Source organism: Dyadobacter sp. HNCC25DJ183 (genome assembly GCF_056895175.1).
In genome coordinates this window covers 519042-576712 of sequence record NZ_JBXHAP010000004.1, presented here as the reverse complement: position 1 = coordinate 576712, position 57671 = coordinate 519042, and the positions used below count along the sequence as shown (strand labels likewise).

At 45.6% G+C, this 57671-nt stretch carries 56 protein-coding genes and 3 tRNA genes (2 of these 59 cut by a window edge); 27 read left to right on the top strand and 32 right to left on the bottom strand.

The features are described from left to right. Positions 1-179, bottom strand: the start of a protein-coding gene (locus AC1XTG_RS12895) for a Nif3-like dinuclear metal center hexameric protein (RefSeq protein ID WP_056281652.1). The gene continues 922 nt to the left of window position 1, outside the view; 179 of the gene's 1101 nt are visible here — the first part of the coding sequence; its start codon is at positions 177-179; its stop codon lies beyond the left edge, outside the window. A gap of 287 nt (positions 180-466) precedes the next feature. On the opposite strand from AC1XTG_RS12895, the gene AC1XTG_RS12890 reads away from it, so the two are divergent. Together AC1XTG_RS12890 and AC1XTG_RS12885 are read left to right on the top strand one after the other, a co-directional pair. Further along, a tRNA-Asp gene (locus AC1XTG_RS12890) sits at positions 467-543 on the top strand. 178 nt (positions 544-721) lie between these two features. Beyond that, positions 722-795 (top strand) — tRNA-Asp (locus AC1XTG_RS12885). Positions 796-894: 99 nt separating this feature from the next. On the opposite strand, the gene AC1XTG_RS12880 is transcribed toward AC1XTG_RS12885, so the two are convergent. Both AC1XTG_RS12880 and AC1XTG_RS12875 read right to left on the bottom strand, forming a co-directional pair. Next, positions 895-2478 carry a RagB/SusD family nutrient uptake outer membrane protein gene (locus AC1XTG_RS12880; protein ID WP_056281655.1) on the bottom strand — a complete coding sequence of 528 codons (1584 nt, stop codon included), beginning with the start codon at positions 2476-2478 and terminating at the stop codon, positions 895-897. A gap of 12 nt (positions 2479-2490) precedes the next feature. Next, positions 2491-5466 carry a SusC/RagA family TonB-linked outer membrane protein gene (locus tag AC1XTG_RS12875; protein ID WP_484842261.1) on the bottom strand — a complete coding sequence of 992 codons (2976 nt, stop codon included), beginning with the start codon at positions 5464-5466 and terminating at the stop codon, positions 2491-2493. A 929-nt stretch (positions 5467-6395) separates the two neighbouring features. On the opposite strand from AC1XTG_RS12875, the gene AC1XTG_RS12870 reads away from it, so the two are divergent. The 7 genes from AC1XTG_RS12870 to AC1XTG_RS12840 all read left to right on the top strand — a co-directional run bounded on the left by AC1XTG_RS12870 (position 6396) and on the right by AC1XTG_RS12840 (position 10251). Then, positions 6396-6866 (top strand): Lrp/AsnC ligand binding domain-containing protein, encoded by a 471-nt coding sequence (locus AC1XTG_RS12870; RefSeq protein WP_056281660.1) that lies wholly within the window; start codon positions 6396-6398, stop codon positions 6864-6866. 96 nt (positions 6867-6962) lie between these two features. After that, positions 6963-7316: a PadR family transcriptional regulator gene (locus tag AC1XTG_RS12865; protein ID WP_031525481.1), complete on the top strand. Its 354-nt coding sequence runs from the start codon at positions 6963-6965 to the stop codon at positions 7314-7316. Between the two features lie 37 nt (positions 7317-7353). Further along, the gene (locus tag AC1XTG_RS12860) at positions 7354-8376 is read left to right on the top strand and encodes an energy transducer TonB (protein ID WP_056281663.1); all 1023 of its coding nucleotides are present in this window, start codon (positions 7354-7356) and stop codon (positions 8374-8376) included. Positions 8377-8471: 95 nt separating this feature from the next. After that, positions 8472-8996 (top strand): 3'-5' exonuclease, encoded by a 525-nt coding sequence (locus AC1XTG_RS12855; RefSeq protein ID WP_056281666.1) that lies wholly within the window; start codon positions 8472-8474, stop codon positions 8994-8996. Between the two features lie 76 nt (positions 8997-9072). Beyond that, the gene (locus AC1XTG_RS12850; protein ID WP_200942722.1) at positions 9073-9249 is read left to right on the top strand and encodes a hypothetical protein; all 177 of its coding nucleotides are present in this window, start codon (positions 9073-9075) and stop codon (positions 9247-9249) included. A 108-nt stretch (positions 9250-9357) separates the two neighbouring features. Continuing rightward, positions 9358-9431 (top strand) — tRNA-Ala (locus AC1XTG_RS12845). A gap of 487 nt (positions 9432-9918) precedes the next feature. Then, positions 9919-10251, top strand: a complete 333-nt coding sequence (locus AC1XTG_RS12840) for a YegP family protein (RefSeq protein ID WP_484842260.1) — start codon at positions 9919-9921, stop codon at positions 10249-10251. A 219-nt stretch (positions 10252-10470) separates the two neighbouring features. On the opposite strand, the gene AC1XTG_RS12835 is transcribed toward AC1XTG_RS12840, so the two are convergent. The 12 genes from AC1XTG_RS12835 to AC1XTG_RS12780 form a co-directional block, all read right to left on the bottom strand. Continuing rightward, positions 10471-12756: a PAS domain-containing protein gene (locus AC1XTG_RS12835; RefSeq protein ID WP_484842259.1), complete on the bottom strand. Its 2286-nt coding sequence runs from the start codon at positions 12754-12756 to the stop codon at positions 10471-10473. A 393-nt stretch (positions 12757-13149) separates the two neighbouring features. Then, entirely contained in the window at positions 13150-13527 is a 378-nt protein-coding gene (locus AC1XTG_RS12830) for a VOC family protein (RefSeq protein ID WP_484842258.1), read from the bottom strand. A 54-nt stretch (positions 13528-13581) separates the two neighbouring features. After that, positions 13582-14490 carry an AraC family transcriptional regulator gene (locus AC1XTG_RS12825; protein ID WP_484842328.1) on the bottom strand — a complete coding sequence of 303 codons (909 nt, stop codon included), beginning with the start codon at positions 14488-14490 and terminating at the stop codon, positions 13582-13584. Positions 14491-14639: 149 nt separating this feature from the next. Beyond that, a complete protein-coding gene (locus AC1XTG_RS12820; protein ID WP_484842257.1) occupies positions 14640-14999 on the bottom strand; it encodes a response regulator in 360 nt (119 codons plus the stop codon). Then, positions 14996-15535: a hypothetical protein gene (locus AC1XTG_RS12815; protein WP_484842256.1), complete on the bottom strand. Its 540-nt coding sequence runs from the start codon at positions 15533-15535 to the stop codon at positions 14996-14998. The genes AC1XTG_RS12820 and AC1XTG_RS12815 overlap by 4 nt, the downstream gene beginning before the upstream one ends. Continuing rightward, complete coding sequence (locus tag AC1XTG_RS12810) at positions 15532-16470, bottom strand: relaxase/mobilization nuclease domain-containing protein (protein WP_484842255.1); 939 nt, start codon at positions 16468-16470, stop codon at positions 15532-15534. Before AC1XTG_RS12810 ends, AC1XTG_RS12815 begins: the two co-directional genes overlap by 4 nt. Then, positions 16460-16837, bottom strand: coding sequence for a plasmid mobilization protein (locus AC1XTG_RS12805; protein WP_484842254.1), 378 nt, complete (start codon positions 16835-16837; stop codon positions 16460-16462). The genes AC1XTG_RS12810 and AC1XTG_RS12805 overlap by 11 nt, the downstream gene beginning before the upstream one ends. Before the next feature lie 122 nt (positions 16838-16959). After that, on the bottom strand, positions 16960-17895 hold the full coding sequence (locus tag AC1XTG_RS12800) for a toprim domain-containing protein (RefSeq protein WP_484842253.1): 936 nt from the start codon (positions 17893-17895) through the stop codon (positions 16960-16962). A 218-nt stretch (positions 17896-18113) separates the two neighbouring features. After that, on the bottom strand, positions 18114-19319 hold the full coding sequence (locus AC1XTG_RS12795; RefSeq protein WP_484842252.1) for a primase-helicase family protein: 1206 nt from the start codon (positions 19317-19319) through the stop codon (positions 18114-18116). Next, complete coding sequence (locus AC1XTG_RS12790) at positions 19309-19584, bottom strand: helix-turn-helix domain-containing protein (RefSeq protein WP_484842251.1); 276 nt, start codon at positions 19582-19584, stop codon at positions 19309-19311. Before AC1XTG_RS12790 ends, AC1XTG_RS12795 begins: the two co-directional genes overlap by 11 nt. 90 nt (positions 19585-19674) lie before the next feature. Beyond that, complete coding sequence (locus AC1XTG_RS12785) at positions 19675-20742, bottom strand: hypothetical protein (RefSeq protein ID WP_484842250.1); 1068 nt, start codon at positions 20740-20742, stop codon at positions 19675-19677. Between the two features lie 4 nt (positions 20743-20746). Beyond that, complete coding sequence (locus AC1XTG_RS12780; protein WP_484842249.1) at positions 20747-21982, bottom strand: phage integrase SAM-like domain-containing protein; 1236 nt, start codon at positions 21980-21982, stop codon at positions 20747-20749. Positions 21983-22426: 444 nt separating this feature from the next. On the opposite strand from AC1XTG_RS12780, the gene AC1XTG_RS12775 reads away from it, so the two are divergent. From AC1XTG_RS12775 to AC1XTG_RS12725, 11 genes are all read left to right on the top strand, one after another. Continuing rightward, a complete protein-coding gene (locus AC1XTG_RS12775; RefSeq protein ID WP_056281669.1) occupies positions 22427-22864 on the top strand; it encodes a response regulator in 438 nt (145 codons plus the stop codon). A gap of 28 nt (positions 22865-22892) precedes the next feature. Further along, positions 22893-24593, top strand: a complete 1701-nt coding sequence (gene kaiC / locus AC1XTG_RS12770; RefSeq protein ID WP_056281671.1) for a circadian clock protein KaiC — start codon at positions 22893-22895, stop codon at positions 24591-24593. Beyond that, on the top strand, positions 24590-24907 hold the full coding sequence (gene kaiB, locus AC1XTG_RS12765; protein ID WP_056281676.1) for a circadian clock protein KaiB: 318 nt from the start codon (positions 24590-24592) through the stop codon (positions 24905-24907). Before kaiC ends, kaiB begins: the two co-directional genes overlap by 4 nt. Continuing rightward, on the top strand, positions 24904-25233 hold the full coding sequence (locus AC1XTG_RS12760) for a circadian clock KaiB family protein (protein WP_056281677.1): 330 nt from the start codon (positions 24904-24906) through the stop codon (positions 25231-25233). Before kaiB ends, AC1XTG_RS12760 begins: the two co-directional genes overlap by 4 nt. Continuing rightward, positions 25226-26518, top strand: a complete 1293-nt coding sequence (locus AC1XTG_RS12755; RefSeq protein ID WP_484842248.1) for an ATP-binding protein — start codon at positions 25226-25228, stop codon at positions 26516-26518. The genes AC1XTG_RS12760 and AC1XTG_RS12755 overlap by 8 nt, the downstream gene beginning before the upstream one ends. Before the next feature lie 53 nt (positions 26519-26571). Next, positions 26572-27576, top strand: a complete 1005-nt coding sequence (locus tag AC1XTG_RS12750) for a hypothetical protein (protein ID WP_056281685.1) — start codon at positions 26572-26574, stop codon at positions 27574-27576. Between the two features lie 215 nt (positions 27577-27791). Further along, positions 27792-29204, top strand: a complete 1413-nt coding sequence (gene gndA, locus AC1XTG_RS12745) for an NADP-dependent phosphogluconate dehydrogenase (protein WP_484842247.1) — start codon at positions 27792-27794, stop codon at positions 29202-29204. 12 nt (positions 29205-29216) lie between these two features. After that, on the top strand, positions 29217-30725 hold the full coding sequence (zwf, locus tag AC1XTG_RS12740) for a glucose-6-phosphate dehydrogenase (RefSeq protein WP_056281692.1): 1509 nt from the start codon (positions 29217-29219) through the stop codon (positions 30723-30725). 3 nt (positions 30726-30728) lie between these two features. After that, positions 30729-31451 carry a 6-phosphogluconolactonase gene (gene pgl / locus AC1XTG_RS12735; protein ID WP_056281696.1) on the top strand — a complete coding sequence of 241 codons (723 nt, stop codon included), beginning with the start codon at positions 30729-30731 and terminating at the stop codon, positions 31449-31451. Positions 31452-31610: 159 nt separating this feature from the next. Further along, positions 31611-31787, top strand: coding sequence for a hypothetical protein (locus AC1XTG_RS12730; RefSeq protein WP_200942723.1), 177 nt, complete (start codon positions 31611-31613; stop codon positions 31785-31787). A gap of 5 nt (positions 31788-31792) precedes the next feature. Beyond that, positions 31793-32626: an SPFH domain-containing protein gene (locus AC1XTG_RS12725; protein ID WP_056281698.1), complete on the top strand. Its 834-nt coding sequence runs from the start codon at positions 31793-31795 to the stop codon at positions 32624-32626. Between the two features lie 61 nt (positions 32627-32687). On the opposite strand, the gene AC1XTG_RS12720 is transcribed toward AC1XTG_RS12725, so the two are convergent. The 9 genes from AC1XTG_RS12720 to AC1XTG_RS12680 form a co-directional block, all read right to left on the bottom strand. Continuing rightward, positions 32688-33362, bottom strand: coding sequence for a GIN domain-containing protein (locus AC1XTG_RS12720; protein ID WP_484842246.1), 675 nt, complete (start codon positions 33360-33362; stop codon positions 32688-32690). Positions 33363-33373: 11 nt separating this feature from the next. After that, positions 33374-33754: a GntR family transcriptional regulator gene (locus AC1XTG_RS12715; protein ID WP_056281705.1), complete on the bottom strand. Its 381-nt coding sequence runs from the start codon at positions 33752-33754 to the stop codon at positions 33374-33376. Between the two features lie 12 nt (positions 33755-33766). Beyond that, positions 33767-34576 (bottom strand): hypothetical protein, encoded by an 810-nt coding sequence (locus AC1XTG_RS12710; protein ID WP_056281707.1) that lies wholly within the window; start codon positions 34574-34576, stop codon positions 33767-33769. A gap of 101 nt (positions 34577-34677) precedes the next feature. Beyond that, positions 34678-35511, bottom strand: coding sequence for an ABC transporter ATP-binding protein (locus tag AC1XTG_RS12705; protein ID WP_484842245.1), 834 nt, complete (start codon positions 35509-35511; stop codon positions 34678-34680). A gap of 117 nt (positions 35512-35628) precedes the next feature. After that, a complete protein-coding gene (locus tag AC1XTG_RS12700) occupies positions 35629-36231 on the bottom strand; it encodes a nucleotidyltransferase family protein (RefSeq protein WP_484842244.1) in 603 nt (200 codons plus the stop codon). Then, positions 36231-37433 carry an XdhC family protein gene (locus AC1XTG_RS12695; RefSeq protein WP_484842243.1) on the bottom strand — a complete coding sequence of 401 codons (1203 nt, stop codon included), beginning with the start codon at positions 37431-37433 and terminating at the stop codon, positions 36231-36233. Before AC1XTG_RS12695 ends, AC1XTG_RS12700 begins: the two co-directional genes overlap by 1 nt. Next, positions 37417-38577, bottom strand: a complete 1161-nt coding sequence (locus AC1XTG_RS12690) for a cysteine desulfurase family protein (RefSeq protein ID WP_484842327.1) — start codon at positions 38575-38577, stop codon at positions 37417-37419. Before AC1XTG_RS12690 ends, AC1XTG_RS12695 begins: the two co-directional genes overlap by 17 nt. Positions 38578-38715: 138 nt before the next feature. Beyond that, a complete protein-coding gene (locus AC1XTG_RS12685; RefSeq protein ID WP_484842242.1) occupies positions 38716-39114 on the bottom strand; it encodes a proton-conducting transporter transmembrane domain-containing protein in 399 nt (132 codons plus the stop codon). Between the two features lie 30 nt (positions 39115-39144). Beyond that, on the bottom strand, positions 39145-41556 hold the full coding sequence (locus AC1XTG_RS12680; RefSeq protein ID WP_484842241.1) for a putative inorganic carbon transporter subunit DabA: 2412 nt from the start codon (positions 41554-41556) through the stop codon (positions 39145-39147). Positions 41557-41810: 254 nt separating this feature from the next. On the opposite strand from AC1XTG_RS12680, the gene AC1XTG_RS12675 reads away from it, so the two are divergent. Beyond that, a complete protein-coding gene (locus tag AC1XTG_RS12675) occupies positions 41811-42446 on the top strand; it encodes a peroxiredoxin (protein ID WP_056281726.1) in 636 nt (211 codons plus the stop codon). A gap of 235 nt (positions 42447-42681) precedes the next feature. Here AC1XTG_RS12675 and AC1XTG_RS12670 read toward each other — a convergent pair whose 3' ends face one another. After that, positions 42682-43410, bottom strand: coding sequence for a DUF6962 family protein (locus tag AC1XTG_RS12670; RefSeq protein ID WP_484842240.1), 729 nt, complete (start codon positions 43408-43410; stop codon positions 42682-42684). A gap of 326 nt (positions 43411-43736) precedes the next feature. On the opposite strand from AC1XTG_RS12670, the gene AC1XTG_RS12665 reads away from it, so the two are divergent. Together AC1XTG_RS12665 and AC1XTG_RS12660 are read left to right on the top strand one after the other, a co-directional pair. Beyond that, entirely contained in the window at positions 43737-46250 is a 2514-nt protein-coding gene (locus tag AC1XTG_RS12665; protein ID WP_484842239.1) for a TonB-dependent receptor, read from the top strand. Between the two features lie 169 nt (positions 46251-46419). Continuing rightward, complete coding sequence (locus tag AC1XTG_RS12660) at positions 46420-47118, top strand: MCP four helix bundle domain-containing protein (RefSeq protein ID WP_056281733.1); 699 nt, start codon at positions 46420-46422, stop codon at positions 47116-47118. A gap of 53 nt (positions 47119-47171) precedes the next feature. Here the strand turns inward: AC1XTG_RS12660 and AC1XTG_RS12655 are convergent, their stop codons facing one another. After that, on the bottom strand, positions 47172-47723 hold the full coding sequence (locus AC1XTG_RS12655) for a hypothetical protein (RefSeq protein ID WP_056281738.1): 552 nt from the start codon (positions 47721-47723) through the stop codon (positions 47172-47174). Positions 47724-47961: 238 nt separating this feature from the next. Between AC1XTG_RS12655 and htpG the strand changes: the two genes are divergently transcribed. Then, positions 47962-49800 carry a molecular chaperone HtpG gene (gene htpG, locus AC1XTG_RS12650; RefSeq protein ID WP_484842238.1) on the top strand — a complete coding sequence of 613 codons (1839 nt, stop codon included), beginning with the start codon at positions 47962-47964 and terminating at the stop codon, positions 49798-49800. An 84-nt stretch (positions 49801-49884) separates the two neighbouring features. Here the strand turns inward: htpG and AC1XTG_RS12645 are convergent, their stop codons facing one another. Further along, positions 49885-50214 (bottom strand): hypothetical protein, encoded by a 330-nt coding sequence (locus AC1XTG_RS12645; protein WP_484842237.1) that lies wholly within the window; start codon positions 50212-50214, stop codon positions 49885-49887. A 93-nt stretch (positions 50215-50307) separates the two neighbouring features. Beyond that, complete coding sequence (gene rho / locus AC1XTG_RS12640) at positions 50308-52065, bottom strand: transcription termination factor Rho (RefSeq protein WP_056281748.1); 1758 nt, start codon at positions 52063-52065, stop codon at positions 50308-50310. 497 nt (positions 52066-52562) lie between these two features. On the opposite strand from rho, the gene AC1XTG_RS12635 reads away from it, so the two are divergent. The 3 genes from AC1XTG_RS12635 to lptC are packed head-to-tail and all read left to right on the top strand — an operon-like array spanning position 52563 to position 55147. Then, positions 52563-53285, top strand: a complete 723-nt coding sequence (locus tag AC1XTG_RS12635) for a type III pantothenate kinase (protein WP_056283403.1) — start codon at positions 52563-52565, stop codon at positions 53283-53285. Then, positions 53269-54561 carry a BamG family beta-barrel-assembly machinery protein gene (gene bamG, locus AC1XTG_RS12630; protein ID WP_229238581.1) on the top strand — a complete coding sequence of 431 codons (1293 nt, stop codon included), beginning with the start codon at positions 53269-53271 and terminating at the stop codon, positions 54559-54561. The genes AC1XTG_RS12635 and bamG overlap by 17 nt, the downstream gene beginning before the upstream one ends. A gap of 7 nt (positions 54562-54568) precedes the next feature. Continuing rightward, positions 54569-55147, top strand: a complete 579-nt coding sequence (gene lptC / locus AC1XTG_RS12625) for an LPS export ABC transporter periplasmic protein LptC (RefSeq protein ID WP_229238582.1) — start codon at positions 54569-54571, stop codon at positions 55145-55147. On the opposite strand, the gene AC1XTG_RS12620 is transcribed toward lptC, so the two are convergent. The 4 genes in view from AC1XTG_RS12620 to recN are tightly spaced (at most 36 nt apart) and all read right to left on the bottom strand, a layout consistent with a single transcriptional unit that may run on beyond the window. Next, positions 55144-55569 carry a c-type cytochrome gene (locus tag AC1XTG_RS12620; protein ID WP_484842236.1) on the bottom strand — a complete coding sequence of 142 codons (426 nt, stop codon included), beginning with the start codon at positions 55567-55569 and terminating at the stop codon, positions 55144-55146. The genes lptC and AC1XTG_RS12620 overlap by 4 nt on opposite strands. Positions 55570-55576: 7 nt before the next feature. After that, a complete protein-coding gene (locus AC1XTG_RS12615; RefSeq protein ID WP_056281755.1) occupies positions 55577-56236 on the bottom strand; it encodes an SCO family protein in 660 nt (219 codons plus the stop codon). A gap of 6 nt (positions 56237-56242) precedes the next feature. Continuing rightward, positions 56243-56677 (bottom strand): viral A-type inclusion protein, encoded by a 435-nt coding sequence (locus AC1XTG_RS12610; protein WP_484842235.1) that lies wholly within the window; start codon positions 56675-56677, stop codon positions 56243-56245. A gap of 36 nt (positions 56678-56713) precedes the next feature. Then, positions 56714-57671 carry the 3' portion of a DNA repair protein RecN gene (gene recN / locus AC1XTG_RS12605; RefSeq protein WP_484842234.1) on the bottom strand. It continues 698 nt past the right edge of the window, so 958 of the gene's 1656 nt are visible here — the last part of the coding sequence; its start codon lies off the right edge, out of view; the stop codon is at positions 56714-56716.

Here is a 57671-nt window from a genome sequence, read left to right as displayed (position 1 = left end):
TTGCATTGTTTCAGTATCGCTTCTTCAACTACTTCCTCAGTGACGTCAAGTGTAAGCATTACGCCCCGCGCAGTTACTTCCGGCGATCCTACGATCAGGCCGGCGTTATCATACCCTTCCTGGTACGAGACAGGAGCCAGGTTTTCCAGCTCCCGGATAACATCCTTTATATAGGTCATTTTAGCTCTGAATACAACTATTTCATTCTCAGAATCTTCCTTTGTTGCGGATTATTCTTTTACAAATAAAATAACTAAATTGATGTCTCAGCTATTGTAATCAATAATAATAATACTAGTTTTGCACCACGTTTTTCAGGAAAGAGCTGGAAAATAACATGGTTTGGTAGTTCAGTTGGTTAGAATACATGCCCGGGCCGCGTAGGCTGGAATGCATGGGGTCGCGGACTTCCGCAGCCCGGTTCGAGTCCCGTCCAGTCCGGCAATTTTGAAAGTTTGTAATATCTGGTTTGGTAGTTCAGTTGGTTAGAATACATGCCTGTCACGCATGGGGTCGCGGGTTCGAGTCCCGTCCAGACCGCCAGAAATTTTAAGTTTAGTTCTTTAAGTATTGGTTTGGTAGTTCAGTTGGTTAGAATACATGCCCGGGCCGCGTAGGCTGTCACGCATGGGGTCACGGACTTCCGCAGCCCGGTTCAAGCCCCGCCGGGTGGCCGTATCCCCAGACCGCCAGAGATTTTAAGTTAAGTTCTTTAAGTATTGGTTTGGTAGTTCAGTTGGTTAGAATACATGCCTGTCACGCATGGGGTCGCGGGTTCGAGTCCCGTCCAGACCGCAGAAAAGCTCAGAGAGATCTGAGCTTTTTGTATTTTAGCGGTATGAGAAAGCCGGCTTTTATTTGAAGCCAGCTTTTGATCACAAATTTCCAAATTGACTAGTACCCTGGATTCTGCTCCATACTTGGGTTGCCTTCCATTTCTCTTGCGGGAATGGGCCAGAGGTAATCTTTGGCCTTGAAGGTGCGGGTTTCTACACTAACCGGCTTCTTGGTTCTCGGGTCAATGGCGCCTTCAACAACACCATTCATTACCTTTTCTCCAATCTTCCACCTGCGGATATCGAATAACCTGCTTCCCTCAAATGCCAGTTCAACACGTCGCTCGCGCTGGTATAACTCCCTGATTTTAGCTTCACTGTTGTATACTTTCGTGTCTATATTCGGCATTTTTGCCCTGTTCCGAATCGCATTCAGATACTTGACTACATCCGGGTGGTTCCATTGACCGCTTTCCACGAGTGCCTCGACGTACATTAAAAGCAAGTCTCCGTAGCGATAAACCATATAGTCCAGCGAGCCGCGTCCCCTGCCTTTATCAGCCATATCAACATACTTCCGGAGCCAGTAGCCCGTTTTTGACGAATAGTTGGCCGCCAATCTGTTCGGGTTGTTAGGTGAGTCGTCCCACGGATTTAAGTCACCATAAAAGGTGGAGCCTGGGTAGGCGATAGTCAGTTCGAGTCTGGGGTCACGATTTGAATGGAAGTTGGGATTAAGCTTATAAATCGCCGCACTGTCGGGAGATAACTCAGCAAGCGTTTTTCCCTGCTTTGTTTCGTATGTGTTAACCAGCGAACCTGTGGGATTCAGACACGCATTTCCGCCTATGTAGCCAGGTGCGCTTCTATAAAAGGTATCATCATTTCCCGATTGCCGGATGAAAATACGCTCTTCGTTTACCTGGCCTTCATAATTAAAAAGCGAGGCGTAGCTGGGGTGCAGCTTGTACAGATTCAGGTCGATCACCTGCTTCGCGGCACTAACTGCCTCGGCATACTGGTGATTGTTGAGGAATGCCACTGTTTGCATGGTGTAACAAGCTCCCTTACTCACCCGCCTGATATCATTTACAGCGTAAACTGCCGGTAAGTCGGCTGCCGCTGCATTCAGCTCAGCGACCACAAAATCAACGACTTCCTGGCGGGTGTTTTTCTTCAGATCGGTTTCAGTCGGTAACACAACGGTGGTGACGATGGGGATATCACCGTAGTACAGCATCAGATCCAGGTGAAACCAGGCACGTAAGGCGCGGGCTTCTGCGAAATAGCGCCTTTTCAGATTTGGCTCAATCAGCGCTTTTCCCGCATGCTCAAGAAAACGGTTGGCTCTTCGGATAGCGGTGTAATTTTCCTGCCAAACCGGCTGAATAGCCGCCCATTCAGTAGCGCGCATTTGCGAGTTGGCATTGCCGAGTGCGACAATGTTGACCTCACCAAAAAAGTTTGCGTACCAAACAGCATTGTCCGTCATGCCCTCGAAGGTAATGCGGGTGTTGTTCTGATACCTGAATCCGCCGGTGGGTACCTGATCGTACAAAATGTTGAGCGCAGTATTGATCTCGCCCTCGGTGTTCCAGAAGTTCTCGTCTGTTGTTGCGGTAGGATGGTCTCTTGTTAAAAATTCCTCAGCACAGGACGATAGCAACAATGCTGACAATGTAAGAGTTAGTAATTTTTTCATACGGTTGTGAGTCTAGAATTTTACATTCAAACCAACTGTAAAAACCTTCATTAACGGGTAGTTGGCTTCGCTTCCCCGGGTTTCAGGATCAAAATATTTCATCTTGCTGAGTGTAATTGCATTTTGCGCATTGACAAAAACCCGCAGGTTAGTAAGCTTGATTCTCTTGACTAGTTCGGGATCGAAATTGTAGCCCAGCTGAATGTATTTAATCCTCAAAAAGGCCGCATTGGTGAGCCAGTAATCGGAGGGAAGTGCATTGTTGCCCGGCGCAGGTGACAACCTTGGGAACATCGCATCGGGATTTTCCGGGGTCCAGTAATCAGTTTGATACTGCATCGGAGTTCCTCCGTCGAAATTTGAAGTTACATTCAGCACAGTTTGGTACCTGCCTGTGTAGTAAGCAAGACTTTTTGTAAAACCATTCAGCTGAGTTTCGAGGCTAAAACGCTTGTAGACGAAGTTCAAATTGGCAAAGTAGCTTCCCTGTGGGTTCGGATTTCCCATTATTTGCTTATCCTCCTTATCTATATTACCATCTGCATTGATATCCAGGTATTTGATATCGCCAATCTGCTGCCCAGGCAGCAGAGGTATACCGGATTCAATGTCAGCCTGCGTAAGAAGCCCGTCGGTTTTGTGCAGATAGTAGCTGTTGATCGGCTTGCCGACCGCGTTGATTTCCAATCCGCTTGAACTTACATACGGACCGCCCCGCAAAGACAGGATTTTATTGTTATAGTAGGAAAAACCCGCGCTTCCACTGATCTCAAAGTCTTTTCCCAGCGACTTGGAATAGTTGAACATGAATTCCCAGCCTTTATTGGAAACCGATCCTGAATTGACAGGCAGGGAATTAACGCCTGACGAAAGTGACAATGGCGGCGAAAGAAGAATGTCATCCGTTGTCTTACTAAACCAGTCAATGGTAATGCCGAGATTGTCAAACAGGCGGATATCTGTTCCTATATCAAGCATCTTGACGGTTTCCCAGGTGATTTCCGGGTTACCAATCGTCGTTTCTACTCCATTCCCACCGTCAATCAGGCTCTGGTAGCGGTACCTTTCCACATTTCCGTTATTTCCCATTAATCCATAGGAGGCGCGCAGCTTGAAGCTGGTCAGGAAGTCGACGTCTTTCAGGAAGTTTTCGTTATGAACATTCCATCCCAATGCAACGGAGGGGAAAGTACCCCATTTTCTGTTCGGGCCAAATTTGGAAGATCCGTCGGCGCGTACGGTACTTTCAAGCAGGAATCTGTTGTCAAATACATAATTGAATTTAACGAAATAGGATGCGAGGGTCATCTGATCGAAGTTGGACGGGTTATCCGCTTCCCTGGACAAGCCGGCTATCGCATAAACGAAATGCTTTCCGTAAGTCTGTGAGAATTCAAGATTGGAGGCCAGGTAATTATAAGTGCTTCTTCCGACACTTGAACCTTTCGAATTGCCATACGTGAACACCAGGTTTCCCGTGTAGTAATCTAAAAAGTTATAGGAGTTCCGGTTGTCCAGGAACCCATTTGAATTGATGCGATAGAGGTACTGACCCCGGATTTTCAGCTCGGGCGTAATTTGCCAGGTTGGTTGAAAATTGATGTTGATCTGATCTGACTTATTCTGCGCGTAGCCGCCTCTTTCCAGTTCAGCCATCGGGTTCATCATTTCGCCAAAATTTCCATAAGCCTGGTACCCATTGTCTTTGAGCGGATACTTGGGGACAATGTTCGGAGGTGTTGAGTAGACCAAATGCAGCGAATTTCCGAAGCGTACCAGTTCAGATCTGTTTCTGCCACGATTAGCCACCAGGTCCAGCAGCATGGATACATTTTTCGTGAGCGTTACCCCCGTATTGGCCCGGAATGAAAATCTTTCATAATCACGCTTTGGTGTCAGTCCATCCTGATACAAATAGTTGCCACTTACCGCAAAGCGAGCCAGCTCATTTCCGCCGGAGATACTTACCGAGTGACTTTGGATAATTGGATTCTTGTTCAACATCAGTTCCGACCAGTTCGTATTGGGGTAAGCGATCGGATCGTTGCCATCTCTGGTTTTTTGGATGGTTTCGCCGCTGTATGGTTGCAGCCCGCCTATGTTTGCATAAGCCTCATTCACCATTTCCATATACTTGGGTGCATCGACGAATTTGGGCAGGTAAGTGGCATTCTGTACGCCGCCGTAGCCGTCGTAAGTAACAGAAAGCTTCCCTGGAATGCCACGCTTGGTAGTTACCAGGATCACGCCATTTGCGGCACGTGCGCCGTAAATGGAAGCTGCGGCTGCATCTTTAAGTACCGTAATGCTCTCAACCGTCGTCGGGTCGACCGAATTGATATCGAATGGAACACCATCCACCAGCACAAGAGGGGAGGAATTGCCGATTGTTGAAATTCCCCGGATCAGTATATTGGAACGATCTTCACCCGCCATTCCGCTTCCCTGCATGACAGTAAGACCAGTTACGCCGCCTTGCAATGCCTGGGAAAGTTGGGTAATTGGTTTATTGGCGACGGCCGCCTTTACGTCGAGCTTACCGATCGCATTCGCCAGGTTACGGGCTTTTTGTTCCGAATAGCCGGTTACCACTACTTCGTTCAGAGCAGTATTTTTTTCTTTTAATGAGACTACCATGTTTTTTGAGCTCAACACAGGCAGTTCTTTCGGATCGAGACCAACGAAGGTGAAAACCAGTGTATCACCAATGTTCGTTTGTATCTCAAAATTCCCATTTGGGTCGGTAGTTACCCCACGGTCTGTCTTTTTGACCTGAACCGTAACGCCGGGCAATGCAACAGGTGGTTCACTTCCATCGAATACCTGTCCTTTTACAATGAGCGTATCGGCCGCCATCGAGGTAAGAGGATTTGCATTAGATGGCTTGGAGCGGGCGGTCGCTGTGCCTGTGAGGAAAACAATCAGGCACAAAGCAGGGATCACGCCCGGCAGTAAGCCGGGCAGACTCAGCAGTCGCAGTTTTTTCATACTTTTGATTAAGGATTGAGCTTGTTTTACAGTGAGTAATTCCTTGTGCAGCCCGGTCCGGTTTACCAGACTGGAAGTGGCCGGGCATGCAGTTCAAACGGTGGTGTTACCAGCATCACCGTTTTTTATTTTCAATGCGTTCAACTCATAGGCAAGTGGCTTGATGAAGAATTGTTACAGGGAACATCCATAGAATTCGATGAGCTGTTGTAAACGATGAGTAGTAACTCTACAAATAGTACCCACGGATACATGAAAATTTTTAGTTTTTTCTTACTTAATCAAAGTTGAAGGGCCAAAAACTATTATTGGATGAGACGAGAAAGCTGACGCCGGACGCGGCATAATTTTTCCTGATAACTCAACAGGCGAGTTAAAAAGGAAATGAAGAAGTTGGAGAAGTTTGAAAGTTCGTTGCGAACTGAGAAACGTAGAAGAGGAAGAAGAAGGACTGAAAAAGCCCCATTCCATGTTGAACAGGCATAAAATGAAAACACGCAGGTTTCAAAATGAACCCGCGTGTCAAATTACACTTCATCAACAAACTAAAAACCAAATAAAACTAATACGAAAAAATTCGCTTGTCAAGTTTTTTTTGCTGTAGGAGGGGGATTCGAACCACCCACGGTGCGGTTAGCTACGGTACAAATACTGTTGGTGGTCCACCCCAGTCGACGTTAGTCGGCATTATGCCGCGTTTATCCCTTATTCACCACCCCCGAGACAGGAGGGCATGGCTGCCAATTTCATCACCCTACAATGTGATCTTCAAACATTCAGGAAATATTATAGTTCCATTCCCGTTTGGTTTTGCAAAATTATAGCTTCCAGATTTAATATAAAATATTTTCATTAAAAATTGTCAAAATTTACAATAATCACATAAATTAGGTTCTTGTATTGCGAAAAATTCAAACATTCAGATCGAAATGCAGAAATATTCAGATATCGACAGTACCGATCTTCGTATTTTATCCCTCCTGATTGAAAATGCTGCGTTGCCGTACACGGAGATCGGTAAGCGGGTATTTGTGTCGGGCGGTACCGTACACGTGCGTATGAAGAAGCTGGAACAAATGGGAATCGTCAAGGGATCTCAGCTAGTCATTGATCCGGCCAAGCTTGGCTGGGACATCAGCGCTTTTCTGGGAATTTATCTTGATAAGAGCTCCCTATACGAACAAGTGGCTACCGAGCTTGAAAATATTCCCGAAGTTGTAAACATTCATTATACAACAGGTATCTATAGTATCTTTTTAAAAATCGTTTGTCGCGATACCGGGCATTTACGTGAAATTCTTCACGATAAGATCCAAAAAGTAAACGGAATACAGAGAACAGAAACTTTTATCTCGCTGGAAGAGCGCATTAACCGCTCCATTCCGCTTACGGAAGGCTAATTATCAGCCAAGTATTGACTTCGGGAAAAAGAAATTCTATTTTTGTATTGTATATATAAAAAACTTATATATATTTGCTTAATCAAATTTTAACTCATGGATAATAACACAACAAGTAACGAGTATGTCCGGGGAACATTAAAAACCATCGTGTTGAATTTGTTAGCCGAGCATGACAGGATGTACGGATACGAAATTACGCAGGAGGTAAAGGAAAGAACGGGCGGCGCAATCGCGCTGACGTTCGGAGCACTTTATCCGGTGTTGCACAAGCTGGAACAAGAGGGGTTTCTCATCACAGAGTCTGTGGAGGTTGATGGCCGGCTTAGAAAATATTATTCACTTACCAGTCCTGGGAACGAGGCTGCCCGTAATAAAACCAATGACCTTGAACGTTTTATAGACGCAGTTCGATTGTTACTCGCTCCTAAAAATCTGGCCACCGAATAAACGAGTTACATGGTTAAAATCTAAAACAGATTGTCCTATGAAACGCCTTCAGGAACACCGCATTGATTTGATTAAATCATATTTGAAGTCGAGCAAGCTGAATCCGGAATTGTTGCCGGAGATCCTCGATCATTTGGCTTGTGAGGCTGAGGAGCGTCTATGGGACGGAAAACCGTTTGAACAGATATTCGAGAATATCGTCGAAACAGCGGATTCCAGGACACTTCTAGATTTGAGTGTTGACCATAAAAATCTGTTAGCCATGGAAAAATCTTTAAATGACATCGTGTTTGAAGGTCGCAACAAGCTTTACGGCGCCTATGATCTGAGGAAATCGTACGGACAAACCATTCAGAAATCCGTCATAATGGGCGTTACCCTATTTGGATTGATCGTGTTCCTTCCGAATCTGTATGCAAGACTGGTACCCGATCCCAAGCCGGATGATATCGCATACATTGTTGAAGCGAAACCGATTGACATTCTCCGGGAGACACCTAAACCTCCTGTGGAAGTGAAAGAGCCAGCACCCGTTGCCAAATCGGTGAGGATGTTGCCGCCGGTTGTCATGCAGGATGATCAGGTTTCCATGGAAAACCTCCCGCCGGCCGTTGAAGAGCTGGAAAACGCAGTTCCTGCTGAAAAAACATTAGAGGGTATAGAAGATATTGACATTATTGTTCCGCCATTAGCAGATATCGGGACTGCCAAGACGGCGGCGGCGGGCGTGAAAACAAGAGAGGAAAGTATCTTTTTACACGTAGAACAAGCCCCGGAATTCCAGGGCGGAATGCAGGCAATGGCCGCGTTTCTACAAAAAAATCTGAGGTATCCTTCTGCCGCTTCAAAGGCGGGGATTCAGGGGAGGGTATTTGTGCAGTTTACAGTTGGATCTGATGGAAAAATTGAAGACGTATCGGCAATCAAGGGAATAGGTTTTGGCTGCGATGAAGAGGCAGTACGTGTAGTTAAACTAATGCCGGGCTGGGTTCCTGGCCGCCAGGCAGGAAATCCGGTGCGGGTTAAGTTTACATTGCCGATTGCATTTCAGTTAAACTGACCACCTTCTGGCATTCCGTAAATGCCTCCTGTTATTCAGAAAATCCTCGCTTCGGTGAGGATTTTTTTGTTTTTTTGTAGTTCGAAAATGACTTCATGTACGCAATTGTTGATATAGAAACCACTGGGGGAGGAGGCGCTGCGCGAATTACAGAAATTGCAGTTTTCAGGCACGATGGTCTGAAAGTGGTTGACTTTTTTCATTCCCTGATCAATCCCGAAGTTTACATTCCACCGTTCATCACCCGACTTACGGGAATTGACAATGCGATGGTGAAGGATTCGCCAACTTTTTACGACGTGCAGGATGCAGTACGTGCAGTTACAAAGGATGCATGGTTTGTGGCGCACAATGTGCGTTTTGACTACGGATTTATAAAAAGGGAATTTGGTGCATTCGATGAGTATTTCCAGCGCGATGTATTGTGTACGGTTCAGTTGAGCAGGAAAATATTCCCCGGGCTTAAATCATACAGTCTCGGTAACCTTTGCCAGAGCCTCGAAATAGGCATTGAAAACCGTCACCGCGCTCACGGTGACGCAGAAGCGACTGTCCGGCTGTTTGAAAAGCTGCTTGTTCACGATCGCCAAAAGCTGATCCCGGTTAACCTTTTCGTATAGCGTCACGGTTTGTTTCTCGTGTGGAATGATTTTTTAAGTTTTAGCTGAAAAGTTTTTAACCTAAAAATCCTTTCCAATGAAAGCCTATTTGAATTACCTCATAGTTCTCCTGCTATCATTTACACTCGCAAGCTGCGAAGTGATCGGTGATATTTTCAAAACGGGTATGTGGACAGGAGTGATCTTGGTTGTCGCAGTAATCGCCGTTGTGATCTGGCTTCTTGCCCGGGTATTTGGCGGCGGCAGGCGATAGTTCCTGTACAGAAAGCGTAATTGACTTCCGCGATATAAATTGCCTGCGGGCTTGTTTATAAAAATTCTCCGTTTCATCTTTGCACTCCCTTGCGGGGCGCTATGAAACGGGGGATTAGCTCAGTTGGCTAGAGCGCTTGCATGGCATGCAAGAGGTCGTCGGTTCGAATCCGATATTCTCCACTTGATAATCAGCCACTTACAGAAAAAATGTAAGTGGTTTTTTTATTTAGGTCGAACATAGGTCGAACATTTTCTGTCAGTTTCACCAAGTTTTTCCAGTCCAGCCGCACTAACTATTCCATTTTTTAGACTTCGGATTCCATAAAAAGACGTCAAAGGCGGCTTATTTTAGTCGACTACCATAAACTCAGCGTTCGATTATACGGTGGTGGCTGTTACACAACTCTTGACCTAGATCGCTACCTCAATTGAATGGTTGGTTAATACGTGATTTTTCCAGATGACAAATTCAATATATTTGCTGGCCATGTACGGCAACCTCGCTGGCTTTGCAATAGCGGATTGTCTTGGTACAGAAACACCGGAAACTCTACTTTCAACCGTCTGAAAACCTGGGAGGAGCTCATTAAATGGAAATACGCAATGTGGCCAGTAAAAACCATTGGTGATAAGCTTATTGAAAATATCAACACCTATCTTCTCACCAATGGCTACGTTTCAAATCAAAACCAGGAAAAACGGGGAATTTCAGTTCGACCTTAAAGCTTCAAATGGACAAGTCATTCTGACAAGTGAAGGATATTCGGCTATGGCTTCTTGTAAGAATGGCATTGAGTCAGTTCAGAAAAATTCCCCAAACGGTGATCGATACGAACGCAAGACATCGACTAACGGTAAGCATTACTTTGTACTTAAGGCGACAAACGGGCAAGTGATTGGATCGAGCGAAATGTACGAAAGCGCGTCAAGTATGAATAACGGTATTGAATCAGTCAAAAAGAACGGGCAGACAGAGGATATAGAGGATCTGACGACATAAGAATAACGTTTAAAAGTATAAAGCCCGGAGTAATCTGGCCTGTTTACCAACTCATTTTCTTCGAAACTTCATCAAAAATACCTCCTTTATTTCATCCACGATCAGACTGAGCGAACTATGGTGGTGCCGTCTCTTATTGGAGGGTTTTAAGATTTCACCCAAAGTCCTCGCCTACACTATATGCCCAAAAACGAAAAGTAAAGTGCTTGTTAACCAGCGCTATCTTGCGATTTTAGCATTGGTTTTTTCGGAGATCTCCCTGATGATGCCGTCCAGCTCATGGGCAGAGGCAAGGATACATTCGAGGATTTCTTTGTTTTCTAAATCCGAAATTTCGTGGTCTTTCAACAGAGTGACCGCGCCCATCAATCGTGCAAGGGGAGCCCGAACAACATGTGATTGCATAAAAGCGATATTCCTCATATTTTCATTTTGTTCTTCAATCGCCTTTGTATATCGTCTGCTTTCGGTAACATCCAGGCACGAACCAATCATTTTTATTGGAGTGCCTTTTTCATCAACTTTCACGCGACCCCACGATTTAAGATAGCGAATCTCGCCATCGGGTCGGACGATACGCTCTTCGAAAACAATGTCAGCTTTGTTGCGCAGCACTTCAAAAATCCCTTCGATTACCCGCTCGCGGTCATCTGGATGCAGCAATTCCTGATACCCTTCAAACGTGGCTTTAAAAGAGGTCCTTTCGAGACCGTAAATCGTGTATAGTTCATCCGACCACCGTACGACATTATTTAGAATATCCCATTGCCAATTGCCAAAGCCAGCGAGTTCCTGTCCTTGCTTCATGACGATGGATGCATCTTCCAAAAGAACAGATTTTTCCCTGCTCTCCATGATCACTTTCAGTATCGCCGCACACCTTTCGATAACGTTTAGTTCATCTTCTCTTGGCAGTTTCACTTCTTTGTAGTAGAATCCAAGCGTTGCCAGGACTTTACCATCCGAACCAATGATAGGCTGCGACCAACAGGCGCGAAAACCATATTTTAGTGTAAGCTCAACATAGTTGGTCCATTTGGGATCATTAACAATGTCGGAAACAATTACCCTTTCTTTCAAAAATGCCGCCGTGCCGCAAGAGCCTGCCAAAGGACCAATGGGGCTGTTATGTAAGGAATCGAGATAGTCAAATGGAATGGAAGGGGCTAACCCTAATTCTAGACGATTATCTTTTACTTGATGCACGGAGCATTGCATTTCTGGAAAAATACTTTGGATCCCTCGCAGATACATCAGCAGCAATTCGTGTAGTGGAGTGCCATTATTTGTATTTATAGCAAGAATTGACTTTTCCAAACCAGCCAATTCCTCCATCCTCTTGGCTTCTGTGATGTCCACCATCAGGCCTCGTAAGCGCGTCGGTTTGTCTTTTTCAACGATCACCGATACGATATCTTTGATCCAGATCACATTACCATCCGCTTTGATCATTCTGTAATCGAAAATATGATCCTTGGCATGGCTTGTTTGAGCCTGGCAATAAGATACTGCATGTTGAAGATCGTCGGGATGAATATGATTTTGCCAGAAACTGCGATCTTGCAACCATTCATTTTTGGTATAGCCCAGGATATCTTCCACATGTTCGCTTACAAAAGAGAATTCAAATGTTGACGCGTCTGCTTCCCAGAAAATGCCATTGATTGACTTTGTTAACAGCGACAGTTGTTCTTCGTATTGGTAAAGCAAATATTTCGTATCTTCTTTTTCAGTGATATCCTGTACTGAACCACAAATCCTGTCACATTTTCCGGACGTAAATACAGCCTGGCCACTGAGCCTTATTAATCGATTGTTTCCTTTGTGGGTTGTTATCTGCACTTCTGTATTGAAAAAATCCCCATGTAGCATAGACTCCCTGACCAGGCGTAAAAATGCTTGACCTTCTATTTTTCTGGTAAAAAAGCTAATTACATCGTCAAAGGATGGAGTAAATTCCTGGTCAACTTCATAAATGTCCCTGGTAGCGGCTGACCATATAATGGTGTTGTTGGTCAGGTTTGCCTCCCAGGTTCCAGTTTTATCAAAGTCCTGTGTCTTTTTTATGATCTTGTTACTTTGGATATCATTTTTTTTCGGGGATAGTAACGCTGAGTTTATATCTGTCACGTCTGTAAAGGAGCACATGATCTGATATATCATCTTATCCGCACCTGTGAGAGGGACAATCGTTCCGATCAGATGTAACTGTTTGGCTGCTGATTGTTCTACGTTTGCATTTACATAGTATTTTAAAACAGGAATCTCAACGGAAGATCCCGTCAAAACTGCCTTTTTGATCAGGCCTTTCCATTCAATTTTGCTTAGATCAGTACGGACTGTAAAAATCTCTTGAAAGTCATTGTCGATTACCTTTTCGGCCGGCAGTCTGAACAGGGAACTGAATGCCTTGTTGATCCTTACAATGACAAGTTCATCAAAATTGATGTCCAGAATTACGCAGGGGTTAGGCAGAATGTTAAATATGCCTGAATCATGCTCCATCCTTTGCCAGGTAAAACGTTAGTTTCGGAACTACTACTAATAATTAGGAATCAATATCGTACATCTATGCATGAATGGCAAAAATATTTCTTCTAATCATGCAAGTTAATTTTAGGGAAGAATTCAGCAAGCGAGTAATTTAATATGTGCCCGACATTTCACTTACACAGTTTTGAGAAAGCGTTTAAATAAACAGCGATGGCCACTCCATTTTCGGGTGGCCATCGCTGTTTATTAACTGGTCCTTTAAAGTTGTTTTTCCGATCGCACTTAGAGTTTCTCGGGAGAAGTATCACTATGACGGTATTCGAAAACTTTCAGAGTAAATGGTGCATATGACAGGCGTGTTTGCCGATATCTTTATTGGTTATGCGGAACCGTGATCCCATCAAGTCAGCCCACCGGTTCCCAAAGTTGAATCTTGTTACCTTCCAAATCCAGTATATGGACGAATTTTCCGTAATCGTAAGTTTCTATTTGGTCCAGAATACTTACGCCTGCCTGGGTCAGTTCGTTAACTAGTCCTTCTAAATTCTCTACCCTGTAATTGATCATGAAATCCTTCGCTGAGGGCTTGAAGAAATCCGTGTTTTCAGGAAATGTGTTCCACTGGGTCAACCCTTCCGTCTGTTGATTGTCGGCTTGCGACCAATGAAAGCTAGTCCCGTAAGGAGTCATCTCAAACCCCAGATGCTCTTTATACCACTCATTGACTGCCTTAGGATTTTTACAGGCGAAAAAAATGCCTCCTATGCCGGTTACTTTTTTCATCGCTTATCTTTTGATTGGTTAAGTTATTAAATTTAGTCCCTGCTGGTCAATCTGTTAAAGCCGAGATATTTTTTTTACCGGGATCATAATGTCAAGATTGAAGCTTTCCCAATTGCAGATATTTTCCTTGTCCAGGAACACTTCGATACTAGGTCCGATTTCACATTCATACAAACTGTCGATCAGCCATCGATCAAACAGATAGTTTGTAGCGGCTGCCACCTCGCTCAGGTCTCCGGAGACAGAAGTTATCGCGTATTTGCAAGCTGGCATAGTCTTCATTTGTATCAAATCTTGTTGTCCGATAGTAAAGTTCGCCGGAATTATGGCACAAGCTTCGTATTGATATTTTTCCTTTGGCGTTACCTCAGGATCATCCTGCGACATCCCGAAGAATGTTGCCGCATCATATAGCCCGGCTTCCTTTGTCCAGGCAATGATCCTGGAAAATGCATTGATTACCACCCCATCCTTAAATGAATCTGTCACGCGTATGTAACCAATCTTTCGTTCCGGAAGCATCCGTACCTCGACTGGAAACGTCTTGCTCAGCTCCTGAGCATCTCGGTTGCAATGATATTGACTAACCGGGAATAAGTCTTTGCAGATCTTGCTACTTTTAATCGCCTGGCCATTTCTATACATTTTCGGAGTGACTTCAAAGTATTGTTTGAACACGCGGGAGAATGTCGAGGGCGAGGAGAACCCGCATTGAAGAGCAATCTCTGAAAGGGATTGCTCGGAAAACCTAAGAAGCCTGGCCGCCCTCTCGTTTCGAATGCGGGTGATAAAACCATTTACGGTTTCGCCAGTCACGGCAACGAAGATTCTATGAAAATGAAATGGTGAAAAGCAGGCAATTGATGCTAACTCGTTCAAGGAGATAGCCCGGCCAATGTTGCTGTTTATGTGGTCGACTACTTTATCGATTCGACTTTGGTAAATCTCTCTGGAGCTCGTCATCACGCTTTCAAGCTGTTTGCATAAGTCCTAAAAATGATTCGGCCGGCAGTTGATTCATGAATACAGCTTAATGGAATTTTCCGTCTATGAGACTGTACCATTAGTTGATGATCCGCGGTATAAATTTAACGTTTAGTTATTAGTGGCTTCTAAAAATTTAACCTACGGTTAAAGCGCAACCGTTTGACGTAGGAATGTCCAGTTGGTACGAAAAGAAACTGCCGATAAATCTTCATAATGTCGCCCACGGTATTTGGCTTTATGTAGTAATCGAGCGCACCTAAATTGTTTGTAAAGACGATCATTTCAGAAGTCGAGTGCATAACCGTTGGTGAGGAAGCTAATTGAGGAATGACTCGTAGATTTGATAGTGTTTCCAAGCCATTCATTTTAGGCATGTTCATGTCCAGAATAATAAGGCATCCATCAAACGCTTTTACCGCTTGCAAAGCTTTGAGAAGTTCACGACCATTCTCTGATTCTAAGACGTTAAACCGTACTTTGTTCATCGTCGTTTCTGCTTGCCACTTTCAAGCTTGCGTGAATTTGCATCCACCAACTCCCACGCATGTCGAAGTGAGTCTACCGAGGGTTCAGCTGCTTGGTCGAAGGCTTTATCAATCATGCTCGTTAGACGAGGAGCTAATTGTTGAGCCACTTCATACCTTGCCGCTGTTCGACGAACCTGGTCAATTTTCTTATTGGAACATCTTGCTATCGTGAGCGAAGAAACGGTAGTACAAAGCAGTACCGCTAATGAAACGAAATAGCTTTTAGCCTTGAAGTCGAACGTAACTGGCTTAGGATTTGCCAGAGCAGATGACAATGTATCAAGACGCTTTCGAATACCAGCAAGCTCAGAAAGCATAACTTTTCCCGACGGCATTTTTGCCATGCTGGCCTGAATTTCTGCCAGCATTTGGCGTGCTAAATCATCGACCGGCACTTTGGAATCAGTCAACAGGCTTTCCAGAACTGAGATCTTTTTTACCAGGATAGCCAGTACCTGCTCGAAGCCATCGAGTTTATCTTCAATATTTTTCATAGATGTAGTCCTCTCGATTTTTTGCGTTTGTGATTTCTTTTGAGCTCCGGATTAACCGAGTCATGTTGATTTACCGGATCCATCAAGTCTTTCAGCACGTTTTCCTCCGGATAGTTCGGCAAACCATATCGGTGAGATGGCATTTTTTCTTGCGCCGGTGGCGGTGTCCCACGCTCCAACATCCGACGCCTCACCGACATCTGTTGCTGAAAATTTTCCCGCAGCCTTCTATCAAGTGCCAGAAAACTCATGCTTCTGTCCACTTTTGAGCCCTTCAACACCGTTCCATCCTTCTGGAAGCTGATACCTTCAACCTGATCGGTACCAGACTTGTATTTGTAGATCAGGGTAATCCCGCTCGATGAAAGCACGCCTTCCAATTGTTTCCAATTCACTGCCGATCTGCTTGCCATCTTGATCTGATCTGCCAGCTCATACCGTGTTTTATCAATCCCGTTAAGGCTCGCTCGGTTAACCAGCATCTTTCCTTTGCCTATGTAGTATCCATGTTTCAGGGTCATCTCCTTGCAAACCTTCTGATTGGTTCGCTTCTGAAAGCGGTCCGAAATGGATTTGCCAGCGTTATCAACCCGGTTGTAGATGATATGAATATGCGGCTGATTGGTATCGCGATGTTCAACGATCAGATATTGGGTGTTCTGGATTTTCATTTTGGCCATATATTCGGCAGCCCTTTCGACCATGACTTTTTGTGAGAGCTTATCCTTGTCAAACGAACTCCAACTCAGCACCAGATGACCGACTGCCTTGCCCAGCTCGGGATTCATCTGGCGCTGGGTATTGAAGTCATGGATAGCTGACTTTACATCCTGGGTCCTGACACCTTCGCCATGAAGCACGATAGCCTGCTCTTTCTGCATGACATACCTGACTGCACCTCCGAAACTTGATCCTGTCATTATTTTACCGATCATCGTTAGTGAGTCTTTTGAGTAAATGATCAATGTCTGATAGAAGCTGCGCGGCTTTTCTTGTCTCGTAAAGCAGCCCCTGCATATTCGTAAATCTGAGCAACTGGTTTAAGTTATTAGCCAGGCCAGCCAGCATTCTAACGAAGCCAGCTTCCTCTGCGGAGAGCCGCGCAACAACCCTGGCTTTCTTAGCCGCTTGCCTAAGCCAGGTGCTTGGCCGAAGGCCTGCGTCCTTGGCTTTCGACTCGATTAAAAACCGCTCGGTTTCTGAAAGCCGGACCATCAACTGCGCATTTCGTTTGACCTTTTTAGGTGGCCTTCCACCTCTGGATTTGTGTGAATTTTGCTCCATGCTCTCTACCTCTTTCATTCGTTGACAAAATCTGTGGATTATCTTTTGCGACCATCGGGAGTAAAAGCAAGTTTGAGTTCCGGCGCGGCCTGAACGAGTTTTTGCGAAGCGAAAACACAAACTTGCTCCCTTAAAGAAACTTAGAGGCCCAGACCTCGGGACTTCCTGTGACGGTACCGATGTTGTGGCTGTTTTTCCTGATGTTTGCTTGCAACCAGCAGCTGATTCAGGTCCTTGTAATCCTTATAGATACCAGAGGCATCGACGCAATTGAGCCTCGCGTTCTCGAATTTTTCAAGCAGCTTTTTCCCGGCTGCATCGTGATCCGGATATAGAAATACGGTGCTGTAACCTTTGACAATGTCCACACTTCGCTCTGCCATACTGACCGAATTAAGCACTACAAAGTCGGTCTGGATCTGCTCCTGTTTTCGAAGCGAGAGAAGCGACAAAAAATCCATAAAGCCTTCCAGCACACAGACCGAGCTATGACCATTCTCGATATGGGATATGTCTTTCGGAGATGTCGAGCCCTTGAAATACGCACTTCTCAGCTCATAGCCGCCAGACCGGTTCTCAAAACCGGCGGCGAAATAATTCTTGTCGCCAATCCGGTAGTAGACCTCGCGACAGTATGATTTAGCAACGGCCCGATCGATACCGCGCGATTCCAGGTACTGGGTAATTGCGGGGTTAGTCCCTAACTCTTTCAAAGCAGTAATTTGGATGGCAGGCTGATCGATTGCTCTGGCTGGCGTAACGGCACTGTCTATATGCAAGCCAGCCGATTTTAGGTCTTGCGGTTGAAATAGGAAAAGACCGGAATCCAATTTCTCCAACAACGCTTTTGTATCGCAACGAAACAGGGCGCACCCTAAATCAATAATATCACCTCCCTGACCGCTTCCATGGTCGTAATAGAGGTTCAACCGCGCATTGACCTTAAAAGAAGGCGTTTTCTCCTCCCTGAACGGGGAGAGGTACCAATGGTCTTGTCCCCGGACATATTGAGGACGGATATGGCAGTGTTTCAGCAGGTCTACCATAGATATCTGTTTGGCTTGCTCGCAAGTCATAATTACAGGGTCTTGAAGGTGAAAAAATTGATGAATTGATGCGTAGAGCTTACAACTGATTGGTTTTTAATCATTTAAGCCCGCATCAGAAAAGCATCAAAATGCATCACGGGCCGCATCGCTATTCGGTGATTGATGCACGTTGATGCGGATTTTGATGCGCTGTAATTATTTATTAATCAATTAATTAGATATGATGCGCATCAAAGCATCAAAAATTAGGGCAATTCGTTGAGCTCATTTACGCGCCCTCGGGATAGGGTGTAGAACCTGCCCTTGCCGGTCTGCTCGAAGACGGAACCGTCGGTTAGAAATTTGTATTGCGGGTAAGTAAGTGAGTTGCTTGCCGGGCTCAACTTCCAGACATTTTGCAGGATCCGCTTGATCTGCGAGAGGTCTTTGAAACGGATGTGCTTTTTATTGAGCCAGTCTTGGACATCGCCAGTGCAAAACCGGATTTCATCCAGCTCCTTTTCATCTGCGATCGTCAGCAGGATATGGGCGATCTCCACTTCCAGCTTATTCCGATTTTGGTTCAGCAGCTTTTTCAATGCGGGTGTCGCAATTTGATCCGCAGTAAACCACATTCTTGTTTTACTAGGATGGGCGAAGTCACGGCTCACCAAAAAATGCAGAAAGAAGGGAATCTGGGCCCGTAGCTGGGCAAGCAGGTGGTGGTTCTCTGATTTTAATGGTGGCACCTTTCTCACCCAATAGCGAATTTCCCCTGGCTCGGCGATGATAAAGTGATCTTCATTGTTACTGCACAAAATGAATTTTCCGAAGAATTCCACCTCCTGCCGGTCGTGACCTTTGGCCTCGACTTTGTAAAACCGAGCCGTGCTAAGATTCTTGATCCGCTCCGAATCCTCCTTTCTATCAAGGAATGTTTCGTCAACGCCGATGACCAGTTTCTGTGCCCATTCGATGTTGAAATTGGAGCGGAAATCCTCGTTGCTGTTGATCGTCATGTTTTCGCCGAAGATGGATTTGACAAAATGCAGGAATGTAGTCTTTCCGGTTCCGCGTTCCTCGCTCACCAGGCACAAAATTGGAAGGATTTGGGTCGGACGTTCGAGCAGGATTTTAAAGTAGTCATAACCCATCTCGATCTGCTCACCGAAAATGTGGCCCAGAAACTGAAAGATCACCGAGGCATCGCCCTGCCGCGTTTCATGCCGGAATGGCTGATAGCGGGCGTAAAACCCGCCGACCTTTTGTTGGTAATCCAGATGGCTCGGCACAAAACAAAATCCGTCGAAGCAATCCACCTGGTCTTTCAAATAGTCACGGCTGTGATCCAACCGGATGCATTCAGCCGACCAGGGGATCAAGGAGGAAATCGTGTCGCCGGAAGATAGTGGCCGGTTGACTTTCTTAAAGTAACTGGTACCAATGCGCAGATAGACCGGATTATCTTTCATGACTACCTTCTATTTTCTGCTGACCATTGGCTATCCATTCCAGAAGCTCCCTGCGTGAAAAGAGTAGCTTGCCTTCCATTTTACAGAACGGGATCTTTTTTCTTTTCACCAGCCCATAAATGGAAGTCTCCTTGTATTTGGTCAGGCGTGCCGCCTCCTTGGTGTCCAGCAAAGTGTCACTGGTATCGGCAGAAGCGTCCGGTTTTGACTCTAAAACCCGGCGCAGTGAAGATTCAATCAGCTCTGATAACTGTTGATCGTTCATTGAAACTAGAACTGTTGTGTTCATCCCATTTACGTTTTGGTGATGGGCAAAGCAAGGCTAGAAAATCGGGGAAAAACAATATGAAGTTGACTAAGTCAGGTCGTCGACGCCGTACTCGTTTATTTTCCTTAATGTTTTCAAAACATTTTTAGAATGGGGGCTATCAGCCAGACTACCAATACTCTGCACGATATTGCCACGCGCTTTATTGATGTTGCTGCGAAGACTTTCCAGCTTGGTTTTCGAATAGCAGGAAAATGTATCGAGCAGCAATTGACAGTATCTGTCAAGCCCAATATTGTTCCGATCTGTGTTCAGCTTATAGGTGGCATGCATGAGCAGGTTTAAAACACGCTCGTAGTTTCCCGGAGGCATTTCAAAGTACTCGTGTTGAGGTCTAGGCAGTCTGCCTCCTTTTTCTTCAAACATCATCCCTAAGAGCTGCAATACTTCCTCTTCACTGGCAAAAACCTGAATCGAGCCCACTGCCTTACATTTCCACGCATCAATTAAAATCAACCACATGGATATGATTTCGTCAACCGCGTAGTCCAGGGGAATTCGCTCCGAACCTTTCGTTTGCGCTTCGACCACTTGCAATTCTTGCTTCTGTAACAGGACCGGAAATTTATACTTAGGAAGGCGAAGGGTATTTACTCTGTCGCCGCACGCTCGTACGAGGTAAGCCTGGATGAATCCGAGTGCGTATAAACAGGATGGAACAGCAAATCCCTCAAAGTATAAATGATAGGAGCAATATTCAATAAACTGCTCCAAATGCGCGGTTTTGTTCTCGTCGTCAGGATTATAGAGAATAGAGACTATTTGTTGTGGATACTCCTTCATCGCGTCGAAGTAACCTTTTTCAAATTGCGCTCTCAGTTCGTCGGCATAAGGCTCCGAGATTGGGCTATGGTGGTCTACGATGATATTCGCCCGGTTTTTCTGGTTGAAAATGGCTTCCAGATTTGGTTCACTGAGAAAGACTGGTGGCGCTGCTTTATCAGCAATGTTCTTAAAGTTGAAGTTCTGTGATAGGTAGTCAACTTTTCCTCTTTGAAAAACGTGATCCGCGAATCTTAGATAAGGAAACCGTCCCTGATCGTCCAAGTTTATACCGAGGTCAGGATCGAAGCCTGGCAAATTGAAAAAATACATGCGTTCAAAGCGTTGAGTTAATCAGTTCATCCAAAATTGGGTCCCCGATGTCTTCAAGGTAAATATCAGTTGTTTTTAAGCTGTCATGTCCCAATGATCTGCCTATATTCTCCTTGGATACTCCGTTTCTCCGGAGCGTGGTTGCATATGAATGTCGCGCCACGTAAGTAGTCAGATTCTTCTGAATGCCTAAGATTGTACCTAATTCTTGTAAATCTTTGTTAACCCGCGTTCGAATCTTTTGCTTTCTATATCTGATCGACTGTATGCTGTCGTGTCTTTTGTACAATATGGGAAAGATGTAGCCGGCATCGCTATTGCCTCGGAGATTTCGGTAAAAATCAAGGATCCGCATAGCTTCTGGATGGAGCTTAAAGCGAAATTCTTCCTTGGTTTTCGATCTGATATATTCGAGTTCGTCGTCAACAATATTGTCCCATTTCAAACTCGCAAGATCCGTAAAATTGATTCCTCGGCAATAAAAACTGAAAAGGAAATAATTACGTGAATTAATGAGAGTGTCATTCATTGGATCGATCTTCAGTGCTGAGATTTGATCAATTTGCCATTTTTGGATCGCCCTTTTTTTGGTTCTAGGATTGTTGTATTTGCCAAATGCTAGCTCTTTAAAAGGATAGTGACCTTCGGGGCAAAATTTCTCTCGGATTGCCACCTTCCACATCGTTCTGAAGGTTCTTAGATAGACACTTCTTGTGGTGATAGCGCATCCGCGTTCCATCAAGTATTCTTCATATTTCTTTAGAAAATTTAGATTGATAGATAGGAGATCTCGGTCCTTGTTTTTCACAAACCCTTTCAAGCTGCTCAGCGTAAATTTAAAGGTGTCTGCGTAGCCAATCCGGTTTTGCTGATTGAGCAGAGAAATATGGTCCTCAAAGAGCTTAAAAAGTGATTTGCTCTCTGGTTCTTTCGTTGCGCCGGTCAAATTACGAACCACAGTTTTCATTTCGTCGAACGTGGGCTTCCGACCTTTTTTTCCTTCGGAAATGATCAGGAAATCTAACTCGGAGATGATTGTTCGCAGTAGTAAATTGATCTCCTGATGCTTAGGGTGACCGCGGGCAACTTGCTGTTGACTTTCCAGCCAATTTTCGCGTTTACAACTCTTTTTCGTACTGACTAACTGATTCTTACGATCAATAATGATGCGGAGCATAATCGGATACTCAGAGGAATCATTAACTTTGGAAGCAAGGATAAACTTGGTTGAGAGTGCCATCAGTGCATATTTTGATCAAAATTAGGTCGAACATAGGTCGAACATTTCTTGTCTAAGGATAATTAAGCAAACTTAAAGAAACTTAACTAACTGACTAAAAATCAATATGTTAAACTGTTTTTTATAAAAATCAAATATACAAAAAATCCTCAAAAATCTGGATGGCATGCAAGAGGTCGTCGGTTCGAATCCGATATTCTCCACAGATAAGAAGTCACTTACATTTTTTGTACGTGGCTTTTTTGTTTTTGGACTGTTTTTATTTTGTCTAAAATGCAGGGGTGAAAATCCGAAACCAGCTTTTTTTCGTAAACTTGGGATCGACAGTCTTGATGGAACGAGCAGCTAATCACGTTGCGCATTTCTTCAAAAGCGTGAGTTGTTCAGATAAGCAGATTAAGTGTTTGATAAGCTGCGACTTGTGCCTGCCGATGATTTTTCAAATTGAGTAAGCAGCAGCATTCGCAGGTTAAAGTAATGAGCGATTCAACTTCCAGTAAGGCAATTTTCATAGCGGACGACGATAGCGACGACAGGTTTTTCATCAAACACGCCATCGTTTCGTCGAACATAACAGCAGAACTCATCGAGGCCGAGAACGGACTTTACCTCATTGAGTTACTTAAAAATACTGCATTAAAAGTATCGCTCATCATTGTCGATATGAACATGCCGAAGATGAATGGACTGGAGACCGTTTCGCATGTTCAAAAAATCCCCGCTGCCGAGGGAGCTCCCATTGTAATCATGTCGACTTCCCCCGGTGAGCAACTTGCCAAAGACGCGCAGCGCGCAGGTGTAGCCGCTGTTTACAAGAAGCCGGATTCTATCGAAGAATTTGAGCAGCTCATTCAACAACTCCAAAGGAAATACTTACTTTAAGACAATAAAACGCTCTTCAACAGGCACTATGAATTTTGATCCCACAAAAATAAACGCACCAAAGCTGCCGAAAGCACCCACCGGCATCAATGGTCTCGACCAGATCACATTAGGCGGATTACCGAAAGGGCGCCCCACGCTGATCTGCGGCGGAGCCGGATCCGGAAAAACGCTGATGGCAATGGAGTTTCTGGTGCACGGTGCACAGAAATTCAACGAACCGGGTGTTTTTGTGGCTTTTGAAGAAAAATCAGAGGAACTGGCGCAAAACGTAATGTCACTGGGATACGATCTCAAACAGCTTGAACAGGATAAGCTGATCAAAATTGACCATGTGCACGTAGAGCGGCACGAGATCGAAGAAACCGGAGAATACAATCTGGAAGGACTATTTATCAGGCTTGGCTATGCAATTGATGTTATCGGAGCCAAAAGGATTGTCTTGGATACGCTGGAAAGTCTGTTTTCAGGTCTGGGAAATCAGGCGATATTAAGGGCCGAGCTCAGAAGATTGTTTCAATGGCTCAAAGAAAAACAGGTAACTGCGGTGATCACAGGAGAGCAGGGCGACGCAAATCTGACCAGACAGGGCTTGGAAGAATATGTCTCGGATTGCGTGATCCTTTTGGACCATCGTATTGAAAACAAAGTTTCCACCCGTATTCTGCGCATTGTCAAATACCGCGGTACCGTGCATGGTACCAACGAGTATCCTTTCCTCATTGATGAAGAAGGTATTTCCGTGCTGCCGGTAACTTCCCTGATGCTGGACAATGATGTTTCTTCCAATAAAATATCTTCCGGCATTTCTACACTGGACAAAATGCTTGGCGGTACCGGATTTTACGAAGGAAGCAGCATTCTCGTGTCCGGGACAGCAGGTACCGGGAAAACGAGCATTGCAGCCAATTTTGCAGATCAGGCATGTAAAGACGGGCGGAAGTGCATATTCTTCGCATTCGAAGAGTCGCCGCAGCAGATCATCAGGAATATGCGCTCCATTAATATGGATCTGCAAAAACATGTGGACGACGGACTTCTTTACTTTAAGGCGTCACGCCCGACATTGAATGGTCTTGAACTGCATTTGCTGTCAATGACAAAAATGATCGAAGATGTTAAGCCACAGGTCATTGTCATGGATCCGATCACGAATCTGATCACAGTCGGCTCTACCAGCGAGGTAAAAAGTCTGTTGATCAGACTTATTGATTACCTGCAGTCCAAACAAATAACAGTTATGTTCACGGCGCTGGCGCTGAAAGATAACCGGTCTGAACAATCCGACGAGGGAATATCCTCTCTGGTGGATTCCTGGCTTCTGGTGCGTGATATCGAGTCCAATGGGGAACGTAACCGGGGAATGTACGTGATGAAATCCCGCGGTATGAAGCATTCTAACCAAGTTCGGGAGTTTTTGATTTCAGACACAGGTATCAAGCTGGTCGATGTATTCCTTGGCCCGGGAGGTGTGCTTACAGGTTCAGCCAGAGAGGAACAGCAGCTGCTTGAAAAAACGGGTATTGCCCTGCGTGATCATGCCGTAACAAGAAAAGATCGCGAGATAGAGCGGAAGAAGTTTGTACTCGAATCAAAAATCGCTTCGCTTCGTGAAGAGTTTGAATCAGTTCAGGAAGAACTTAACAAGACGTACATCGAAGAAGAGCTAAAAAAAAGTATAATTGAGGAAAACCGGCAGGTGCTCACTCAAAAAAGAGATAAGCAATGATTTCTGATCAAGTGAATACAGAACCCATCGAAGGAATTTGGGAGTTAAGACTTTACATTGCCGGACAGACACCACGATCTGTTGCGGCACTTACCAATTTGAAAAAATACTGCGAAGAGCACCTGAAAGGCAAATACACCATTGAGGTCATTGATTTGCTTCAACAGCCGCAGCTGGCCGAAGGCGATCAGATACTCGCAATTCCTACGCTTGTAAAAAAGGTACCCGAACCGATCCGCAAGATTATAGGGGATCTTTCCAATGAAGAAAAAGTGCTTGTTGGTCTGGATATTCGTTCGACTTCCAAACAATGAACGAAATTCCACCTGTTTTACCGGATACACCCGACCACAGCATTGAACCTTACGTGCTGCGGCTCTACGTTGCGGGCGCATCGCCAAATTCGACGCGTGCAATCGTCAATATCCGTGAAATATGTGAACGCTACCTGAAAGGAAATTACAGTCTGCAGATCATTGATGTTTATCAGGACAAATCGCTCGCGTCACAGCAGCAATTGCTGGCGTTACCCCTTCTCTTAAAAATAAGTCCTTATCCGGAAAGAAAATTTATCGGAGATATGTCCGATACGGCAAAGTTGCTGCACGGCCTTGGACTATCTCCGGAAAGCAATGGATAACAGTAAAACATACGAAGAGCTACTCGCAGAAGTGCAGCAGCTTTCCCGGCAGTTGCAGGAATCAAACGACACGATCCATGCAATCAGGACCGGGCAGGTTGACGCTATTATCGTGAATGATCCAGAGGCCGGAGACCAGCTGTACACATTGAAGTCGGCAGACCATACCTACCGGATTTTCATCGAAAAAATGAATGAAGGTGCTGTGACGATCAATCGCGACGGGACAGTCCTTTACTGTAATTCGATGTTTGCAGAAATGGTCGGCGTGCCGTTGTCGAATGTGGTAGGCTCTTCATTGGAATTATTTATTGCAGAAGAATTCCAGGAAGCATTCAAAAATCTGATCAGCAACGGGTGGAAAGAGGATATGAAAATGGAGCTTTGCATTCAGCAGAACGACAAAAATATCCCTTGCCAATTATCCGTCGCCACGCTTGATCTTGACGGACGCGAATCGCTGAGTGTAATCGTTACTGATCTTTCCTTTCAAAAACATACTCAAAAGCAGCTCAAAGAAAACTATAAAAGGCTCGAAGAAACCAATTTGCAGCTGGAAGCAAGTAATCACGATTTACAGCAATTTGCTTCCGTAGCCTCGCACGATTTGCAGGAACCGTTGCGGAAAATCCTTATTTTCTCTAACCTGCTTGCGACTACTTACGGGAAAGAAGCGAATCCGGAAGCGAAGATATATCTCGAAAAGATCTCTGCATCCTCAGTACGAATGCGGAATATGGTCAATGATATCCTCAAATATTCGCGGTTATCCAGTGATCAGATTAATCCGGAACTGTTCGAGCTTCGCGAGCTGATCAGGGAAATTGAAGATGATTATGAAATTTTGATTGAAGAAAAGAAGGTCCAGCTGGTCGTAGGCGCATTGCCCGCTATCGAAGGTAACCGGGCGCAGATCAAGCAGGTGTTCCAAAACCTGATCAGCAATTCGATCAAATTTGCTGACCCTGCTGCAACGCCGGTCATTAAAATTACCCACATTTCATCTGACCTAAATAGAAGTGCGCCTGACCAATCCGAAATCCCGATGTGCTGCATCCTGGTTGAGGACAATGGAATTGGTTTCGATATGCAGTATCAGGAGAAGATATTTTCCCTTTTTGAGCGGTTGAATACCAAAGAAAGCTACGAAGGATCAGGTATCGGTTTATCCGTAACCAAGAAGATCATCGAAAAGCACCGCGGGCAGATTTCAGCAGAAAGCAAAGAAGGAGCTGGTGCCCGGTTTACAATTCTGCTCCCTTTCAGCCAGCGTTTTCAGGTTTAGTTTTTCGTGCGCGGCTTAAAGTACTCTTTTACTCACCTTACCTTTCAACAACAATGAAGAAAATCTACAAAGGTCTTTCACTTATTCTGCTATCGCTTTTTTCGCTCCAATGTACATTGGTTGATCACGTAATACCATCTGCGCCGGATGTATACATAGCAGGTTGGGAACAATCAAATGGGAGATTCACCGCTAAATATTGGAAAAACGGCAATCCTGTTGATCTGACATCATCAAGCTCGCTTATTCTGACAACCTCAATTGCAGTATCAGGCAGCGATGTGCATATAGTAGGTTACGCGAATGATAGCTTAGGAGCTGCGAAAGGAAAGTATTGGAAGAACGGTATGTTAGTCAATCTTGCAAAGAACCAAAATCCTTCTGCTTTGAGTGATGTTGTCGCATCGGGCGCAGATCTGTACATAGCAGGTGTATTCACAGATACACTGGGCTCTTCTGCCGCTTACTGGAAGAATGGCGAGCTGGTTAAGTTGGACGAAGGTAAATGGGCAAGGAGCATTGCTGTCTCTGCGGGTGATATTTACGTAGCAGGTTTTGGTGTTTCCGGTAACAATTCTGTTGCCAGTTACTGGAAGAATGGCGCGATTACGAAACTCACCGATGGATCCATGAGTGCGTATGCCAATGCAATTGCGGTTTCAGGTAGCGATGTTCACGTAGTTGGCAATCAATACAATGGCACATTTGACGTAGCAAAATATTGGAAGAATGGCATTGAAGTGCCTCTTGTTGACGGTTTAAACTATTCAGAGGCGCTTGATATAACTGTTTTCGGAAGTGATGTATATATCACAGGGCGCGAATTCAGCGGAAGTACCAGCATTGCCAAATACTGGAAAAACGGAGTTCCTGTTATTCTGCCGGGTGGGAATTATACCTCGGGTATTACGGTCATAGGAAATGACGTTTACGTATCCGGTGGTGCATATAACGGCTCGAAAAACGTTGCCAAATATTGGAAAAACGGAGTTCCGGTCGTGCTTTCAGATGGCAGCCAGGATGTTTACTCTTCTTCGATTGTTGTAACAAAACCATAATATCAATAACACAAGCTTCTGTAAAGCCATTGAAGACAACGTTCAACGTTGTTTTCAATGGCTTTTTTGTTGTTTATAGTGCCCGAATACTCCGCATTCAAACTTCTTTGTACGGGTAAGTAACGAAAACCCCAGTCAACAAAACTGCATAAAAGATCACCCCGCAGGCTATTTTCACTTAATATTGCAGGGACTTTATTTTAGACGAATTTATCATGGCAGAAAACATATTCGATTTTGGAATGATCGGGTTGGGCGTAATGGGCCGCAACTTCTTGCGGAATATGGCCGACCACGGCTTCTCGGTTATCGGTTTTGACAAAGATGCGGCCAAGAATTCCGCATTGGAAGGTGCAGCTACGCCCGGAACTACCGTAAAAGGTGTATCCGAGCTGGCAGAAATGATCAGCCTCTTAAAGCGCCCGCGCAATGTAATGATGCTCGTGCCGGCTGGTCAGCCTGTTGACGATGTGATTGCCTCTTTGCTGCCGCTGCTTGAAAAAGGGGATGTGATCATCGACGGAGGAAATTCGCATTACACCGATACATTGCGCCGCGTCAAATACCTGCGTGAAAAAGAGATCCACTTCATGGGAATTGGCGTTTCTGGCGGTGAAGAAGGCGCGCGCCGCGGACCAAGTATTATGCCGGGTGGCGATTTGCTCGCGTATGAAAATGTAAGACCAATGCTGGAAGCAGTTGCCGCCAAAGTGGATGGTACGCCTTGCGTGGCTTATCTTGGTAAGGAAGGTGCCGGGCATTATGTCAAAATGGTGCATAACGGAATAGAATACGCCATTATGCAGCTGATCAGCGAATCATATGCGATCCTTAAAGCAGCCGGATTGAGCAACCAGAAGATCCAGGAAACATTCAAAACCTGGAATGAAGGCAAGCTCAAATCATTCCTTGTTGAAATTACAGCTGATATTTTCCTGCAAAAAGACGATAAAACAGACGCTTACCTGGTAGATGTTATCTCCGACAAAGCGGGCTCAAAAGGAACCGGAAAATGGACTTCTCAGGATTCGATGGAGCTTCCTGTTGCGGTGCCGGTGATTGATACTGCGGTAGCAATGCGCACATTGTCCGGCTACAAGGATGAGCGGGTACAGGCGGCTGCATTATATACCCAGGCTGCAGCGGCTGATCTCCCTGAGCAAGAATTGATTGATCTGGTTTATGATGCATTGTATTTTGCTACTATCCTGAGCTACGCACAGGGATTGGCGATGTTGTTCCAGGCTTCCAAAGACCTGCAAATGGATATCCCTCTTCCCGAGGTTGTAAGTGTATGGCGCGGCGGCTGCATTATCCGCTCTTCGCTGCTTCCGGTCTTTGTTGAGGCTTACAAGCAGAACCCGGAATTGTCCAATATATTACTGAACCAAGAGGTCGCTGCACTCGTTAAGTCAGCAGAAGGTAAGACGCGTGAATTGATCGCGTATGCTGTGAAAGCAGGTATACCGTCGGCAGGTCTGATGTCAGCATTGGGCTATTTCGATGCTTACAAATCGGAACGGATGCCGACCAACTTAATCCAGGCGCAACGCGATTATTTCGGAGCGCACACTTACCAACGTATCGATATCCCCGGTACTTTTCATACAGAGTGGGGTCAACAATAAAATCGAAGTTTTATGCAAAGCAATAAACGTCCTCCTGCCTCGGTACTTTTTATCTTCGGCGGAAGCGGGGATTTGAATTACAGGAAGTTAACTCCGGCACTTTACAATCTTTTTTTAGATAACTGGATGCCGGATCAGTTCGCAATCGCCGGAATCGGAAGAAGTCCCTATACAAACGAAGCTTATCATGAGCATTTGCTGGATGGTGTAACCAAGTTTTCCCGGAGAAAAGGAAAGCAGAATGGTCACTGGACAGAATTCACCGAGCATGTTTCGTACCTGCAAATGGACGGAGACGATGCGGCTGCTTACCACAAGATCACAGACCTTGTCAAGCAGAAAGAAGAGGAGTGGGGAGTTCATCCCAACGTGATTTTCTACCTGGCAGTTGCGCCTCAGCTTGTTCCATCGATCGCGCAGAAGCTTGGCGCGTTGAAGATCTGTTCTGAGAAAGGTACAACGAGGATTGTGGTTGAAAAACCTTTCGGTCACGACCTGGCGAGTGCGCATGACTTAAACATCCTGCTTTCTGAAATGTTCGCAGAGGAGCAGATTTTCAGGATTGACCATTATTTGGGAAAAGAAACCGTTCAGAATATCCTTGCATTGCGTTTCGCAAATGCATTGTTCGAGCCGATCTGGAACCGGAATTACATTGACCATATCCAGATCACTGCCGCCGAAAGTGTAGGCCTTGAAGGTCGCGGTGGCTATTTCGAACATGCAGGTGCATTGCGTGATATGGTGCAAAACCACATCCTGCAAATCCTTTGTATGATCGCAATGGAACCGCCCGTATCATTCGATGCAAACGAAATCCGTAACAAGAAAGTAGACGTTCTGAATGCGATCCGCCGGATTACAAAAGAGCAGGTTCACGACTTCGCAGTGCGTGGCCAGTACTCAGGTGGCTGGAAAAAAGGAGAAAGAGTAGTGGGGTACCGTGAAGAAATTGGAGTTAACCCGCAGTCTAATATAGATACTTTTGCTGCTGCCAAATTTTACATTGACAACTGGCGCTGGCAGGGGGTACCGTTCTATGTAAGGACCGGTAAGTACCTCAACCAGAAAGCAACACATATTACATTGCAGTTCAAACCTGCGCCGCATTATGCATTCCCGGCAGAAGCAGCTGAAACCTGGCGCGCCAACCGGCTGACGATCAGTATTCAGCCGAATATGGATATCAGCATTCGTTTCCAGTCAAAACGCCCGGGGCAGACGATGACGCTTGATCCTGTGGACATGACATTCGACTACGACGCTGCGGCCGGGGAACACCTGCCGGAGGCTTACGAAACGTTGCTGCTGGATGTAATGGAAGGTGACGCGACGCTGTTCATGCGAAACGACCAGGTAGATGCAGCGTGGAAAGTGATTATGCCGATCCTGGAAACCTGGGAGGCAAGATTGCCGCAGGATTTCCCGAATTATGCACCGGATTCATGGGGTCCTGACGAAGCCGATGCATTGATCGCCCGCGACGGACATACCTGGATCAATCTCCCACCTGTACCCTGACATATGGAAATCCACATTGCAAAAGACGGGAAGCAGCTCAGCGAGGAGCTTGCTTCCTGGCTTGTAAGTTATATAAAAGAGGTACTTTCCGAAAAGCCGCATTTTACATTCGTGCTTTCGGGCGGAAGTACTCCGAAGCAACTTTATTCACTGCTTGCACAATCCCCTTACAAAGAGCAGATCCCGTGGGGAGATATCCTTTTCTTCTGGGGAGATGAACGCGCTGTTCCTTTCGAGGATTCGCGGAATAATGCCAGAATGTGCTACGATGAACTGCTCAATAAGGTTCCGGTAAGCAAGGAGAACATCTTCATGATGCGCACTGACTTGTCGCCGGAAGATGCTGCTGCCAACTATGAACATCTTTTGCGAACACAGTTTGAAGGAAAAGAAACCACCTTCGATTTTGTGCTGCTCGGAATGGGCGATGACGGACATACACTGTCATTGTTTCCGGGAACCGAAGTAGTACATGAGGAAAAACGCTGGGCAACTTCCTTTTTCCTGCCTGCGCAGGATATGTACCGCATTACGCTGACAGCACCCATTGTCAACCAGGCAGCGGCAGTTGCCTTTCTGGCGGTTGGCGAAGGCAAAGCACAGACGTTGAAGAATGTTCTGGAAGGTGAAAGAAACATTGACCTTTATCCGTCCCAAGTCATTCAGCCGAAAGGACAATTGCACTGGTTTGTAGATGAGCCCGCTGCGGCATTGCTTTCCAAATAGTACCTTATTCAGGTAAATGAAAGGCGCTCTGATTCACAGGGCGCCTTTTTTTATGTGGCAAAATCTTGCGTTTAAAATCTCTGGAAACCATTGGATAAAAATAAGCCGTCGTTTGAAAGCCGCAACTGTACATTTATTCCAACAAACCTCAACCAAACTATGCAACATCTCCTGAAAATGCTCGCGGTGATCATCGTGATTACCTATTCCCTGCGGCTCGTCAATGCAGAGCATGACTTACTGGTTTTCAGTGGTCTGGCAGTGATACTGGCTGCGCTCTATTACCTTTTCCGCGAACTGGATCACATTCTCCAACTACTTAAATCTAAACTATAATCCATATGAGAAGAAACATTATACTTGGCTTAATCGGTTTTATTCTTCTGACGATCATTATTACAGTACAACCTTTCAGTTTCGAGAATATCGACGCCGGGAATGTAGGTATCCGCATTAATCTTTACGGGAGCGACAAAGGCGTTGATAATATAACCATGGTAACCGGCCGCGTATGGTACAATTCGTGGACGACCAAGATTATCGAATTCCCTACTTACACGCAGAGTGTAGATTATGATTCATTTGTGATCACAACCAAAGACGCCGCTGAATTCAAGGTTGATCCGAAGCTGAACTATCACATTAACCCTGATAAAGTCCCACAGATATACCGCCAGTACCGCCGTCCGCTAGGTGAAATTCAGCAGGGATTTATGAAAAACACGATTTACGACGCCTACCGGATCGTTGCCAACTCATTTACTTCTGATAGCGTGATGTCAAACCGCGAAGTTTTCGAAGACCGGGTACAAAACGTTTTAACCAAAACACTGGGCAAAGACGGGTTCATTTACGACCAGCTTACCTCCGCCATTACGCCTCCGCCTTCACTCAGACAAATGATCGATGAGAAAAATACGTCGATACAAGCAAGATTAAAAGCTGAGAATATGGCGAAACAGGCAGAGGCGGAAGCGAAAGTAATTATCGCAAGAGCAGAGGGACAGGCAAAGGCTACATTGATCAAAGCCAGGGCGGAAGCGGAGGCAAACCAGCTGCGGCAGAAAACATTGACGCCGCTGCTGATCCAGCAGGAGTGGGTTTCGAAATGGAACGGTGTATTACCTACCACCAATGCAGGCGGCAGCACAAGTTTGATGCTGGGTGTGAAATAAAGGATTTACGACGAGATGTTTGTTAAGATGCCGGGCGGTTAAATGCCCGGCATTTCTTTTGCTACCGCAGTTTCTCGTACAATTTTCCGGGTATCTCTATGTGAGCAAGCGTGTCTATATCAGCTTTGAACGATTTGAAGGTGTCTTTCTCGACTTTCAGGCTGCTGCTGTCCCTCAGCTGAATATTTACATTCCCAATGCTGTTACGTCCCCCAAACCTGATCAACCCGCCCGATCTGACATCAGTGTCCAGGTTTTCGATCGCATTATCAGTCAGAAGTAAGACGCCATTTTTCATTGAGATAGCCAAATCCCCCTTCTTCCAGTTTTTAACCCTGAGAGGTACATTGTCAGCTGTGATCGTCTTTATTCGCGGAGCAGTGATATAGAAGTTGGGCGCGATATTAAAAGTCTGCTCGGTAAATGGCCCGTATTGCTCCCATTCCCGCTTGTAATTGAAAACCAATGTGTCACCTATGATTTTCCATTCGTAGTATTTCTTTTCTGGTGATGCCATTACTTCAAACTTATCGCCCTGATTTATTTCTGTGAGGCCAAATGTTTTTCCTCCAAGTTTTACATACTGGAATGGCTTCACGGTTTCTTTTCGGAAACCATAAAAAGGATCATTCAGGTCTATTTGGTTGAATTCAGCCTTTAAAATCAGATTTGAACCCAGCAAGACAAGAAATGTCAGCGAAAAGAGTGCGATCAGGAAGATGTTACTTTGCTTCATTTTGGTAGAAATTAATTCGTGACTGGATAGGTTTCAGTAATAAACTTGTCATAGCGCGTCTGTAACTCGTTCATGCTGATATTTAAAAGGTAAAGTGTACGGAAAAAATCCGGCAGCTCACTTTCCAGGAACCGCTCTTTCCGATAAAGCAGGATCCTTTCAATTGCCTTATCATCAGCTGAATACCCAATTCCTCTCTTGTTGAAAATGATCTCTTTGTTTTGGAGAAATTCATACGTTCTCATCACCGTATTGGGATTCACTTCAAGGGCAGCGGCCAGGTCGCGAACTGATAAGATACGCTCTCCGGGCGGCCATTTGCCCAGCAGGATCTGCTCGCAGATGTAGTCTGCTATTTGCAGGTAAATGGCTTGTTTATCTTTAAATTCCATGAATAGCGTAGGTTAAATTTCCTTCTCTTTAAGACGCAGGTAAGCAATGAACCAGAAACTGAGTGCCACAATAGCAGCAAATGCCTGCAATATGTAAATAGCAGCCGGCGGAAAAAGCACATTGTAAAATTTGGTATGTCCGTCACGGATCATATACACATTATCGCCCTCCCAGATTTTCCAGCCGGTCAGGGGGAACGCAACAATTTTTGTCGGGAAGCCCGTAAAGTAGCTTGCAACTGCTGTATTAAAGAAGAAAAGAGTAAAAACAAGGATTAGAATAAAGATCGCCGTTTTGATATAAGAGGCCTTTGGGAAATAAATGGATCCCAGGAAAACAATGGAATGCAGAATGAAGTAGCTGAAATAAAAATATTGCAGTGGCTCGGATTGGATGTAACTGTATTTGTACCCTCCCGCCGGAATCTTCGAATTACCGATATCAATGGTGTAATGATGAAGTTTGAGGAAAAGGAGCAGGAATGGAACGATGAAGATGATATTCAAAACGAATGCACTCAAATACTTTTCAAATTTTGAAGCCGGTACCATTAATGCGGCAATACAGGTTTGTGGTGAGGAATACTGCGTAAGCGCGTTGCTGGAATAAAAGCTGCCTCCGAAAAGCAGTACCACGAATAAGGCCAGGTAATGTAGTGCCTCCCGCAGCCCGCTCGGCTCGCGGTACATGGTGATAGGCAGCAGCATCAGCAACAAAGCGAAGATCAGGAGTATTGCTAACAGCAGCATATTCCTGCCTTTTTCCGCCAGGTCCAGCTTAAGTACCAATGTAAAGCGGTGAATATCGAATGTCTGATTCATAAGGTGATTGTTAATATTGGCCTGGAAAAACAGATGGCATGAGGTGTTGGATCAGGAAAATGAGCACAACAAGGAACATGATTAGTAGTTGTTTCATGAGCTCAGGAGAAAATGGATCTGATGCGCGCAGGATTTTCCATCACTGCATTAAACAGCTGTTCAAGATCAACCCGGCTATCTTCCTGATCAGAGTTTTCAAATACTGCTCTATAACCGCGTAGGGACGGTTCTGAGTAAAGTACGCGACTGTCCATTTCAACAGAACTTAATGTCCCGAAACACAGCCGCTCGTTAACAACGTCGAGACTGTGCTGTAAGAGGATCTGGCTGTTTTCCAGAATGATAATGGAGTCAATAAGATTGTCCAGGTCGCGTACCTGGTGTGTGGATATGAGTATCAGCCTGTCTTTGTCCAGCACCGACGATACAAGTCGCCTGAACTGACTTTTGGACGGAATATCCAGCCCGTTTGTAGGTTCATCCATGATCAATACCCGCGTATTGGCGGCAAGTGCGAAGGCGATCAGCACTTTTTTTCGCTGGCCGTATGACATACCTGTCAGCTTGTTTTTCTCAGGAATGTCCAGTTCGGTAATGTAACCTCTGAATTGTTTCTCGTCAAACCTGGGGTAGAATGGCGCGAGCATATCCAGATATTTTTCGATCGTTACGGAGGGTAGATAAATTTCTTCGGGAATGAAAAACACGTCCTGCAGGAAAGCTGGCTGTCGTTTCCGGGGTTCATAGCCAGCCACAGTGATCTTCCCTTGAAGTGGAAAAAGCAATCCTGCCATATTTCTCAGCAAACTGGATTTTCCCGCGCCATTCTTTCCCAGCAATCCATAAATGTGACCGGAGTTGAGATTTAAGGTAAGGTCTTCGAACAGCTTGTGATGTTTACTATATCCAAAGGAAATGCCGTCAAGGTGGATCATAGTTTATATTGTTTTAGTGTTCTAGGTAAATAGTACACTGTAAATGTAGAAAAGCGGATTCGTTTTTCAGCAGATCAGCTGAAAATTTTTTTTATCAATAAAACTTCAATGGGGTTGCTAGGTGTTACGGAGCAGCCTGCGGTAATCTTCCTGGGTGTCGATATCAACTGAGCCGAGCGGGAACGAAAGAGCGGCTACCTCACTGCCATGTAGTAGAATCAGCTTTTTCGCACCTTCGCTGCCTTTTAGTTGCAGCAGCTGATTGAAATGCGATTTTGTAAATAGGACCGGAGTACCGATGGTACCCTCGTAAGAGGCGGCCACAATTGCTGCACCCGCGTCGGCTTTATCGATAAGAGCCTGCAGGATTTCGGCAGTAACGAAAGGCTGGTCGCTCACGGTAAGAATGCAGCCGGCGATGTCAGGAAAGCGCTCTTTTGCCACCGTGATACCTTTCACAATGGACGAAGCCATTCCTTCCTGCCAAAGCGGGTTGAATGCAGTCCGACAGGGAAGTCCCGCCAGCTCGTTCTCAACCAACGCGGCCGCGGAGCCCGTCACAACGATTACGCTTTCGCCTGCTACTTCCGTTGCAGTTTCGGCAATGTGTCGGATGAGGGTTTTGTTCCGGTATTCCAGCAGCTGCTTAGGCTCGCCCAGCCTGGAAGAATTGCCCGCTGCCAGGATAATCACTGCATACCGGTTTGGAGTTTCTTCCATTATGGATGCGCATTTTGAATCGCACAAAGAAATTCATCTTTTTCCTCCTTGCTGTACTCCATTGTTTTCTGTGCACGGTTGTGGATCGGCTCTTTCTTTTCCCTCAGCGAGCTGCCGGATTTATCATTCAAAACCGCCTTGATTTCGGCAAGTACCGACAATGCGATTTCTTCCGAAGTTTCCGCACCGATATCCATTCCAACCGGCCCGTAAATGCGGGATCTCTGCGATCCGCTGACTTCAATGCCTTCTTTCAGGAGCTCGTCAAACATCCGGTTCAGCTTCTTTTTAGGCCCGAGCGCACCGATATACCTGAACTGATCTTTCAGAACAAGAGATTTTAAAAGCGAAAGGTCATAATTGTAATTATGCGTCATAAGCAGAAAAAATGTCCTGCTGTCGGTAGGTACGTGGGTCAGTAACTCCTCCGCCTTTGCAACAACCACCCGGTTTGCTTTTGGAAAGCGCTGTTTGGTAGCGTGTCCCGCGCGACCGTCAGCAACAGTAACTTCCCAGCCCAGCACGGCCGCCATTTCGACCAGCGGAATGGTATCGTTGCCGGCACCTGCGATGATCAGCGCGGGTGGGGGATTGAAATACTCTATAAAACCAGTTACTTCCTGTTTTTGCAGATTAAAATTCTTGAAAAACGAATCACCGAGCTGATAGGCATTGACTGACTCCTCCATCAGGATCGTGGAGGTGAGCAGGTCTTCGCCTTTATTGATAACCAGGTTGTCATCTTGCAAATGCAAAAAGCAGGTACCGGGCTGCACGCCGTTGCGCGAGTTCAGGGAAAACAATGTTATGGCGACGGCATGCTGTCTTTTCGCCAAAACCTTTTTCAGTAACTCAACAGGATTGTCGGGCTGTGCGGGCTGAATGGGCTCAAACAAAATATGGACGATGCCATTGCACCCGAGCTGTACGCCCAGTGTTGTGTCATTTTCGTCTGTTGTGTCGTAGGTTACAAGCTTGTTTTTCTGTTGTGAAATGGCCAGCAGCGCTTTTCTGAGTGCATCGCCTTCAAGGCAGCCTCCGCTGATTGCACCTGTAAGTTGTCCGTCATCGGTAACGAGCATGCGCGCGCCCGGCCGTCGGTAAGAGGAGCCTTCCACATGCACCACAGTGGCGAGCGCCATTTTTTTACCGGTGGAAATAGCCTGTTCGTACGATTTGATAATTTCACTGATCTCTTTCAATGCGGTGCGCTTTTACAATTGATGATAATACCTTCACACTATGCGCAACATCTTCTTCCGTCGAATATCGCCCGAAACTGAAACGGAATGAATTGTGGATTGTTTCGTCGGATAATCCCATTGCTTTCAGTACGTAGCTCGGCTGCAAAGTGGCTGAGGAACAGGCAGAGCTGCGGGAGAATGCAACATCGCTCCCGGCTTCGAATATCAGCCTTTCGCCGTCAATTCCTTCAAATGCAATATGGGTAGTATGCGGCAGGCGGGATTCCGTATTTCCGTTGATGTGAATGCGGCCGATTGCAGTGAGTTCTGTTTCAAACCGATCACGCAGCTTCGCCAGCCGCACTGATTCGGCGCTCATTTCTTCCATGCACAGCTCGCAAGCTTTACCAAAGCCGACAATGCCGGGTACATTCAGGGTACCGCTGCGCATGTTGCGCTCATGTCCGCCGCCGTCGATCTGGGCTGTGAGCATAACCGCCGGGTTCTTCTTACGCACGTACAATGCGCCCATTCCCTTGGGTCCATACATTTTGTGCGCACTGAAAGCAAGCAAATCGATACCATCTTCCTGCACATTCACCGGGATTTTGCCAACTGCCTGCGTCGCATCTGTGAGCAGAAGTATGTGGTGCTGCCTGGCAATCGCCGCGATTTCCCTGATCGGATGCACAATCCCAGTTTCATTATTGGCATACATAACGCAAATCATGACGGTACTGGCCGTGATCGACTTTTGCAATAATTGCAGATCGATGGTTCCGTCACTCTCAACCGGCAGATAAGTCACATGTACCGCATTGTTCTCCACGTGCCCGCAGGTATCCAATACTGCTTTATGCTCGGTCGAAACAGTAATAATATGTTGATGTGGCCGCTCGTCGGCTTCCAGTACACCTTTTATTGCGAGGTTAACAGCTTCTGTCGCGCCCGACGTGAACACGATTTCATTGGGGTGAGCGCCAATCAATGCAGCTACCTGCTCACGCGCAATATCGACAGCCTCCTCTGCTTCCCAGCCGTATGAATGCGTTCTGCTGGCTGCGTTGCCGAACTTTTCGCAAAAGTAGGGCAGCATTTCTTCCAAAACCCGCGGGTCCATGGGAGTAGTAGCATTGTTATCGAGGTAAACGGGCAGCTTCACGGCCATAGTTTTCTTTAATCGGAACCAGAGATATCCTGATTAACCAAATTAAACAAAAAACCATCTCATTTCACGAACAAGATGGTTTCCTAAAAACTTAAACGAACAGGCTAATTGTGGAATGAACCACAATGCTTTTCAGCGGGCGGTAATCCGCGTCGCCATTAAATTCCATTTCTTCATGCACAATATATATAATGTAAAAAAGAGCTTCTTTTGAAATGAGTTGGGCTTATAAGCTGCATCTGCCCACTTTTTCCGGTGCTCACTTGCCAGACTGCCGAGCGTATGAGGCAATGCAGCCAGCTGATAAATACGCAGCAAAGCGTTACCGGTTAAATGTACCATAGCGAGCACCTGCAAGCCGGCAGCCATTTCGATCAGTACCAATCCGAGCTGCGCAACGAAAGCGTAAGCCACCTGCTTCCTCACAGAGGGTTGTACCAGGGAAATGCCCGTTGAAATCAATGCCGCTGTGAGCCCTGTCAATCCCATGAGTACCCGGACGAAAACGTGATTTGAAATGAATGCAATCATATTGGAGTAAATGCGGCTGCCAGGTAGTATTTAGCCCGGGAAGATTTGGCTATACGATTTGTAAGGTTGAAAATTACCTTCCCTAAAAACATAAAATTCTTGGTCAACCGGGTTCAAGGCAACCAGATGCACCCATTCGTTGTAAAACCATTCATAAGTTTCGCCCAGCTTTTTAATCGTACTCAATACCAGCTGAGGCTCCTGCTCAATAATGAAAAGCAGCCTGATTGGTTCGTGATCTTCTACCATTTGCGCGGGTAATCCGTGCCGCAAATCTCCATTGCTCCGGTTTGCAACTCCCAAAAGTCCCATTGCATTCCACTCCGGCCGGTTTCCTGCACCAAGTTGCTTATTGTCCAGCTTCGAGAAGAAGTAAGTGAGGTTGGTTCCTGCACAAACTGGTACCAGCACTTTCAGGATGTCCAGCAATGAAGTGCCACCGGGATCAGTGGTATAATCATAGGAGCTCAGGTATGCAGGCCATTTAAACCCGTTATTTTGAGTTAAAAACGCTCTGCCTATCACACAAACTGTATTACCTGCGTGGTTTGCAATAACCTGCTGCGTAATTGAAGGCTCCGAACTTAAATGGCCGCCACTACGAATGCCGGGTTTGTGAAATTGATGTTTTGCAGCAGGGTCAAGTGCTTTCTCAAACCTCTCTGCATTGCTGCTGTGCGCCTCACGATTGCGTGGCGACAATGCGGCCAGATCATAAAAAGTAAGCACGTCGGAGGCAGTATCGTGCAGCGCTGCAATGAACTGGGTCGCCGGCGGAATGATAATGCCCCGTAAATGCAGGATCGCGCGCACGCCTGCGTGATTGGCCATTGCACTTAATACCCTTGCATTGAGCGCGCCCGTGTTGCCGGAACAAAAGCCACAATTGTGAGCCGCCTGATAAAGTTCCTGCGCGCCGGAAGTGTGGCCGGTAACATATATAACCGGTGCAAATGCGTCCGTAAGTCCGATACTACGCAAAAGCGTTTCAACCTGGTCTGCCATTTCTTGCACCGTAAACCCGATCTGCAGTCCACTTTCACGGTCGGTCATACTCTTGTTTTCTACGGTCAATCCCGACAAATGCCCACTTTCCCGGGTGCGGAATTCCGGCTTAGTCCATTTAAAAATGCGCCTGATTTTCCCCGTTATCAGTTTTAAACCATTGTAAAACGAGTTCTCTTGCTTTGGTAAAAATGAATGTGATTGCCCAGTTGGATATATCTGACCCACAATGTTTTGTTTGGGTGCATTCTCTTTAATCAGGTGTTTTGGGGAAGTTCCTGCCGGCGCGCATTTGGCATAAAGTTTCGAATGCGCCTTTTGATAAAAGAATTCAACACCAAAAGAGCCAGGCGTGCTGAATGTTTCGCATTCTGCATCAAACTGTTCCAGGGAGCTGCGGAAGGTACTTTCCGGGCTGTCGGAGCAGCATATTGCCTGAAAGCTTTTGGTATCGGGGCTTTTTTCGTCTGGCTGCCGGGTTTGGATGGAAGCGAGTACCTGGTCGTAGTAGCTCCATTCAAAAGCCTCCTGCCAAACCGTTGTTACCCGGCTGAGTTCAGTTACGGGCACTCTGGCAAAGAGATCAACCGGAGGTTCACTGATCCTTTCCGCGAGCGGTGCCCAGTTTTCTCCATAATGCTTGTCGAGTGCGTCAATTTCAAGCAGCAGCTCAAATGCAATCAGATCGTGCAGCGAAATGGCGGCACCGCCAAGCAGTACTGCCAGTTGCGCTTCCAGGGTGGACACAAGCCCCGACCATCCCGGATGTGCAAATTGCTGGTCGAACAGGTATTGTTTAAAAAGCTGCTCATTTCCCACCAGCAAGTCGAGCAGGTAAGGGATATCACATTGGGTATAAACCAGCAGGTTCCGCGCGCGGCTGGTTTTGAAAATACTAGCGAAACTGTTTTTCTCCATTTCCCGGATGGAAGCAAGGAACCCGTTTTCGTGTACAGGGAATTTCCAGATCGCAACTCCCTGATCGAGGTACCCACTCAATATTCTGAAAAGAGTAGGGTGGACGAGGCTATCCAGGTCAATGCGACAAGTCTTCTTCCAGGTAGCCCGCAATGCGCCGATCCGCGGATAAGATTTGCCAGTGTATTTTTTAAACAAAACCCGCTCTCTCCATTCAGACGTATCATCACCGCCGTTCTGTTCGAGAAGTACTTTTTCCAGTCGCTCTGGCGCTACTTTCCTTGCATTGTATAAAGCACGGTAAGCCTCCGGCGCAAGTGAAACCTGGTAGCCGAGGATTTCAGAAGCGTGGCGCAGACCGTCATGAAAATGTAAATTTTGGAAACCGGATAATGGATTTTGATACACAAAATCAGTCAAAGTTAGGTGAGCTGGCAGAAAGCGTCTCAATTCATGCAGTACCTCCTGCTCGTCAAACGAGCTGGTCGCATCCAGTATAGTGGTAGTTGGCGTCTGCATTGTCCCCGGCTGATTAGAAGTGTACGCTTCTTTTCTTTATCCAAAGGAGCTTACCCGCAATTAAAACGCAGTTAAAGGCGCCTTAAAATCAGGTTAAATGTATGGGAATGGCCGCAATGCAGCTTTTCTGAGGTGTTTTTTGATGTTAAAGGAATTCTCCTGCATTTGATTTCAAATGAAACTATTTCTTTAATTTTGTGTTAAACTCTACAACATTGGTAGATTAAATTTGTTTCACTTAAATATATAAACATATGTCACTCAGACTTGGAGATATTGCCCCTGATTTCGAGGCAAACACTACACAGGGACCAATTAAATTCCATGAATGGCTTGGCGAAAGCTGGGGCTTGCTGTTTTCTCACCCGGCGGATTTTACGCCTGTTTGCACAACAGAGCTTGGCAAAACCGCTCTATTGCAAGGGGAGTTCCAGAAACGCAATGTAAAAGTACTGGCAGTGAGCGTAGATGATATCGATTCACACAACCGCTGGATACCCGATATCAATGAAGTAAATGACACAGAAGTTAATTTCCCGATCATCGCAGACGAAGGACGGAAAGTAGCTCAGCTATATGATATGATCCACCCGAATGCAAGCGAAAAGTCTACTGTGCGCTCTGTATTCGTGATCGGACCTGACAAAAAAATCAAACTGACATTGACTTACCCGGCATCTACCGGACGTAATTTCAATGAAATCCTGCGCGTAATTGATTCACTGCAGCTGACAGCAAACTACTCGGTAGCAACACCGGCAGACTGGAAAGACGGAGAAGATGTGATCGTAGTTCCCGCTGTGAGCACAGAAGATGCAGAGAAGAAATTTACAAAAGGTCTCAACATCGTGAAACCATACCTGCGCTACACGCCGCAACCCAATAAGTAAGGGAGAAAGGAGGACAGGGACAACGGATTTAAATGCGAAGGGGTGCCTAAATGGACACCCCTTCGTTTTATTTTACCCCAATACATTCCTTCCTCCCTTTCCTCCCTCCTCCTTTGTCACACTGAGCGCAGTCGAAGTGTTAACAACGTAACACCTTGTCACACCCGGCGCAGCCTACGTACCTTGTCAGTCTGAGCGGAGCCGAAGACCTGTCACGCTGAGCGCAGTCGAAGTGTCACTCTTCCTCCTGTATCACCTTCTCAGGAACAATCATTTCATCCCCATAATATGTCATTTGGCGGGCTCCTTTGTAGTAGTACCAAATGGAAGTTGCCATAGCAATGTGACTGATATCATTATAGTTGAACCACGGCCCGAAGCTGAATTTCAATGCGTGTAACCCGGCTGCAATTGCGCCCCAGAGTGTTGCAATGAAAATATTAACGCTACCCGGATCCTTGCGCTTCTTGTAAACATATATTTCTATCAGGAACAGCATCAGGAACAATCCGTAGAATGCGTGAATTTCAACGACGATGAAGTTCAATGTCACGAAGGTCAGCACGAAGAAAATTGTTAGCTCCACGTAGTTCAGCCAGCCCAGATATTGTCCATTTCGCTTGTTTAGCAGCGGCTTGATGTGCCAGATCGCGGCGCGCTCAAACAACGCCACAGCGATCATGCTCGCAAACCAGCCAGGTATTTTACCTCGCTGCCCGGTGAGGTATAAAAAACCATGACCCAACACCCCGCCGATTGCGGTTGCAATTGCCATAAAAAGGAAGAAATACTGGATTTGTTTATACATACGATGCGCTCTCCCCAGCTTGTTGAGGTGGAAAAATGCATAGAGGCAAATAACCGTCATCGCAAGGCTCGATAACACAGTGGAAGGTTCCAGAATGGTAATACCGAAGACCTGGACTTGGTGGACTTTTGAAAAGTCGATTGCAACATCATTCATGAACAGAAGAGCGTTTAGTCGCGGAAAAATGGAAAGCTAAAACCAATTTTATGGCTAAAAATAAACTACAAACGGGTAAGTAGTGGTAATAACTTGTCCTGAGGGCTCACTTTACCAAAATTATACCAGCTCTGCTTCACATTCTCCAAGGCCGGCGGGCCGCTCGTACTTGTCGTAACGGACAAAAGCGGCAATTGGAAGATGAAAACAGCCCGGCTGTCTATTATCACTTTGGAAGTGGATACAATATTTTTCTTTTGTATCAGGAATTGTATTTAAGTCAGGACAGGTGAACTGCCCCCTCTTTTTATCAAAGTTTTAAAATCATGAAAAACACATTGCTCCTCATTTTAAAAAACGCCTTGCTGATCCTGTTAGCGGCTATTTGGTGTCAGAATGCAAATGCGCAGGTGCCGGCAGGAGCTTCGCAGAACGTTGTAGAAAGTCCTGCAAAAGGCAATTCGAAGATTTCCGGAATTGTACTGGATTCAGCAGCAGCGAAAGGTGTAGAATTTGCCAGCATTGCATTATTCAGTGCCGCAGAAAACAAGGCGATCGACGGTACTACTGCGGATGAAAACGGCAAGTTTACGATTGCGAAAATAGCACCGGGGACTTACAAGCTGCTGATTTCGTTCATCGGGTTCAAAGACAGAACAATTGACAACATTAAAGTAGAAAAGGGCAGGGATATCGAGCTCGGTTCCATTCAGCTGGCTTCGAGCATTCAGAATTTGCAGGAAGTGACCATTACCGGCGAGAAATCGCTCGTGGAAGAAAGGGTAGACCGGCTCGTTTTCAATGCAGAAAAAGATATTACCTCCAAAGGTGGTGACGCAGCTGACCTTTTGCGGAAGGTTCCTATGCTGTCCGTTGACCTGGACGGAAACGTGTCGCTGCGTGGGAGTTCCAATATTCGTGTATTGATCAATAACAAACCTTCAACGATCATCGCCAGCAATGTGGCCGATGCATTAAAGCAGATCCCGGCAGATATGATCAAGACTGTGGAAGTGATCACTTCGCCTTCTGCCAAGTACGATGCGGAAGGATCGGGCGGGATCATTAATATCGTTACTAAGAAAAACAACCTGCAAGGTTTGACGCTCAATATCGATTCCGGGGTAGGTAACCGGGGTACTAACCTGGGTTTGAATGGCAGTTACCGCAAAGGAAAAATGGGTTTTACCCTTGGAGGATTCGGCCGCGCATTTTACAACAAAGCCACTTCTTTGCTGGATCAGACTACGTTTTCAAGAGAAACTTCTTTTCTGACCAAGCAAAGTTCCGATGCGAAAGACCGCGGATTGTTTGGGCAATATTCACTGGGATGGGATTACGATCTGGGTAAGAACCAGGCGCTTTCGGCCGGGCTGCGTTATGGAACGCGGAATTTTATTCAAAAACAAAACCTGACCATTAATCAGTTTGAAAACGATTTGCTTAATCTTACCTCCCAGCGGAAGGTGGATCGGAAGGATCTATCGGGTACCGTAGATTTTAACATCGACTATATCCGCACATTCAAGCCTCAGCAGGAATGGAGCATTTCAACTCTTTACAGCCGCACGGGATTGACAAATAACTTCAATACTGATATACTGGTGGACGAGAATACTGTGAACAGTTCGCTGAAAAATGAGAATAAGAACCATAATTCTGAGTTTACATTACAGACTGATTACCAGACTCCGATAGGTAAAAATCAGCTTATTGAATTTGGTGCAAAAGGCATTTTCAGGACTGTGGACAGCGACTTTCGGTACCTGGTCTCCATTCTGTCAGGAGACTTTGTACTAAGCCCGACCAGTCCGTCAGGTACATTGAATTACAGGCAGAATGTAGGTGCTGGCTACTTATCTTACACACTCACCACAAAGCAAAAATACACCTTCAAGGTAGGTACGCGCTATGAATTCACAGGTATCAAGGCTGACCTGGGCAGTGCAGGCGAAGTAGCAATCCCGAACTATGGTAACTTGGTGCCGAGTATCAATGTTTCCAAAGCGCTTTCGGGAAGTACGACTTTGAAAGCTGCTTATAACCGCCGGATCCAGCGCCCGGGTATTCAACAGCTGAACCCGAACGTGAATCTTTCCAATCCGCAAAGTATCAGCACAGGTAACCCTGCATTGAACCCGGAACTGACGGATAATTTTGAACTGGCGTTAAGCACCAACATCAAGAAAACATACCTGAATGTTTCTGCATTCGCCAGACAGACCAACAATTCGATCACACAGGTAAGAATGGCCGTGGATACCTTGCAAGGGGCGATAGTGACAACATTTGAGAACATCGGAAAGCAGCGGGCTTATGGAATGAATGTGTTTGCAAACGTTTATCTCACTCCCAAATGGACTTTGAATGGAAGTCTCGATATTCTGCATACTTACCTGGAAGGACAAACTACCAACCTGGATGGACTTTCGGAGCAGGCCAGCAACTCGGGATTCAATTATGGCGGCAGGTTAATGTCACAAATTCAGCTTCGCCAGGGTTGGGGAGTACAAGCTTTCGGATTTTACCGCGGCAAAGAAATCCAGCTGCAGGGAACACGCACCGGATTTTATATGTATTCGCTGGGCTTCAAAAAGGATCTTGCTAACAAAAAGGGAAGTGTTGGTTTTGCAGCTGAAAATTTCATGACCAAAGGAGTGCGGTTTACTTCTGACCTGACTTCTCCTCAATTCAACCAGAGCTCTCAAACGCAGCTTTATAATCGCAATTTCAAGATTACATTCAATTACGCGATCGGGAAAATGCGTTTTGATGCGCCTAAACGCAAAACTAAATCAGTCAATAACACGGATGTAATCGGCGGAGGCGACCAGAAATAAGGGATAGTTAATTACTTTTGAGAGAACCGGTGTGCTGGCTGCGCGCCGGTTCTTTATTTTGATACCTTCTAAAAATATGAAAGCGCCTAAGTAATACGTTATTTTGACAAGATAATTTAGCATTTTTGATATAGAAAGAGAGAGGAGCGACCGGGTCAACCTGCATGTTATGAAATGGACTTTTTTAATTCAACGGAAATTGCGGGCAATGTGCTTGCTGGCAGGGATTATGCTGGTGATCATTCTGGGTACGATGCTGTCGCAGCATAATGTAGAGGGGATCGGTCATTCATCTGCTTCTATTTACAATGATCGCCTTATTCCGGCTACTACCATTATTTACATTACTGAAAATCTGTATAGCAAGCGGTTAGCACTTGAAAATCACCTTTTCAGCAATGGCGCTGCTGTTTCCGCCAAGGTGGAAAAGCAGCTGAAATCTTACGATAAGAGCATTGATTCGCTTTTACACCTGTTTGAAAAAACGTACCTGGTGGAAGAGGAAGCAAAAAGCCTGTCTGCATTCCGTGACCAAAACAATCGGTACGCGATGCTGGAAGCGCGGATTCTGTCGCTTTGTGCGGCTGGTGATGTGGAGGAGGGGAAACGGATATTTGCCCAGCATGGCGCATTGAAGTTCAGGGAGGCGGTAACAAGCCTGAATGAACTGACCGATATCCAGTCGAATGTCGGTAAAGATCTGATGAAGGAATCCAAAAGCAATATGGCCAGTTTCGGGGTAATCACTTCGCTGCAAATCGGGCTGGCATTGGTGATCGGGCTGATGATACTCGCATTGTTTTACGACTCCAAAATAATTGAAAAGCCCGCCCTGAAAGATAAAAGCCAGTATTTTAACCTGAACTGACGAATAACAAAAAAGGCCGGCAATTTGCCGGCCTTCACTTTCTCAGGAATATTTTATTGACCTACTTTCCGTCCTTTCAGCGTTTCCCGCTGATTTTTCACTTGCTTCAAAAGGTCTTTCTTTACAAATAATCGCGTTCCGTTTCCGTTTTGCAGATCGAATGTACGCTCTTTGTAATCGAATTTATTGTTAGGTAAAACGTCCAGAAAGTAGTTTTGGCCACTCAGGTTGAACTTCATTCCTTTGGTATCCTGCTGCGTATCGTCCCAGGAAACATGGATCGTCCCGCTGTCAGAGCCCAATGCAACACCTGGTGTGAAAGGAAGTACATTGATTGTCTGAATGCTTTTTCCATTGCTCATCGTGATCTGACCTTCCGGATTTACTTTAATGTCATTTGGATCAGACACTTCTCTTCTGATATTGATCGCCTTGTCATTAAAAAACTGCACTTTTTCCAATGGGATATTGGCTGATTCCAAATCGCGGCGTAAATCTTCTGTAAATACCGTGTAGTTAGATAGCGGCACCGAATTCATGGTGGTACAAGCCGAAATCGTGCAAAGGAAAAATGCACCTGCAATTGCTTTTTTAATCAGATTCATGTTAAATATTGGTGTTCGTATGGAACAGGTTTGAGATTTTAGCTGGGTTGCTTACACTCGCAATATTAAGAAAAAAGCCTTTCACATACCAACCGTTCACTAGCGGGCTTTCAACAATGCGTTAACTGACAATGTGTCAGCCAAAGTGTGTTTTGATTGTATTTGGAACGCATATTTGATCCGGGTATTGCGACAGCCGAAAAACAAATTGTTAAAATAAATAACTAAAAAACAGACTATGGAATCAGTGATTCAGGAAAAAGGAAATCTTAGCATTCACACCGAGAATATCTTTCCGATTATCAAAAAATTCCTTTATTCGGACCACGAAATATTTTTACGCGAATTAGTTTCCAATGCAGTCGACGCTTCCCAGAAGATCAAAAAGCTGGCTTCTTACGGCGAGTTTAATGGAGAGCTGGGCGAGTTGAAGGTTGTTGTGAAACTGGACAAGGAGGCAAAAACAATTACTATTAGCGATAATGGTATTGGTATGACAGCCGACGAAATCAAAAAGTACATCAATCAGATCGCATTCTCGGGAGCAACCGAGTTTGTTGAGAAATACAAGGACAAAGGGGAAGACGGAAAAGGTGACAAAGGTATCATCGGGCACTTCGGTCTCGGATTTTACTCCGCTTATATGGTTGCCGAAAACGTTGAGATCCTGACCAAATCCTATAAAGAAGGCGCCGAGGCAGTTCGCTGGCAATGCGACGGTTCGACAGAGTTTGAGCTTTCACCCGCAGAAAAGGCACAACGCGGATCGGATATCATCCTGCACATTGCGCCCGATTCGGAAGAATTCCTTGACGAACATCGTCTGCGCGGGATACTTGAAAAATACGGCAAGTTCCTTCCGATCGAAATTGAGTTTGAAGAAAAGATAATCAATAATCCAAGTCCGATCTGGACTAAGAGCCCGTCGGACCTGACGGATGAAGATTACCTCGCATTTTACAAGGAGCTGTATCCTTTCAGCGAGGATCCGCTTTTCTGGATCCACTTGAATGTGGACTATCCATTCAATCTGACTGGCGTTCTTTACTTCCCGAAATTGAGAAACGATTTTCAGGGACAACGTGAGAAAATCCAGCTTTACAGCCGCCAGGTGTTCATTACTGATGAAGTAAAAGACATTGTTCCCGACTTCCTGCAATTGCTGCACGGGGTGATCGACTCTCCGGACATTCCTTTGAACGTATCCAGAAGCTACCTTCAGGCGGACGGAAATGTGAAGAAAATCAATGGATATATTACCCGCAAAGTGGCGGATAAGCTGCTGGAAATATTTAAAAACGACCGCGAGGGATTTGAGAAGAAGTTTGACGATATCGGTTTGTTTGTGAAATACGGTATTATCAGCGACGATAAATTCTACGAAAAGGCCAAGGATTTCTGTCTGCTGAAAAATACAGATGGTAAATTCTTCACTTTTGAAGAGTACCGCCAGCACGTAGGTGAAAACCAGACAGACAAGAATGAAAACCAGATCTGGCTTTACACTACTGACGAGAAAAAGCAGGATGCATTTATCCAGTCTGCCAAAAAACGCAGCTACGATGTACTTGCGCTGACCAGCGTAATTGATTCACACTTTATCAATACTTTGGAGCAAAAGCTTGAAAAGGTAAATGTGAAGCGCGTGGATGCAGATACGCTCGACAAGCTTGTTGAAAAAGATGTGAAGCTTGAAAGCATCCTTTCAACTGATGATCAGGAAAAAGCTAAGAAGATTTTTGAGGAAGTTACCAGTAGCAAAACTGCCAATGTACAGGTGGAGGCAATGCCGGTTGACGAGCTGCCTGTGGTAATCACATTCCCTGAATTTATGCGCCGCATGACAGATATGCAGGCTAGTTCAGGTCAGCGGTCGATGTTCGGAGATATGCCCCTAATGTATACAGTTTCGTTGAACTCGAACCACCCGATTATCGGACGTATTCTGCAGACGGAAGACGAGAATGCACAAAAAGCATTGGCTAAGCAGGTTTATGATCTGGCTCTGTTGTCTCAGGGAATGCTCTCCGGAAATGATCTGACACAATTCATTCAGCGCACTGTTACGACGCTTTAATGCATTGGGTATAGGCTATTTAATAAAAGTAAAAACCCGCTGTATGGCGGGTTTTTTATGGCAAAATGGAGTGGATTTCTGTTACTAGACTTTGCCTGCCATCAGGCTGAGTTTTAGCTGAGCAAGTTCCTCCCATTTATGGTCGCGGGCAAAAGCAGCCTGTTTTGGCCAGGAAGAAGGATTTTGAATCTGGAACCTGGGTCCTGCTTTTTTCAGGATACCTGCCATTCTGATTACCGAAACCTCGGCCAGTTGCTCGTAAGTGTATATGCCTTCCTTATTAAACAATTCCTCGATCTTTGGTCCGATACCATCAATCAATTTCAGGTTGTCGGGCTCAGTGTTCGGATTGATGGTTGGGTAGACTGTTCTGGTAGCGCTTGTTGCGATAGGCTGATTTGTGTTGTAAGTCATGGAATGTTGAATCGGCGGGTAAAAGTTTTTTCCATTCAGGTAAACAGGAGGAATGAAAAAAGCCTGAACGGTGAAGTCCAGGCTTTCTCTTAATTATCGGTTCATAGAAATAAGGAACTCTTCGTTGTTCCGTGTCCCTTTCATGTGTTCGAGTAGGAAGTCCATTGACTCCATTGCATTCATATCCGACATGTGCTTGCGCAGGATCCACACTTTCTTCAATGTTTCCTTATCAAGCAGCAAGTCTTCGCGACGTGTACCGGAAGCCATTACATCGATCGCAGGGAATACGCGTTTGTTTGAAAGTTTGCGGTCCAGTTGCAATTCCATGTTACCGGTACCTTTAAACTCTTCAAAAATAACTTCGTCCATTTTAGAACCTGTATCGATCAGCGCAGTAGCGATGATCGTCAGAGAGCCGCCGTTTTCGACGTTTCTCGCCGCTCCAAAGAACCGTTTCGGTTTGTGCAATGCATTTGCATCCACACCACCTGAAAGGATTTTACCGGACGAAGGTACCACGGTATTGTAAGCACGCGCGAGACGCGTAATGGAGTCAAGCAAAATCACGACGTCGTGACCGCATTCAACCATTCTTTTCGCTTTTTCCAAAACAATGCTCGCCACTTTCACGTGACGATCTGCCTGCTCATCAAATGTAGACGCAATCACTTCGGCACGAACGCTGCGCTGCATATCAGTAACCTCCTCAGGGCGTTCGTCGATCAGCAGAATTAACAGGAATACTTCGGGGTGGTTGCGTGTAATTGCATTCGCTACTTCCTTCAACAGGACAGTTTTACCAGTTTTGGGCTGCGCTACGATCATTCCACGCTGGCCTTTTCCGATCGGTGCAAAAAGATCAAGGATACGTGTTGAATATTGATCAGGGCGGGAGCTGAGTTTGAGGCACTCGTCGGGGAACAATGGGGTCAGGTATTCAAAAGGAATACGGTCCCTGATTTCCTCGGTTGTTTTACCATTTACAGTTTCCACGCGAAGCAATGCAAAATACTTCTCGCCTTCTTTCGGTGGACGGATCTGCCCTTTCACAGTATCGCCCGTTTTGAGACCAAAAAGTTTGATTTGAGAAGGAGATACATATATATCATCGGGACTAGCCAGGTAGTTGTAGTCTGCCGACCTTAGAAAACCATATCCGCCATCCTGCATAATTTCGAGGACACCTTCATTGATAATCAACCCGTCAAATTCCCGTACGTAGTTATTGTAATTGCGTTTTATTTTGGATGAAGGATCTTCACGCTGTTGTTGTGGCTGCGCCTGGCGCTCTCCTCCTTCGTGCTGTTGTCTGGCAGGTCTTTCTTCCCGGGCAGTTCCATTTCCGTTATCATTGCCTGCTGCTGCGGGTTCTTCCTGTGTTTCTGTATCAGATACCTGATCTGTTTCGACCGGAATAGCAATTTCTGCCCTTCCAAGATCATTCAATGTATCGTTATCTTCGTCTGCTTCGTCCGCAATATCAATATTCTTTGGAAGATCTTCTGATATGGGCTGCGCCTGCGGTCTGGGGCTATCAAAAAGGGGAGCTGACGATTTGCCTGCATTGTCTTTTTTGCCTTTTCCAGGGCGGTTACCGCCTTGTTTTACAGCAACCGGAACAGGTTCAGCCGGGCGACGTGCACGTTTCTTCTTAGGCTCGTCGTCGCCTTCTGCCACGGCTTCGGAAACAACGGGCTGAGTTGCAGCGCTTCCATTTTCCTGATTGGCGAGAATGCGGTTAATAAGTTCTTTTTTAGCGAGTTTAGTATGATCAGGTATTCCGAGCGAACCTGCTATTTCTTTAAGCTCCGAGAGAAGCTTAATGTTCAATTCATCAATTGTAGGCATAAAGAGAATGGAAAGTAAAGTAAGACTTTACCGATGGGATAATAAGTTGAATGTTATTGATATAAAATTTGGGCCCGACCCAAAGCCGTGTGATGGTCATTGATATTGAAATAAAAATTTATCGAAGTAGCCGGAATTAATGACCTTACTCGCTGGAAAACTTGAATGGATCAATGGTGAATTTCTGCAACTTGATACAATGGAAGTATTGACAATAAATCGGCAAGATTTTTTAAACCTAGGTAACGTTGGGAACGGAGCTACCGATAGATGGATTCTGGATTTATAAGTCGATACTGACTTAGATGGACGAAGGTGCAAAATATCTTTTTTATTTCCAAATAAATAAGCTTTAAAATGTTTACTACTGCCCATTAGTCAGAAAATGACCGTTTTAACTTTAATTAAGACGCCGGTTTCCCGCATTTGTTTGATGGTACCTCGTAAAATCAGGATATTTGTTGCGGTTCAATTACGCAGCTGTTTTTCCCATTTACATGAATATTGTTATCGATTCAGGCAATACTTATTCCAAAGTCGGCTGGTTCCAGAGGGAAAAACTGTTACGCTATACGACGGGGTTGAATTTCGAAGAATTGATTGATACGGTGCGGCGGGATAGTCCGGATTACATTCTTTTTTCCTCAGTCAGCTACACCGAAGAAGAGTTCACAACTGCTCTTCGGCTGGACACGCCGGTTATGGCACTTACTCCCCGGTTGCCTTTGCCGATTACAAAGGAGTATGACACGCCGGAAACTTTGGGTGCGGACCGGATTGCTGCATCTGCCGGTGCAAATTTCCTGTTTCCGGGTGAGGATCTGTTGGTGATAGATATGGGAACCTGCATTACTTACGATCTTGTCGATCGTCGCGCCGCTTTTCAGGGCGGCATTATTTCGCCTGGTGTTAAAATGCGATTCAAGGCGATGAATTCGTTTACCAAAAGACTTCCCTTGATCGATCCGGAAAAGGAGCCGCAGCTAATCGGGAAAAGTACTAAAAATGCGATGCTCAGCGGCGTGATGAATGGCGTGCTCGCAGAAATTGAAGGAATAATTGAAAGATACCGACACAAATTCCCCGCATTGCGCGTAGTAATGTGTGGTGGCGATGTTACTTTTTTTGAAAGTAGCCTGAAACCGCCCATCTTTGCGGTGCCGGAATTGGTTTTAATAGGCTTGAACAGAATTTTAACTTATAATGTCTCAATACAGTAAAATATTACTACTTACATTAACATTAGGACTGGGATGGAGTTGTGCAAATCTCAACGCGCAAGGTCTTGGTAACTCGCCTTATTCGTCACTCGGAATCGGTGAGTTTTACGGAGATGCATACTCCGACAACTCGGGAATGGGACAATCAGGGGTAAGTACTGCAAGTGGTTTCCAGATCAACAATTTAAACCCGGCACTCTGGGTCCGCAACCGTTTTACTACACTGGATGTGGGGCTGGTTACGCAGTACAAGAATATCACTGCCGGTTCTGACAAGCAGACCAACTTTGGTGCCAACCTTGCCTATCTTTCTCTTTCATTTCCTGTTAAACCAAGGTGGGTGATTGGAGTTAATTTAAAACCTTACAGCTTTATTGACTATCAGAATGAGGCCACAAAGCCGGTGATAGGAACTGCTTCCGAGGCGCTTTATATTACCTCAGGGAAGGGTGGTATAAACAAGGCTTCTATCACGAACTCGGTTCAGATCAATAAATATATCAGCGTCGGTCTTGAAAGCAGCTACTTTTTCGGCAATGCCAGAAGATCTTCGGACGTAATTCTTGTGATGCCGGGTGAGAGTGCTTCTAATAATTACCTGGTTAGTTTAAATCAGAGAACCACCTATTCTGACATTGCTTTCAGAGCGGGAGCGGCAGTAAGGATCCCGATTAAAAAGGAAAACAAGCTGAACCTGAATCTTGGAGGTGCATATAGTTTCAGCACGAGCCTGAATTCTGAGAATACAACTACTTTCGAGTTAACGCAGAATTCTTTCCCGCTTACATTGCCCGATACCCTTGATAACAATCAGTCGGGTAGTTTGACGATTCCTGAACAATACCAGGTAGGCGCAAGTCTGGAGTGGCCTTTCAAGCTGATTCTTTCGGCTGATTACAGCCGCCAGTCTTGGTCACAGTATCGCAATTTCAATAATTTGAGTGAGTCACTCAGAGATGTTAACCGCATCCATTTGGGTGCAGAATATCTGCCGCGTTTTACTTCTCTTAACTACTTCAACCTGGTGCGTTACCGACTTGGTTTCAGTTACGGCAATACGCCTTACGTTGTAGCCGGAAAGAATGTAAATGATGCAAATATCAGTCTCGGATTCACATTCCCGATGGGCCGCGGTTACCAGAATTTCCTTTCAGTCGCATTGATAGGCGGGCAGAGGGGAAATACCGGAGTAGGCCAGGTCAAAGAACGTTATGCCCGCGCGGTACTTGGAATTACATTACTGGAGAGGTGGTTTGTTAAACAAAAACTAGACTAACTATGCCATGGATGCGCTTACTTCTTTCAAAGCTGTCGTAAAGCAAATGAAGCACTTATCTCCCTTTTGCATCGTAATCCTGCTGGGAGTTTTGCTTTCCTCTTGCGAGGACAAAAAGAATAAGGTAGGTGCGCTATATACCGGACCTGTTGAAGTCATTAACGAGGTGCAGGTGAAGTACAGTGAGCAGGGGAAGATCAAAGTGCTGATGAAAACGCCGCGATCGCAGCGCTTCCAAAATGATAATCAGATCTTCCCGGATACGATTAATATCAGCTTCTACGATACACTCAGCCGAGTTATTACCCGTCTGCGATCAGATTCAGGGAGGTACGATAAGGCCGCAGACGTTTACATTGTAAAAGGAAATGTGCGCGTCGTGAAATCCGAAACACAGGAGATTATGACCACTTCCGAGCTCAGCTGGAGTCCGCGTACCAGGAAAGTATTTACGGACAAGCCGCTTGCAGTGCGTAACAACAGGACCTCAGAAGTTACCAATGCGATCGGAATGGATGCAGAGCAGGATTTTACCCGGATCAAGTTCAGAAAAGCAACAGGGATCTATAAGTTCAGCGGACCTTAGCGAACTTTACACTTTGTCAATGCCTCTTCCACAAAAGTTATCGGCGTATAAACGCTGTCTTTTCCCCACTTCACAGACACGAAGGTTACAATCTCAGCAATTTCAATATCTGTCAATTTCGGGTTTCCCGGCATAGGACGATTGAATTCCTTTCCATTAACCAGGATAGTGCCTTCCATTCCATTTCTGATGATACAGGAAAGGAAAGCTTTATCTTTTAGCAAAGCAGAGCCTTTGATTGGCGGATAAAGATTGGATAATCCTTCACCGGTACTCTGGTGACAGTTCGAGCAATGCGTCATATATAACTGCATTCCTTCTACAAAATACTGCTCCGTTTTAAGCTCTTCCTCGTTTTTGCACGATAAAAAGGCAATGCAGCAAAACAGGAAAGCTATTCGGGTGATCGTAGGAACTCTCAAAGCAGTATCAACTTTCGTACTCTTTCATTAATTTCTTAATATCCCTGATCAGGCGCTCGGCTCCTTCGTCCGTTGTACCGTCGTACATTCCTCTCACATGCTTTTCTTTATCGATCAGGATAAATGCGCCGCTATGCAGGAAACCACCGGCTGAGCCGCTGTCTGTCTCGACAGTAACCATATAATTGGTCTGTCCGATCTTGAATATTTTCTCCTTGTCACCTGTCAAAAACTGCCATTGCTTGCCTTCTACACCGAGATCTTTGGCATATTTATTCAGTACCTCCGGCGTATCGTGTTCAGGGTCGATGGAGTGGGAGAGGATCATCACGTCCTCATTCCCTTTGTATTCGTTATAAACCTTGATCATCTGTCGCTTCATGACAGGACAGATGGTTGGACAGGTGGTAAAGAAAAAGTCGGCTACGTAAATTTTGTTTTCGACCGCTTTCTCCGTGACAGTCTCGCCATTTTGGTTTACAAAAGAAAATGCCGGAATTACATTGTAGATCGTATCCACAACTTCCTTTCCATTCACCGTCTTCGTTGTCCAGTCGCGCTCACCGAGGATGGGCAGTTTATCATTGTTATTGCACGACCATAATGCGGCCGAGGAAAGCAGTAGGGTGAGGGAAATGCTGAGTGGGTAACTTTTATTAAACTTCATAAATGCTTACTGTAAGAATGTTGAGGCCTCTTGCATGGATTTCAGCGTGAGCTGTTTCACCTGCAGGATTTTGTCTCTTTCACTTTCAAAGTACAGAACTGCCTGTTCCGGTTTAAGCTTTTTAGCCGAATCGCCTCTGTACTCATGCATCCAGTCCATCATCAGCTTATCCGACTCATTCAACTTTTGATTGAGATCCGCCGCCTTAATGCGTTGCTCCGCCATGGTATTGCTGCTCACGCCCACATTGCCCAGGCTATCAATTTCCTGTATTTTCTTGGATAGCCTCGATTTAAGCAGCATAATGCTGTCCATTTTCGGCATTACTTCGTCGTGAATTGCCAGCACTTCATTTTCCAGTGTGGCCACTTTATCTTCTTCTTTCTTGGCACAGCCGGTCAGCAGGCCGATCATGATTGTAATTGCGAAAACTGGTTTCATGAAGAGAGTAATTTTTACGTGGAATTGGATGAACTTTTAACCTTTTAAAATCAACTCCCGTGCATTGAGCAAAACAGCCTCGGAAGGATTATGCCCACCGATCATCTGCGCGATTTCCTGCACCCGCTCATCAATTGACAGTTTCTTGATTTTACTCACTGTGCGGTCTGAAGAGTGGTCTTTGTACACAAAGTAATGTGCATCGCCGCTGCTGGCAATCTGGTGCAAGTGGGTGATGGCGATGATCTGATGGTTTTTAGCCATATTCTGCATCATTTTGCCCATTTGCTTGGCTATTTCGCCGGATACGCCGGTGTCAATTTCGTCAAAGATAATGGTAGGAAGCTTGCGTTTGTCGGCAAGTATGTATTTAATTACCATCATAAGCCGCGAGAATTCACCGCCTGAGGCTACCTGCCTGAGTTCCTGCGGAGTAATTCCTTTGTTGCCGCTGAACAGGAATGTAACTGCATTGGTGCCTGTAGGAGAGGGTGCCGTCTCCGCGATTTGTACTGACAGGTTTGCATTGGGAATACCCAGTTCAGCCAGCCTTTGAAGGATCAGCTTTTCGATAGCGGGCACTACTTTTTTCCGGCTCTCCGACAGATTAGCTGCGCTTTTCAGCATTGCTTCCTTGGCTTGGTTGGTCGCGGTTTCAGCAGCTTGGAGATCATCGTCGAGGTTCAGTACAACAGTGAGCTTGTTTTGCAGCTCGGCTTCAATGGCGAGCAGCTCATCAACTGTCGACACCTGATGTTTTTTGAGCAAATTATAGATCAGATCCAACCTTCCCTGTACCTCCTCACTCCTTCCCGCATCAACTTCAACCGAACTGTTAACCTGATCAATTTCGTCGGCAAGGTCGCGTAGTTCGATCAATGCACTTTGTGCACGCTGCCGGAGCGTTTCGTAGCCGCCAACCAACCTGGCCGCCTGGCCCAATGCACCAATGGTATTTTTGAGAAAATCCAGAACCGAAGCCTCGGGATTATCA

Coding starts and splice junctions, on each gene's coding strand:
- AC1XTG_RS12670 (WP_484842240.1), bottom strand. CDS start 43,410: ATGAATGATGTTGCAATCGACTTTTCAAAAGTCCACCAAGTCCAGGTC.
- AC1XTG_RS12720 (WP_484842246.1), bottom strand. CDS start 33,362: ATGAAGCAAAGTAACATCTTCCTGATCGCACTCTTTTCGCTGACATTT.
- pgl (WP_056281696.1), top strand. CDS start 30,729: ATGGAAATCCACATTGCAAAAGACGGGAAGCAGCTCAGCGAGGAGCTT.
- AC1XTG_RS12710 (WP_056281707.1), bottom strand. CDS start 34,576: ATGAATCAGACATTCGATATTCACCGCTTTACATTGGTACTTAAGCTG.
- AC1XTG_RS12660 (WP_056281733.1), top strand. CDS start 46,420: ATGAAATGGACTTTTTTAATTCAACGGAAATTGCGGGCAATGTGCTTG.
- AC1XTG_RS12835 (WP_484842259.1), bottom strand. CDS start 12,756: ATGGAGCATGATTCAGGCATATTTAACATTCTGCCTAACCCCTGCGTA.
- AC1XTG_RS12685 (WP_484842242.1), bottom strand. CDS start 39,114: ATGATTGCATTCATTTCAAATCACGTTTTCGTCCGGGTACTCATGGGA.
- AC1XTG_RS12700 (WP_484842244.1), bottom strand. CDS start 36,231: ATGGAAGAAACTCCAAACCGGTATGCAGTGATTATCCTGGCAGCGGGC.
- zwf (WP_056281692.1), top strand. CDS start 29,217: ATGCAAAGCAATAAACGTCCTCCTGCCTCGGTACTTTTTATCTTCGGC.
- AC1XTG_RS12655 (WP_056281738.1), bottom strand. CDS start 47,723: ATGAATCTGATTAAAAAAGCAATTGCAGGTGCATTTTTCCTTTGCACG.
- AC1XTG_RS12805 (WP_484842254.1), bottom strand. CDS start 16,837: ATGAAAGAGGTAGAGAGCATGGAGCAAAATTCACACAAATCCAGAGGT.
- AC1XTG_RS12645 (WP_484842237.1), bottom strand. CDS start 50,214: ATGACTTACAACACAAATCAGCCTATCGCAACAAGCGCTACCAGAACA.
- AC1XTG_RS12840 (WP_484842260.1), top strand. CDS start 9,919: ATGGCTACGTTTCAAATCAAAACCAGGAAAAACGGGGAATTTCAGTTC.
- AC1XTG_RS12800 (WP_484842253.1), bottom strand. CDS start 17,895: ATGACTTGCGAGCAAGCCAAACAGATATCTATGGTAGACCTGCTGAAA.
- AC1XTG_RS12815 (WP_484842256.1), bottom strand. CDS start 15,535: ATGAAAAATATTGAAGATAAACTCGATGGCTTCGAGCAGGTACTGGCT.
- AC1XTG_RS12715 (WP_056281705.1), bottom strand. CDS start 33,754: ATGGAATTTAAAGATAAACAAGCCATTTACCTGCAAATAGCAGACTAC.
- AC1XTG_RS12850 (WP_200942722.1), top strand. CDS start 9,073: ATGAAAGCCTATTTGAATTACCTCATAGTTCTCCTGCTATCATTTACA.
- AC1XTG_RS12795 (WP_484842252.1), bottom strand. CDS start 19,319: ATGAAAGATAATCCGGTCTATCTGCGCATTGGTACCAGTTACTTTAAG.
- bamG (WP_229238581.1), top strand. CDS start 53,269: ATGTCTCAATACAGTAAAATATTACTACTTACATTAACATTAGGACTG.
- AC1XTG_RS12860 (WP_056281663.1), top strand. CDS start 7,354: ATGAAACGCCTTCAGGAACACCGCATTGATTTGATTAAATCATATTTG.
- AC1XTG_RS12610 (WP_484842235.1), bottom strand. CDS start 56,677: ATGAAACCAGTTTTCGCAATTACAATCATGATCGGCCTGCTGACCGGC.
- gndA (WP_484842247.1), top strand. CDS start 27,792: ATGGCAGAAAACATATTCGATTTTGGAATGATCGGGTTGGGCGTAATG.
- AC1XTG_RS12830 (WP_484842258.1), bottom strand. CDS start 13,527: ATGAAAAAAGTAACCGGCATAGGAGGCATTTTTTTCGCCTGTAAAAAT.
- AC1XTG_RS12870 (WP_056281660.1), top strand. CDS start 6,396: ATGCAGAAATATTCAGATATCGACAGTACCGATCTTCGTATTTTATCC.
- AC1XTG_RS12820 (WP_484842257.1), bottom strand. CDS start 14,999: ATGAACAAAGTACGGTTTAACGTCTTAGAATCAGAGAATGGTCGTGAA.
- kaiB (WP_056281676.1), top strand. CDS start 24,590: ATGATTTCTGATCAAGTGAATACAGAACCCATCGAAGGAATTTGGGAG.
- AC1XTG_RS12730 (WP_200942723.1), top strand. CDS start 31,611: ATGCAACATCTCCTGAAAATGCTCGCGGTGATCATCGTGATTACCTAT.
- AC1XTG_RS12790 (WP_484842251.1), bottom strand. CDS start 19,584: ATGAACGATCAACAGTTATCAGAGCTGATTGAATCTTCACTGCGCCGG.
- AC1XTG_RS12755 (WP_484842248.1), top strand. CDS start 25,226: ATGGATAACAGTAAAACATACGAAGAGCTACTCGCAGAAGTGCAGCAG.
- AC1XTG_RS12675 (WP_056281726.1), top strand. CDS start 41,811: ATGTCACTCAGACTTGGAGATATTGCCCCTGATTTCGAGGCAAACACT.
- lptC (WP_229238582.1), top strand. CDS start 54,569: ATGGATGCGCTTACTTCTTTCAAAGCTGTCGTAAAGCAAATGAAGCAC.
- AC1XTG_RS12635 (WP_056283403.1), top strand. CDS start 52,563: ATGAATATTGTTATCGATTCAGGCAATACTTATTCCAAAGTCGGCTGG.
- AC1XTG_RS12875 (WP_484842261.1), bottom strand. CDS start 5,466: ATGAAAAAACTGCGACTGCTGAGTCTGCCCGGCTTACTGCCGGGCGTG.
- AC1XTG_RS12865 (WP_031525481.1), top strand. CDS start 6,963: ATGGATAATAACACAACAAGTAACGAGTATGTCCGGGGAACATTAAAA.
- AC1XTG_RS12680 (WP_484842241.1), bottom strand. CDS start 41,556: ATGCAGACGCCAACTACCACTATACTGGATGCGACCAGCTCGTTTGAC.
- AC1XTG_RS12750 (WP_056281685.1), top strand. CDS start 26,572: ATGAAGAAAATCTACAAAGGTCTTTCACTTATTCTGCTATCGCTTTTT.
- AC1XTG_RS12785 (WP_484842250.1), bottom strand. CDS start 20,742: ATGTATTTTTTCAATTTGCCAGGCTTCGATCCTGACCTCGGTATAAAC.
- AC1XTG_RS12810 (WP_484842255.1), bottom strand. CDS start 16,470: ATGATCGGTAAAATAATGACAGGATCAAGTTTCGGAGGTGCAGTCAGG.
- kaiC (WP_056281671.1), top strand. CDS start 22,893: ATGAATTTTGATCCCACAAAAATAAACGCACCAAAGCTGCCGAAAGCA.
- AC1XTG_RS12780 (WP_484842249.1), bottom strand. CDS start 21,982: ATGGCACTCTCAACCAAGTTTATCCTTGCTTCCAAAGTTAATGATTCC.
- AC1XTG_RS12725 (WP_056281698.1), top strand. CDS start 31,793: ATGAGAAGAAACATTATACTTGGCTTAATCGGTTTTATTCTTCTGACG.
- htpG (WP_484842238.1), top strand. CDS start 47,962: ATGGAATCAGTGATTCAGGAAAAAGGAAATCTTAGCATTCACACCGAG.
- AC1XTG_RS12880 (WP_056281655.1), bottom strand. CDS start 2,478: ATGAAAAAATTACTAACTCTTACATTGTCAGCATTGTTGCTATCGTCC.
- AC1XTG_RS12705 (WP_484842245.1), bottom strand. CDS start 35,511: ATGATCCACCTTGACGGCATTTCCTTTGGATATAGTAAACATCACAAG.
- AC1XTG_RS12665 (WP_484842239.1), top strand. CDS start 43,737: ATGAAAAACACATTGCTCCTCATTTTAAAAAACGCCTTGCTGATCCTG.
- AC1XTG_RS12760 (WP_056281677.1), top strand. CDS start 24,904: ATGAACGAAATTCCACCTGTTTTACCGGATACACCCGACCACAGCATT.
- AC1XTG_RS12825 (WP_484842328.1), bottom strand. CDS start 14,490: ATGACGAGCTCCAGAGAGATTTACCAAAGTCGAATCGATAAAGTAGTC.
- rho (WP_056281748.1), bottom strand. CDS start 52,065: ATGCCTACAATTGATGAATTGAACATTAAGCTTCTCTCGGAGCTTAAA.
- AC1XTG_RS12855 (WP_056281666.1), top strand. CDS start 8,472: ATGTACGCAATTGTTGATATAGAAACCACTGGGGGAGGAGGCGCTGCG.
- AC1XTG_RS12615 (WP_056281755.1), bottom strand. CDS start 56,236: ATGAAGTTTAATAAAAGTTACCCACTCAGCATTTCCCTCACCCTACTG.